Source organism: Streptomyces sp. NPDC005494 (assembly GCF_042872025.1).
GTDB lineage: Bacteria > Actinomycetota > Actinomycetes > Streptomycetales > Streptomycetaceae > Streptomyces.
Genome location: NZ_JBIAJR010000005.1, coordinates 1 through 56,578, shown reverse-complemented (window position 1 = coordinate 56,578; position 56,578 = coordinate 1). Strand labels below are relative to the sequence as shown.

54 protein-coding genes (1 of these 54 cut by a window edge) are annotated in these 56,578 nt (G+C 70.5%); 33 read left to right on the top strand and 21 right to left on the bottom strand.

The genetic code is table 11. From position 1 onward, the window contains the following. The 3 genes in view from ACFYQ6_RS16505 to ACFYQ6_RS16495 are tightly spaced (at most 41 nt apart) and all read right to left on the bottom strand, a layout consistent with a single transcriptional unit that may run on beyond the window. On the bottom strand, positions 1 to 504 hold the beginning of the coding sequence (locus ACFYQ6_RS16505; RefSeq protein ID WP_361578542.1) for a hypothetical protein. The gene continues 843 nt to the left of window position 1, outside the view; only the first 504 of its 1,347 coding nucleotides appear in the window; it begins with the start codon at positions 502 to 504; the stop codon falls past the left edge of the window. A gap of 10 nt (positions 505 to 514) precedes the next feature. After that, positions 515 to 769 carry a MoaD/ThiS family protein gene (locus ACFYQ6_RS16500; RefSeq protein ID WP_145804646.1) on the bottom strand — a complete coding sequence of 85 codons (255 nt, stop codon included), beginning with the start codon at positions 767 to 769 and terminating at the stop codon, positions 515 to 517. 41 nt (positions 770 to 810) lie between these two features. Beyond that, positions 811 to 1,737 carry an alpha/beta hydrolase gene (locus ACFYQ6_RS16495; RefSeq protein WP_361578546.1) on the bottom strand — a complete coding sequence of 309 codons (927 nt, stop codon included), beginning with the start codon at positions 1,735 to 1,737 and terminating at the stop codon, positions 811 to 813. Positions 1,738 to 2,035: 298 nt separating this feature from the next. On the opposite strand from ACFYQ6_RS16495, the gene ACFYQ6_RS16490 reads away from it, so the two are divergent. From ACFYQ6_RS16490 to ACFYQ6_RS16465, 6 genes are all read left to right on the top strand, one after another. Continuing rightward, positions 2,036 to 2,833, top strand: a complete 798-nt coding sequence (locus ACFYQ6_RS16490) for a winged-helix domain-containing protein (RefSeq protein ID WP_388763484.1) — start codon at positions 2,036 to 2,038, stop codon at positions 2,831 to 2,833. Between the two features lie 30 nt (positions 2,834 to 2,863). After that, positions 2,864 to 3,907 (top strand): LacI family DNA-binding transcriptional regulator, encoded by a 1,044-nt coding sequence (locus tag ACFYQ6_RS16485; RefSeq protein ID WP_361578552.1) that lies wholly within the window; start codon positions 2,864 to 2,866, stop codon positions 3,905 to 3,907. 94 nt (positions 3,908 to 4,001) lie between these two features. Further along, entirely contained in the window at positions 4,002 to 5,243 is a 1,242-nt protein-coding gene (locus ACFYQ6_RS16480; protein WP_388763482.1) for a S1C family serine protease, read from the top strand. Between the two features lie 13 nt (positions 5,244 to 5,256). Then, on the top strand, positions 5,257 to 5,439 hold the full coding sequence (locus ACFYQ6_RS16475; protein ID WP_361578558.1) for a hypothetical protein: 183 nt from the start codon (positions 5,257 to 5,259) through the stop codon (positions 5,437 to 5,439). Positions 5,440 to 5,488: 49 nt separating this feature from the next. Further along, positions 5,489 to 6,220, top strand: a complete 732-nt coding sequence (locus ACFYQ6_RS16470) for a response regulator transcription factor (protein ID WP_361578561.1) — start codon at positions 5,489 to 5,491, stop codon at positions 6,218 to 6,220. Beyond that, positions 6,217 to 7,638, top strand: coding sequence for a HAMP domain-containing sensor histidine kinase (locus tag ACFYQ6_RS16465; RefSeq protein ID WP_361578564.1), 1,422 nt, complete (start codon positions 6,217 to 6,219; stop codon positions 7,636 to 7,638). Before ACFYQ6_RS16470 ends, ACFYQ6_RS16465 begins: the two co-directional genes overlap by 4 nt. Before the next feature lie 11 nt (positions 7,639 to 7,649). Here ACFYQ6_RS16465 and ACFYQ6_RS16460 read toward each other — a convergent pair whose 3' ends face one another. The 5 genes from ACFYQ6_RS16460 to ACFYQ6_RS16440 form a co-directional block, all read right to left on the bottom strand. Next, a complete protein-coding gene (locus ACFYQ6_RS16460; RefSeq protein ID WP_388763479.1) occupies positions 7,650 to 7,979 on the bottom strand; it encodes a hypothetical protein in 330 nt (109 codons plus the stop codon). Positions 7,980 to 7,981: 2 nt separating this feature from the next. Next, positions 7,982 to 8,191 carry a hypothetical protein gene (locus ACFYQ6_RS16455; RefSeq protein WP_388763477.1) on the bottom strand — a complete coding sequence of 70 codons (210 nt, stop codon included), beginning with the start codon at positions 8,189 to 8,191 and terminating at the stop codon, positions 7,982 to 7,984. Between the two features lie 31 nt (positions 8,192 to 8,222). After that, positions 8,223 to 8,669: a helix-turn-helix domain-containing protein gene (locus tag ACFYQ6_RS16450; protein ID WP_361578570.1), complete on the bottom strand. Its 447-nt coding sequence runs from the start codon at positions 8,667 to 8,669 to the stop codon at positions 8,223 to 8,225. A gap of 159 nt (positions 8,670 to 8,828) precedes the next feature. Then, positions 8,829 to 9,722, bottom strand: a complete 894-nt coding sequence (locus tag ACFYQ6_RS16445) for a phosphatidylinositol-specific phospholipase C (protein WP_361578573.1) — start codon at positions 9,720 to 9,722, stop codon at positions 8,829 to 8,831. Positions 9,723 to 9,932: 210 nt separating this feature from the next. Beyond that, the gene (locus ACFYQ6_RS16440) at positions 9,933 to 11,735 is read right to left on the bottom strand and encodes a bifunctional metallophosphatase/5'-nucleotidase (protein ID WP_361578576.1); all 1,803 of its coding nucleotides are present in this window, start codon (positions 11,733 to 11,735) and stop codon (positions 9,933 to 9,935) included. 218 nt (positions 11,736 to 11,953) lie between these two features. Here ACFYQ6_RS16440 and mshD point away from each other — a divergent pair, with 218 nt between their 5' ends. The 11 genes from mshD (at position 11,954) to pstB (ending at position 23,830) form a co-directional block, all read left to right on the top strand. Further along, entirely contained in the window at positions 11,954 to 12,877 is a 924-nt protein-coding gene (gene mshD / locus ACFYQ6_RS16435; RefSeq protein ID WP_361578579.1) for a mycothiol synthase, read from the top strand. A 91-nt stretch (positions 12,878 to 12,968) separates the two neighbouring features. Then, positions 12,969 to 13,379, top strand: a complete 411-nt coding sequence (locus ACFYQ6_RS16430) for a GntR family transcriptional regulator (protein WP_388763474.1) — start codon at positions 12,969 to 12,971, stop codon at positions 13,377 to 13,379. After that, positions 13,376 to 14,269 (top strand): ABC transporter ATP-binding protein, encoded by an 894-nt coding sequence (locus tag ACFYQ6_RS16425; protein WP_361578585.1) that lies wholly within the window; start codon positions 13,376 to 13,378, stop codon positions 14,267 to 14,269. The genes ACFYQ6_RS16430 and ACFYQ6_RS16425 overlap by 4 nt, the downstream gene beginning before the upstream one ends. Continuing rightward, positions 14,266 to 15,252, top strand: a complete 987-nt coding sequence (locus tag ACFYQ6_RS16420) for a hypothetical protein (protein ID WP_388763472.1) — start codon at positions 14,266 to 14,268, stop codon at positions 15,250 to 15,252. The genes ACFYQ6_RS16425 and ACFYQ6_RS16420 overlap by 4 nt, the downstream gene beginning before the upstream one ends. A 278-nt stretch (positions 15,253 to 15,530) precedes the next feature. Further along, entirely contained in the window at positions 15,531 to 17,777 is a 2,247-nt protein-coding gene (locus ACFYQ6_RS16415) for an RNA degradosome polyphosphate kinase (RefSeq protein WP_361578591.1), read from the top strand. Then, a complete protein-coding gene (locus ACFYQ6_RS16410; RefSeq protein ID WP_361578594.1) occupies positions 17,764 to 18,756 on the top strand; it encodes a CHAD domain-containing protein in 993 nt (330 codons plus the stop codon). Before ACFYQ6_RS16415 ends, ACFYQ6_RS16410 begins: the two co-directional genes overlap by 14 nt. Further along, positions 18,753 to 19,163 (top strand): NUDIX hydrolase, encoded by a 411-nt coding sequence (locus tag ACFYQ6_RS16405; protein ID WP_361578597.1) that lies wholly within the window; start codon positions 18,753 to 18,755, stop codon positions 19,161 to 19,163. Before ACFYQ6_RS16410 ends, ACFYQ6_RS16405 begins: the two co-directional genes overlap by 4 nt. Positions 19,164 to 19,666: 503 nt before the next feature. Then, positions 19,667 to 20,800: a phosphate ABC transporter substrate-binding protein PstS gene (gene pstS / locus ACFYQ6_RS16400; protein WP_361578600.1), complete on the top strand. Its 1,134-nt coding sequence runs from the start codon at positions 19,667 to 19,669 to the stop codon at positions 20,798 to 20,800. A gap of 141 nt (positions 20,801 to 20,941) precedes the next feature. Then, a complete protein-coding gene (gene pstC / locus ACFYQ6_RS16395) occupies positions 20,942 to 21,934 on the top strand; it encodes a phosphate ABC transporter permease subunit PstC (protein WP_388763469.1) in 993 nt (330 codons plus the stop codon). Beyond that, a complete protein-coding gene (gene pstA / locus ACFYQ6_RS16390) occupies positions 21,931 to 23,013 on the top strand; it encodes a phosphate ABC transporter permease PstA (protein WP_361578605.1) in 1,083 nt (360 codons plus the stop codon). Before pstC ends, pstA begins: the two co-directional genes overlap by 4 nt. A gap of 40 nt (positions 23,014 to 23,053) precedes the next feature. Further along, complete coding sequence (gene pstB, locus ACFYQ6_RS16385) at positions 23,054 to 23,830, top strand: phosphate ABC transporter ATP-binding protein PstB (RefSeq protein ID WP_145804685.1); 777 nt, start codon at positions 23,054 to 23,056, stop codon at positions 23,828 to 23,830. Positions 23,831 to 24,079: 249 nt separating this feature from the next. On the opposite strand, the gene ACFYQ6_RS16380 is transcribed toward pstB, so the two are convergent. Both ACFYQ6_RS16380 and ACFYQ6_RS16375 read right to left on the bottom strand, forming a co-directional pair. Next, positions 24,080 to 25,078 (bottom strand): inorganic phosphate transporter, encoded by a 999-nt coding sequence (locus ACFYQ6_RS16380; protein ID WP_356736674.1) that lies wholly within the window; start codon positions 25,076 to 25,078, stop codon positions 24,080 to 24,082. A gap of 5 nt (positions 25,079 to 25,083) precedes the next feature. Further along, positions 25,084 to 25,704 (bottom strand): DUF47 domain-containing protein, encoded by a 621-nt coding sequence (locus tag ACFYQ6_RS16375; RefSeq protein WP_073743490.1) that lies wholly within the window; start codon positions 25,702 to 25,704, stop codon positions 25,084 to 25,086. Positions 25,705 to 25,925: 221 nt separating this feature from the next. Between ACFYQ6_RS16375 and ACFYQ6_RS16370 the strand changes: the two genes are divergently transcribed. Next, positions 25,926 to 26,273: a metal-sensitive transcriptional regulator gene (locus tag ACFYQ6_RS16370; protein ID WP_356736671.1), complete on the top strand. Its 348-nt coding sequence runs from the start codon at positions 25,926 to 25,928 to the stop codon at positions 26,271 to 26,273. A 90-nt stretch (positions 26,274 to 26,363) separates the two neighbouring features. Here ACFYQ6_RS16370 and ACFYQ6_RS16365 read toward each other — a convergent pair whose 3' ends face one another. From ACFYQ6_RS16365 to ACFYQ6_RS16335, 7 genes are all read right to left on the bottom strand, one after another. Further along, the gene (locus ACFYQ6_RS16365) at positions 26,364 to 26,711 is read right to left on the bottom strand and encodes a hypothetical protein (protein WP_388763828.1); all 348 of its coding nucleotides are present in this window, start codon (positions 26,709 to 26,711) and stop codon (positions 26,364 to 26,366) included. A 108-nt stretch (positions 26,712 to 26,819) separates the two neighbouring features. Next, a complete protein-coding gene (locus tag ACFYQ6_RS16360) occupies positions 26,820 to 27,695 on the bottom strand; it encodes a hypothetical protein (RefSeq protein ID WP_388763465.1) in 876 nt (291 codons plus the stop codon). A 359-nt stretch (positions 27,696 to 28,054) separates the two neighbouring features. Beyond that, on the bottom strand, positions 28,055 to 31,042 hold the full coding sequence (locus ACFYQ6_RS16355) for a tetratricopeptide repeat protein (protein ID WP_388763463.1): 2,988 nt from the start codon (positions 31,040 to 31,042) through the stop codon (positions 28,055 to 28,057). Positions 31,043 to 31,496: 454 nt separating this feature from the next. Continuing rightward, complete coding sequence (locus ACFYQ6_RS16350; RefSeq protein WP_361578616.1) at positions 31,497 to 32,228, bottom strand: phosphatase PAP2 family protein; 732 nt, start codon at positions 32,226 to 32,228, stop codon at positions 31,497 to 31,499. 301 nt (positions 32,229 to 32,529) lie between these two features. Beyond that, positions 32,530 to 33,519, bottom strand: a complete 990-nt coding sequence (locus ACFYQ6_RS16345) for a bifunctional lytic transglycosylase/C40 family peptidase (protein WP_361578722.1) — start codon at positions 33,517 to 33,519, stop codon at positions 32,530 to 32,532. A gap of 672 nt (positions 33,520 to 34,191) precedes the next feature. Further along, positions 34,192 to 35,964: an alpha/beta hydrolase gene (locus tag ACFYQ6_RS16340; RefSeq protein ID WP_388763461.1), complete on the bottom strand. Its 1,773-nt coding sequence runs from the start codon at positions 35,962 to 35,964 to the stop codon at positions 34,192 to 34,194. After that, positions 35,961 to 36,344, bottom strand: coding sequence for a hypothetical protein (locus ACFYQ6_RS16335; protein WP_361578624.1), 384 nt, complete (start codon positions 36,342 to 36,344; stop codon positions 35,961 to 35,963). Before ACFYQ6_RS16335 ends, ACFYQ6_RS16340 begins: the two co-directional genes overlap by 4 nt. A gap of 207 nt (positions 36,345 to 36,551) precedes the next feature. On the opposite strand from ACFYQ6_RS16335, the gene ACFYQ6_RS16330 reads away from it, so the two are divergent. Together ACFYQ6_RS16330 and ACFYQ6_RS16325 are read left to right on the top strand one after the other, a co-directional pair. Beyond that, positions 36,552 to 37,178 carry a histidine phosphatase family protein gene (locus ACFYQ6_RS16330; protein WP_388763459.1) on the top strand — a complete coding sequence of 209 codons (627 nt, stop codon included), beginning with the start codon at positions 36,552 to 36,554 and terminating at the stop codon, positions 37,176 to 37,178. 81 nt (positions 37,179 to 37,259) lie between these two features. Then, positions 37,260 to 38,849 carry an adenosine deaminase gene (locus ACFYQ6_RS16325; protein WP_361578725.1) on the top strand — a complete coding sequence of 530 codons (1,590 nt, stop codon included), beginning with the start codon at positions 37,260 to 37,262 and terminating at the stop codon, positions 38,847 to 38,849. Positions 38,850 to 38,915: 66 nt separating this feature from the next. Here the strand turns inward: ACFYQ6_RS16325 and ACFYQ6_RS16320 are convergent, their stop codons facing one another. Continuing rightward, positions 38,916 to 39,368 (bottom strand): ATP-binding protein, encoded by a 453-nt coding sequence (locus ACFYQ6_RS16320; RefSeq protein WP_388763457.1) that lies wholly within the window; start codon positions 39,366 to 39,368, stop codon positions 38,916 to 38,918. Between the two features lie 203 nt (positions 39,369 to 39,571). On the opposite strand from ACFYQ6_RS16320, the gene ACFYQ6_RS16315 reads away from it, so the two are divergent. From ACFYQ6_RS16315 to ACFYQ6_RS16260, 12 genes are all read left to right on the top strand, one after another. After that, positions 39,572 to 40,417, top strand: a complete 846-nt coding sequence (locus ACFYQ6_RS16315) for a helix-turn-helix domain-containing protein (RefSeq protein WP_388763806.1) — start codon at positions 39,572 to 39,574, stop codon at positions 40,415 to 40,417. A gap of 10 nt (positions 40,418 to 40,427) precedes the next feature. Further along, complete coding sequence (locus tag ACFYQ6_RS16310; RefSeq protein ID WP_388763455.1) at positions 40,428 to 40,616, top strand: DUF397 domain-containing protein; 189 nt, start codon at positions 40,428 to 40,430, stop codon at positions 40,614 to 40,616. After that, positions 40,609 to 40,869 (top strand): DUF397 domain-containing protein, encoded by a 261-nt coding sequence (locus tag ACFYQ6_RS16305; RefSeq protein WP_361578639.1) that lies wholly within the window; start codon positions 40,609 to 40,611, stop codon positions 40,867 to 40,869. The genes ACFYQ6_RS16310 and ACFYQ6_RS16305 overlap by 8 nt, the downstream gene beginning before the upstream one ends. 74 nt (positions 40,870 to 40,943) lie before the next feature. Continuing rightward, positions 40,944 to 43,511: a polysaccharide lyase family 8 super-sandwich domain-containing protein gene (locus tag ACFYQ6_RS16300; protein ID WP_388763453.1), complete on the top strand. Its 2,568-nt coding sequence runs from the start codon at positions 40,944 to 40,946 to the stop codon at positions 43,509 to 43,511. Between the two features lie 138 nt (positions 43,512 to 43,649). Next, the gene (locus ACFYQ6_RS16295) at positions 43,650 to 44,543 is read left to right on the top strand and encodes an oxidoreductase (RefSeq protein ID WP_388763451.1); all 894 of its coding nucleotides are present in this window, start codon (positions 43,650 to 43,652) and stop codon (positions 44,541 to 44,543) included. Further along, a complete protein-coding gene (locus ACFYQ6_RS16290; RefSeq protein ID WP_388763449.1) occupies positions 44,540 to 45,166 on the top strand; it encodes a DUF402 domain-containing protein in 627 nt (208 codons plus the stop codon). Before ACFYQ6_RS16295 ends, ACFYQ6_RS16290 begins: the two co-directional genes overlap by 4 nt. 371 nt (positions 45,167 to 45,537) lie before the next feature. After that, positions 45,538 to 45,846, top strand: coding sequence for a hypothetical protein (locus ACFYQ6_RS16285; protein WP_014047394.1), 309 nt, complete (start codon positions 45,538 to 45,540; stop codon positions 45,844 to 45,846). A 190-nt stretch (positions 45,847 to 46,036) separates the two neighbouring features. Further along, positions 46,037 to 46,909, top strand: coding sequence for a hypothetical protein (locus ACFYQ6_RS16280; RefSeq protein ID WP_388763448.1), 873 nt, complete (start codon positions 46,037 to 46,039; stop codon positions 46,907 to 46,909). Continuing rightward, positions 46,899 to 48,233 (top strand): hypothetical protein, encoded by a 1,335-nt coding sequence (locus ACFYQ6_RS16275; protein WP_388763446.1) that lies wholly within the window; start codon positions 46,899 to 46,901, stop codon positions 48,231 to 48,233. The genes ACFYQ6_RS16280 and ACFYQ6_RS16275 overlap by 11 nt, the downstream gene beginning before the upstream one ends. Continuing rightward, complete coding sequence (locus ACFYQ6_RS16270; RefSeq protein ID WP_361578654.1) at positions 48,230 to 49,780, top strand: SCO6880 family protein; 1,551 nt, start codon at positions 48,230 to 48,232, stop codon at positions 49,778 to 49,780. The genes ACFYQ6_RS16275 and ACFYQ6_RS16270 overlap by 4 nt, the downstream gene beginning before the upstream one ends. An 18-nt stretch (positions 49,781 to 49,798) precedes the next feature. Further along, the gene (locus tag ACFYQ6_RS16265; RefSeq protein ID WP_361578657.1) at positions 49,799 to 51,217 is read left to right on the top strand and encodes an ATP-binding protein; all 1,419 of its coding nucleotides are present in this window, start codon (positions 49,799 to 49,801) and stop codon (positions 51,215 to 51,217) included. Position 51,218: 1 nt separating this feature from the next. Next, positions 51,219 to 52,850, top strand: a complete 1,632-nt coding sequence (locus ACFYQ6_RS16260) for a type VI secretion protein (protein ID WP_388763444.1) — start codon at positions 51,219 to 51,221, stop codon at positions 52,848 to 52,850. Between the two features lie 130 nt (positions 52,851 to 52,980). On the opposite strand, the gene ACFYQ6_RS16255 is transcribed toward ACFYQ6_RS16260, so the two are convergent. From ACFYQ6_RS16255 to ACFYQ6_RS16245, 3 genes are all read right to left on the bottom strand, one after another. Beyond that, positions 52,981 to 53,520, bottom strand: a complete 540-nt coding sequence (locus ACFYQ6_RS16255) for a GNAT family N-acetyltransferase (RefSeq protein WP_361578663.1) — start codon at positions 53,518 to 53,520, stop codon at positions 52,981 to 52,983. Positions 53,521 to 53,606: 86 nt separating this feature from the next. Beyond that, positions 53,607 to 54,155: a GNAT family N-acetyltransferase gene (locus tag ACFYQ6_RS16250; protein WP_361578666.1), complete on the bottom strand. Its 549-nt coding sequence runs from the start codon at positions 54,153 to 54,155 to the stop codon at positions 53,607 to 53,609. A gap of 54 nt (positions 54,156 to 54,209) precedes the next feature. Beyond that, positions 54,210 to 55,310 (bottom strand): FAD-dependent monooxygenase, encoded by a 1,101-nt coding sequence (locus tag ACFYQ6_RS16245; protein WP_361578669.1) that lies wholly within the window; start codon positions 55,308 to 55,310, stop codon positions 54,210 to 54,212. Between the two features lie 158 nt (positions 55,311 to 55,468). On the opposite strand from ACFYQ6_RS16245, the gene ACFYQ6_RS16240 reads away from it, so the two are divergent. Then, positions 55,469 to 56,461 carry a GntR family transcriptional regulator gene (locus ACFYQ6_RS16240; RefSeq protein WP_388763441.1) on the top strand — a complete coding sequence of 331 codons (993 nt, stop codon included), beginning with the start codon at positions 55,469 to 55,471 and terminating at the stop codon, positions 56,459 to 56,461. Positions 56,462 to 56,578: the final 117 nt, after the last annotated feature.

The window sequence follows — 56,578 nt, the reverse complement described above, 5'->3', positions numbered from 1 at the left end:
AGCGGCGGGAGCGACCGGGGCGGCCTGGGCTGCCGGCGCCTCGGGCGGCAGCGGATAGGCGGCCTGCGCGGGGGCGGGTGCCTGTGCGGCGTGCTGGGGCCGGATCGTCGGCTGGTACTGGGTGTCCCAGGTCTGGCCCTGCCAGGTCTGGGCCACTCCCTGGTCGCCCTGTCCACCCTGTGGGACACCGTGCTCCGGATACACGACCGGCTGCTGCTGCGGCTGCTGCCCGTACTGCTGCCCGCCGTGCGGCTGCTGCCCGTACTGCTGGTACTGCCCGTATGCCGGGTCGGCCGCCTGCTGGTGCTGTCCGTACGCCGGGTCGTTCACCTGCCGCCCGTCCTGCTGCCCGTACTGCTGCGGCTGGCCGTACGCCAGGTCGGCCGCCGGCTGCCCGTACTGCTGTCCGTATGCCGGCTCGTTCGCCTGCTGGCCGTACGCCGGGTCGTACGGCTGCTGCCCGTGGCCCGGGTCGTACGGATACTGCTGATCGCTGTTGCTCATGGTCTTCGGTTCACCCTCCTGCGAACGGCGGGAGCACCTCGACCGTGCCGCCCTCGGCAAGCCGTACGGTCTCATGACCGCGGGTCCCCACGGGATTCCCGTCGATCAGGAACGAGCACCGCAGCAGCACCCGCGTGAGTTCTCCCGGGTGACGCTCGCGTGCCCCGTCGAGCGCCTCGGCGAGCGTCTCCGCCGCGTACGGCTCCTCCGCGGTCCCCGCGGCGGCCTTGGCCGCGGCCCAGTAGCGGATGGTTCCCGCTGCCATGGCGGCACCCCTTTCCTCGTACGTCGGCTGTCCATCATGAATCACGCCGACTCCGTCCAGTCGGCGATGCGGGTCAGGAGTTTCTCGTCCGCCGCGTTCTCGGCGTGCCCCATGCCGTGCTCCAGCCAGAAATCGGCGTGCCCCCGCGAGGCCGCTTCCAGCATGCGGGGGTGGTCGACCGGGAAGTACGGGTCACGGTCGCCGTGCACGATCAGCAGCGGCGCGGTGATCAACGGGACCGCCTCGACCGGTGAGAGCGGGACGGGGTCCCAGTCCTCGCGGTGGATCCGGGTGCGGAAGCCAACGCGGCCGACGAGCCGGCCCGTGGGACGGGTGACCACCCAGTGCAGGCGGCGCATCGGAGCCGTGCCCCGGTAGTACCAGCGCGCCGGAGCACTCACAGCGACGACCGCGTCCGTATGCGCCCCTGTGCGCTCCCAGTGCGCCTCGATGCGCTCTCTGCGCCGTCCCACCCGATCAGCCCCCGGCGTCTTCTCTTTCTCCGCGCCGGGTTCGCCGGCTTCGGGCGCCGTATACAGAGCGGCGTGCCGGAGCACGACGGAGCCGCCCATGGAGAACCCGACCGTAACGATCCGCCGGTGTCCGAGCGACCGCGCCCAGGAGACCGCGGCCGCCAGATCCAGTACCTCCCGGTCGCCCACCGTGGACCGCCCGCCGGACCTCCCGTGCCCCCGGAAGGAGAAGGTGATCACAGCCGCACGCTGGGCGAACACCTCAGCGGCCCGCAGCACGGCCGGCCGGTCGGCCGACCCGGTGAACCCGTGTGCGAGGACCACGGCCGTTCCTCCGGAAGCGGGACCTCCGTCGGCCGCGGCACCTGCCGTACACGGCGTGTACACCGCCTCGATACGGACCCCGTCACCGGTCAGCAACGTGGTGCGCCGGGGGGTGGGCGTGATCGAGGGAACAGAAGAACTCGTGAAACGACCCTCGGACACAGAACTCATGTGGGCTATTCTGCTGCGAAGAGGATCCGGGCAGAGAAGCCCCCGGGTCCTTTTGTGCTTTCCGAGCGTTGTTACGGCAGCGTTTCCACAAGCTCAGCGGTCCCCGGGCGCGGGACCGCACGGTAAAAACCGTATGACGGCCCTCGCAGGTGAAGGCCCGTACGGCAGTACGAAGCAGTGCCGCATACTCCCCCGGGTCCGACCCGGGAGTGCCCCTCTCGCAGGGAACGAGGAGGACCGACGTAATGGGCGAGCTAACCGTGCACGATCGACCGACGACCCAGGCAGGTGGGCGGCGATGAGTTCACTGCTGCTTCTGACGAATGCCCTCCAACCGTCGACGGAGGTGCTCCCCGCCCTCGGCCTTCTGCTGCACAGCGTGCGGGTCGCCCCCGCCGAAGGACCCGCGCTCGTCGACACCCCGGGTGCCGACGTGATCCTCATCGACGGCCGCCGCGACCTCCCGCAGGTGCGCTCGCTGTGCCAGCTGCTGCGGTCCACCGGGCCCGGCTGTCCGCTGATCCTCGTCGTGACGGAGGGCGGCCTCGCAGCCGTCACCGCCGACTGGGGCATCGACGACGTCCTGCTGGACACCGCGGGTCCCGCCGAGGTCGAGGCCCGGCTGCGGCTGGCCACCGGCCGCCAGCAGATCACCGCCGACGACTCCCCGATGGAGATCCGCAACGGCGACCTGTCGGTCGACGAGGCGACGTACAGCGCCAAGCTCAAGGGCCGGGTCCTCGACCTGACCTTCAAGGAATTCGAACTGCTCAAGTACCTCGCGCAGCACCCGGGCCGGGTCTTCACCCGTGCGCAGCTGCTCCAGGAGGTCTGGGGCTACGACTACTTCGGCGGCACCAGGACGGTCGACGTCCACGTACGGCGGCTGCGCGCCAAACTCGGCCCCGAGCACGAGTCGCTGATCGGCACCGTCCGTAACGTCGGCTACCGCTTCGTCACCCCCGAGAAGGCCGAGCGGAACTCCGACGACGCCAAGGCCAAGGCGGCAGCGAAGGCGGCGGCGGAGGACGTCTCCCGTCCGGAGCAGTCGGCGGAGGCCGAGATCACCGAAGAAGCCCCGGTCCGGCCTGCCTAGCGGCGGGTCGATCCGCGTAGACTGCCGCGCGTGGCCAAGGTGACGCGGGACGATGTGGCGAGACTGGCGGGGACCTCGACAGCGGTCGTCAGCTACGTCATCAACAACGGACCCAGGCCGGTTGCCCCGGCCACGCGCGAGCGGGTGCTCGCCGCGATCAAGGAGCTGGGGTACCGGCCCGACCGGGTCGCCCAGGCGATGGCGTCGCGGCGCACCGACCTCATAGGCATGATCGTGCCGGACGCCCGGCAGCCCTTCTTCGCGGAGATGGCCCACGCCGTCGAACAAGCCGCCGCCGAGCGCGGGAAAATGGTGCTCGTCGGCAACTCGGACTACCGCGACGAGCGCGAGGTCCACTACCTCCGGGCCTTCCTCGGCATGCGCGTCTCCGGGCTGATCCTGGTCAGCCAGGGACCCAGCGAGCGGGCGGCGGCCGAGATCGAGGCCTGGGACGCCCGCGTCGTCCTGCTGCACGAACGCCCCGAGGCGATCGACGACGTCGCGGTCGTCACCGACGACATCGGCGGCGCCCAGCTCGCCACCCGGCACCTCCTGGAGCACGGGAACGCCTATGTGGCGTGCCTCGGCGGCATGGAGTCGACCCCGGTCGTCGGTGACCCCGTCGCCGACCACATCGAGGGCTGGCGCAGGGCGATGCAGGAGGCCGGACGGCCGACCGAGGGCCGGCTCTTCCACGCCCCCTACAACCGTTACGACGCCTACAAGGTCGCCCTGGACCTGCTCTCCGGTCCTGACAGGCCCCCGGCCATCTTCTGCTCGACGGACGACCAGGCCATCGGGGTGCTGCGGGCCGCGCGCGAGCTCCGCATCGACGTGCCCGGGGAGCTCGCGGTCGCCGGCTTCGACGACGTCAAGGAGGCGGGACTCACCGATCCGCCGCTGACGACGGTGTTCTCCGACCGGCCCGCGATGGCCCGGGCGGCAGTGGACCTCGTGCTCGACGACTCCCTGCGCGTCTCGGGCTCGCGGCGCGAGCGGCTGAAGCAGTTCCCGTCCGCGCTGGTGGTACGCCGGTCGTGCGGCTGCGGCGAACCCACGGTCACCCCGGCGTAGCGGAGCGCCCCCTTATATCGGGCATACACGGTTCTGCCGGGCTTCTCAGGGGGCACTCAGGCTGCTCTCATGTTCGCTGTCCACTCTCGTAGACATGACCGACAGCCACCGCCCGAGCGGCGAGTACCCGATGTCCCCCTCGAACGACAACGGTTCGTACGACAACGGTTCGTACGACAGCTCTTCGCACGGCAGCGCCCCGCAGGGCGCCGCCCCGCACGGCGGCGCCGCGTACGGCACCGCGCCGCACGGCGTTACGTCGGACAGCACCGCCGCCCCGCACGGCAGCGCCGCGTACGGCAGTGGCGAGGCGGCGTGGCCGCCGCCCCCGGCCTACGAGCCCGGCCCGCAGGCCGCCGGGTCCCCCTCCCCCGCCTACGCCTGGCCGGCCCCCGGGCCCGCCCTCGTCGGGGAAGGCCCGGGCGACGCGCAGCCCCGGCGGCGGGTCAAGCGGCCGTTCGCACTGCTGGCCGCTGTGGCCATCGCCGCGGCGGCGGTCGGCGGCGGCACCGCCACCCTCATCGGAGAGCTGGCGGGCGGCAGCAGCTCCAGCAGCTCCGGTTCCAGCGGCGTCGTCAGCGGCACCACCGTCTCGCAGAGCAGCGCGGGCACCGTCTCGGGCGTGGCGGCGGCCGTGTCGCCGGCCATCGTCGAGATCACCGCGACGTCCTCGGCGGGCGAAGCCACCGGCTCGGGCGTCGTCATCACGTCGGACGGCGAGATCGTCACCAACAACCACGTCATCTCCGGCGCTTCCCAGATCAAGGTGGCCCTCAGCACCGGCAAGTCGTACACCGCCGATGTCGTCGGCACCGACCCCGACAAGGACCTGGCGCTCATCAAGCTCCAGAACGCGAGCGGGCTGAAGACGGCCTCGCTCGGCGACTCCTCCTCGGTCAAGGTCGGCGACCAGGTCGTGGCGATCGGCTCGCCCGAGGGCCTCACCGGCACGGTCACCAGCGGCATCGTCTCGGCGCTCGACCGCGATGTCACGGTCGCGAAGGACGAGGAGCAGGGCCAGCAGCAGCAACAGCAACAGGGCGGTCAGCAGTGGCCGTTCGAGTTCGGCGGCCAGCAGTTCAACGGCGACACCGGCTCCTCCACCACGACGTACAAGGCCATCCAGACCGACGCCTCGCTCAACCCCGGAAACTCCGGCGGCGCCCTCATCAACATGAACGGCGAGATCATCGGTATCAACTCCGCCATGTACTCCCCCAGTTCGTCCAGCACCTCGGGCAGCACCGCTGCGGGCAGCGTGGGCCTCGGCTTCGCCATCCCGGTCGACACCCTCAAGGCCGACCTGGACACCCTTCGCTCCGGCGACGGTTCCTGACCAGGAGATCCTCATGAACCCCGTAACGGACCACACGGCCGCCGGCCCGTCCGGCCTGGCCCTGCCGCTCGCCCTGGCCGCCGAACTGGCGGCCCGGGCACCCGCCCCGGCGGCCACCCGCCCGCCCGAGATCCGCGGCGGCACGAGCCGCGGACGCCGTGCCGCGCGACGCCGTGCGGCGGCCGTGCGAGGCTGAGGACACCGCACCGCCGCACCGGCGACAAGAGGAAGAGGACGAAGAAGCGATGACCCCCGCCGAAGACGATCCGCAGCGTGTCCTGATCGTCGACGACGAGCCCGCCGTGCGCGAGGCGCTGCAGCGCAGCCTCGCCTTCGAGGGGTACGGAACAGAGGTGGCCGTGGACGGTTACGACGCCCTGGCCAAGGCCGAGGCGTACGCCCCCGACCTGATCGTCCTGGACATCCAGATGCCCCGCATGGACGGCCTCACCGCGGCCCGGCGCATCCGGGCCACGGGATCGACCACCCCCATCCTGATGCTCACCGCCCGGGACACCGTCGGCGACCGGGTCACCGGTCTCGACGCCGGCGCGGACGACTACCTCGTCAAGCCCTTCGAGCTGGACGAGCTCTTCGCCCGCATCCGGGCCCTGCTGCGCCGCAGCTCGTACGCGACCGCGGCGGGGGCCGACGTGCCCGACGACGACGTGCTGTCCTTCGCCGACCTCCGCATGGACCTGAACACCCGCGAGGTCACCCGCGGCACCCGCCGCGTCGAGCTGACCCGCACCGAGTTCACCCTGCTGGAGATGTTCCTGGCCCACCCCCGTCAGGTACTGACCCGCGAGCAGATCCTCAAGGCCGTCTGGGGCTTCGACTTCGAACCCAGCTCCAACTCCCTGGACGTGTACGTGATGTACCTGCGCCGCAAGACGGAGGCCGGCGGCGAGCCGCGCCTCGTCCACACGGTGCGCGGCGTCGGCTACGCCCTGCGCGCCGGGGGCGGTGACGGGTGACCGGCCTGCCCCGCAGACTGCGCGCCCTGCCGCTGCGCTCGCGGCTCGCCCTGCTGGTCGCGGCGGCGGTCGCCATCGCGGTGGCCGCGGTAGCCGCGGCGTGCTGGTTCGTGACGCAGCAGCAGCTGGAGCAGCAGTTGGACAGGACGCTGCGCGGTTCCAAGGTCGACCAGCTCTACCTGTCGCAGCTGTACACGTACTGCCAGGGCGGGACCTCCCAGGAACCCCGGCCCTTCACCGGCGTGACGGTGCAGCTCATCGACTCCCAGGGCACGGTCTGCATCGCCTCCGAGGCCGCGACTTCGAGGCTTCCGGTGACCCCCGAAGACCTGGAGGTGGCCAAGCGGCAGCGTGCCTACGCCCTGCACACGGAGACGGCCGAGAACGGCGCGGACATGCGGGTCTACACCACGCCACTGGAAGTCAGGGGCCCCGGGACGCAGGCCGGGAGCCTCGCGGTCTCCACCGCCCGCCCCATGAGCGAGGTCACCGACCCGCTGTCCACGCTCGCCTGGGTCCTGGCCCTCGTCGCCGGGGTCGGCGTCGTCGGCGCGGGTGCGGCCGGCCTGTGGATCGCCCGTACCGGTCTGCGCCCCGTGGACGACCTCGCGCACGCCGTCGCGCACGTGGCCGAGACCGAGGACCTGACCATCCGGATCCCAGCGGAGGGCGACGACGAGATCGCCCGCCTCTCGCGCTCCTTCAACTCCATGACCAGCTCGCTGGCCACCTCGCGCGACCGCCAGTCCCAGCTCATCGCCGACGCCGGCCACGAGCTGCGCACCCCGCTCACCTCGCTCCGTACGAACATCGAGCTGCTGGCCCGCAGCGACGACACGGGCCGTGCCATCCCTCCCGAGGACCGCAAGGCCCTGATGTCCTCGGTCAAGGCCCAGATGACCGAGCTGGCAGCACTCATCGGCGACCTCCAGGAGCTCTCCCGCCCCGACGCCGCCCAGCCCGGCCCCCTCCAGGTCGTCGCACTGCACGACATCACCCGCACCGCCCTCCAGCGCGCCAGGCTGCGCGGCCCGGAGCTGACCATCACCGCCGAACTGGCCCCCTGGTACGTCCGCGCTGAGCCCGCGGCGCTGGAACGGGCGGTCGTCAACGTGCTGGACAACGCGGTGAAGTTCAGCCCGGAGCGCGGGACGATCGACGTGGCCCTGCACCGGGGTGAGCTGACCGTGCGGGACCACGGCCCGGGAATCCCGGCCGAGGAGCTCCCGCACGTCTTCGACCGCTTCTGGCGCTCCCCCTCGGCCCGCCAGCTGCCCGGCTCGGGCCTCGGCCTGTCCATCGTGGCCCGCACGGTCCAGCAGGCGGGCGGCGAGATCGCCCTGAACCCGGCGGACGGCGGCGGCACGGTCGCCTCGATCCGGCTCCCGGGGGCACCGCAGCCGCCGCCGGGGCGGTGAGCTGGTGTCCGTCAGAGGCGCCGGCGGAATTCCGCGGCGAACTGCGGAGCACCGTCGGCGTCCAGCCTGTCGAGCAATCCGTGCAGATCACGCGGCGCGCGCCGGTAGCGGGCGACCTGCACGCGGAGTACATAGTTCACCTCGACCGGGGCGAGGTCGAGCAGGTCCAGCAGAAAGTCGTCCGGACGCAGCACTTCGATGTCGTACGGATCGGCGGCTTCCGGCGGGAAATCCTTGACGTTCAGGGTGACGACGGCTTGCGCCTGCCCACGCACAGCCGCCGCCAGCACATGGCGGTCCTTCGGGTCATTCGCCATGATCTGCTCGAGCGCCGCGTACACGGTTACGAGGCTGTCCGGAAACGTGCCTGCCATTGCATCGACCAGCGCCTGGCCTTGGTCTCCTCGATCCGCTCAGCAACGTTTCGCAGCAACTCGTCGAGAATGTCCCCCGACCAGAGCGGCTCGTACAGCTCCGCCTCGGCGAGGCGGAGCAACGTATCCCTGAGGTAGTTGGGGAAGAGAACGCAGGTGTCCAGGACGACGCGCTGCACATCGCTCCAGTTGAGTCGGTCGGGTCACGGGTCAATGATCGTAGAGACCGGCGTCCTCGGTCAGTTCGACCAGTCGGTCCAGCCCTTGCCGACGCTGCACACGGCGCTTCTCCTTGTACGCCAGTACATCCTCCAGCAGCACGCGGCGATGTCTGCCCGGACGGGAGAAAGGCACGCCCCCCTCGTCCAGGATCTTGACGAACGTCGGCCTGCTGACCCCCAGCAGGTCCGCGGCCTCCTGGGTGGTGAGTGTGGTGTTCACCGGGGCGACGGTCACCGCCTTGCCCTCCGACAAAGCCCTGACCACCACCATGAGGGCCTCGTAGACCTCTGAGGGCAGGGTGCGTGTGCTGCCGTCCGGGCCTCGCAGCAGGGCAGGTTCGGCAGCCTGGGGTGTCCGGTCGAGGAAGGCGCAGAGCTCAGCGATCTCCGCCCGGTGCTCGGGCAGGAGAGTGCGGTCTTCGGTAGTGCCGTTCATGGCTCGGTCTCCTTCGGGGGTCTCCACAGCATGACACAATTCGAAAGAAACGCAAGCGAGCACACCGGAGCTACCCCGCGGGCAGCCTGCGCGGCGGCACGGTCGCCTCGATCCGGCTGCCGGGGGCACCGCAGCCGCCGCCGGAGCGGTGAGCGGGGTTCAGGCCGCCGGATTGTGCCGGATCAGCGACTCGACCAGGCCCGAGCGGGTCGCCGGGTAGTCCAGCGGGACGATCCCCAGACCGGTCCAACCCGATGCCTCCGGCCCGTCGAGGAACGCGTGGACCTGCGGGTTGAGCCGGTCGGAGTTCCAGCGCGGCGGCATCAGGGCCGCGGTGCTCACGTAGTTCACGAACAGCTTTCCGGGCTGCTGCGCGGCCTTGCGGAACTGCGCCTCGATCTTCGGGTACTTCCCGAAGGGCTCCGCCATGTAGTCGTCCTGGATGTCGAAGACCGCCGGATCGGCGTACCGGACGCCGGGCAGGCCGCCGTTGTCGGCAAGCAGCACGACCTTGCCACGCGCGCCCCCGAGGTCCGGCAGCGTGGAGTCCAGGCGCAGGAGCGGACGCCAGCCCTTGCCGTCGAGGTAGATGTCGAAGATCCGCCGGAACGCGGCGTCGCTCTCCTGCGAGTACTCCTGCTTGACCCGCATCAGCACGGTCTCCGAGGGGTGCGCGGCGAGGAAGTCCCGGCAGGCGACCAGCACGTCGCCGAACATCAGGTTCTGGTACGAGGCCCCGTGGTGGATGGCGAACGCGTCGCCGGTGATCCGGCACCGGACGTCGAGGAAGCGGATGCCGCTGTCGAGCTGCTGGGCCACCGTCGTGTTCTGGCATTCCGTCCAGGGGCCGCCGTAGCGCGCACCGGCGTTGTGCGTTCCCGGGATCGTGAGGCGTCGCAGCGGCGTGGAGTCCGCGAGGGCGGCCATCCAGTCCTGCGTGCCGAGGGCCGCCGAGGGCGCCGCGGCGGCCGGTGTCCCGCCGAGCAGGATTCCGGCGGTGGCGGCGAGCGAACCGGTGAGGAAGCTCCGGCGGGTGGCGGTGTACGGGCTCATGGGGGTGTGCCTCCGGCTGCCGTGGGGGGAGGGGCATCGGAATTATGACGGGGACTCGTCAAGTGCGGAACAGGGCCGGGCCGCCCGGAGAGCCCGCCCGGGCCGGATATCGCCTGCCGCCGCCCGGCACGCTCCGGCGGGGGCCGGAGACGGGAGCGGGGCGACGGGCCCTCCCGGCCCGCCGCCCCGCTTCCGCACACGTACGGCTGACTACTTCACGAGCGTGATCCGGTCCGTGGCCGGCGGGGCCAGCGGTGCCGAAGCCGTGGAGTGGGCCGCCAGGTAGGCGTTGAACAGGTCCAGGTCGGACGGACCGACCAGCTTGTTCGTGCCCTGGCCGAGGGCGGCGAAGCCGTCGCCGCCGCCCGCGAGGAACTCGTTCATCGCGACCCGGTAGCTCTTCGCCGGGTCGATCGCCTCACCGTTCAGCAGGATCGAGGACGCGACCACCCGCTCGGCGCCCGACTTCGTCATGTCCAGCGTGTAGGTGAGGCCCTTCGAGACCTGGAGGATCTTCGGTGACGCCTCGTTGGAACCGCTGACCTGCTGCTGGAGGGCTGCCACCAGCTGCGCGCCGGTGAGGTCGACGACGTTCATCATGTTGGTGAACGGCTGGACCGTGAACGCCTCGCCGTACGTCACCACCCCGTCGCCCTCGCTGCCGGACGCCGTGTACACCAGGTCGGAGCGGATACCGCCCGGGTTCATGAACGCGACGACCGCGCCGCCCTTGTCCGCGGGCGCCAGGCCCTCCAGCTGGGCGTCGGCGATCAGGTTGCCGAGCGGCTTCTCGAGTTCCGTGGAGCCCCGGCCGTCGATGTCGGCGGAGATGTAGCCCTGCGGGCGGCCCGCGATCGGAGCGGCGAGCCTGTTCCAGCGGGTGATCAGGGTCGTCATGTCGTCGGCCGGGTCCTGGGTCCGGCGGACGATGTGGTTCGCCGACTGCACCGACGTACGGACGATGTCCTTGGTGCGGCGGTCGTAGGTGAGGGTCGTGTCCGTGTAGACCTTGCCGAACGACGACGCCGAGGTGACCATGCGCGGCTTACCTGCCGGGTCCGGGACCGTGCACACGTACGCCTGGTGGGTGTGACCGGTGACCAGGGCGTCGACCTTGGGCGTGATGCCCTTGGCGATGTCCACGATCGGGCCGGAGATGCCGTCACCGGCGCCCGGGCTGTCGCAGTCGTAGTTGTACGAGGACGAGGCCGGGGCCCCGCCCTCGTGGATCAGGGCCACGATGGACTTGACGCCCTGACGGTCCAGCTCCTTGGCGTACTTGTTGACCGTCTCGATCTCGTCGTGGAACTTCAGGCCCTTGACGCCGTTGGCCGTGACGATGTTCGGCGTGCCCTCCAGGGTCACACCGATGAAGCCGATCTTGACACCGTTCTTCTTCCACACGGTGTACGGCTTGAGGACCGGCTTGCCGGTCTTCTCGTTCGTCACGTTGGCCGCGAGGTACGGGAAGTCCGCGCCCTCGAACTCCCTGCCCTCCTCGTAGCAGCCCTCGACCGGATGGCAGCCACCGTTCTGCAGACGGGCGAGCTCCGCGGCCCCCTCGTCGAACTCGTGGTTGCCCACGGCCGTCACGTCGAGGTCGAGCCCGTTGAGCGCCTCGATGGTGGGCTCGTCGTGGAAGAGCCCCGACAGCAGCGGGCTCGCGCCCACCATGTCGCCACCGGCCGCAGTGACGGAGTACGCGTGTCCCTGGCGCGCCGTGCGCAGCGAGGTCGCGAGGTACTCGACGCCGCCGGCCGGGACGGGCTTCACCGTGCCGTCGGCCCGCGTCTCCTTCACCTCGCCTGCCGAACCGGCCGGCGGCTCCAGGTTGCCGTGCAGGTCGTTGAAGGAGAGCAGCTGCACGTCGACGGTGCGGGGCTGGTGGTGGCCGTGGCCCTTGTCCTGGGCGCCTGCCGGCATCGCGGCGACGAGCGCGCCGACGGTGACAAGTCCGGCCGTGGCGGCGAGCACCCGCCGGGGCACACGGTTCTTCTGCGGAGTCGCTGACATCGGTCCCCTTGAAAGTGTCTGAATCCTGCTGCGGCAGCCTAGAGTCAACGCGCGTAGCGCGACAGGTGTTTGTGGTTACGAACTGGTTGCCGACCGACCAGAAAGGGGTCGATCACCCGTCGGGCGTACATATCCGAGCAGAAACGTCACCGCGCCCGTACGTCACCCGCGCCGTCGCCGGCCACGGCCGGCCGGCCCGGCGCCGTACGCTCGTACCCATGACGACTGACGCACCCCTCCCCTCCCCCGGGCGCGAGATCGAGACCCTCGACGCGCTCACCCCTGAGCAGGCCGACGCCGTTCTCGCGCTCCTCGGCGAGGCGGCCGAGACCGACGGCCGTCAGGCCGTGTCCGAGCAGGGGCAGCTGCAGTTGCGGGGCGGGCACCGCGAGGGCGTCCGGCACTTCCTGCTCCTCGTCGACGGGGTGCTTGCCGGATACGCGCAGCTGGAGGACACCGACCCCGTCGAGGCCCCGGCGGCCGAGCTGGTCGTGCACCCCTCCCACCGCGGCCGGGGGCACGGCCGCGCACTGGGAGCCGCCCTGCTCGCCGCGACCGGGAAGCGGCTTCGGGTCTGGGCGCACGGCGGCAAGTCGGCGGCCCGGCATCTGGCCCAGGTGCTCGGACTCTCGCTCTTCCGCGAACTGCGCCAGCTCCGGCGCCCGTTGACCGGCCTCGACATCGCCGAGCCCGTCCTCCCGGAGGGGGTCACGGTCCGCACCTTCGTGCCCGGCCGGGACGACACCGCCTGGCTCGCGGTGAACAGCGCCGCCTTCGCCCACCACCCCGAGCAGGGCTCCCTCACCCAGCGGGACCTCGACGACCGCAAGGCCGAGCCCTGGTTCGACCCGAAGGGCTTCTTCCTGGCCGAGCGCGACGGCGCGATCATCGGCTTCCACTGGACGAAGGTGCACGCCGCGGAGGAGCTCGGCGAGGTGTACGTCGTCGGCATCAGTCCCGACGCGCAGGGCACCGGCCTCGGCAAGGCGCTCACCGCGATCGGGCTGCGCCACCTGGCCTCCCAGGGCCTGCCGACGGCGATGCTCTACGTGGACGCCGACAATCCGGCCGCGCTCTCGGTGTACGAGCGGATGGGCTTCACGACGCACGAGGTCGACCTCATGTACCGCACGGAGACCTGAGCACCCCAACGCCTGCCGGGGCGGCGTCACTTGACGCCGCCCCTCTCTTAGGCCACCCTTTCACTACTCAATTAGTGAAAGGGTGGTGACCTTGGCAGAGTCCGCAGCGGTCGAGTTCCGCATCGACCGGCGCAGCGGCGTCGCCACCTACCTCCAGATCGTGCAGCAGACCAAGCAGGCGCTGCGCCTCGGTGTGCTGGAGCCGGGCGACCGGCTGCCCACGGCACGTGAGGTCGTCGAGGCCACGGCCATCAATCCGAACACGGTGCTCAAGGCCTACCGCGAGCTGGAACGCGAAGGCCTCGTCGAGGCCCGCCGCGGCCTCGGCACCTTCGTCCGCCGCACCCTCGGGAGCGCCGCGGCCACCACCGATCCGCCCCTGCGCGCCGAACTCACCGAGTGGACCCGCAGGGCACGCGCCGCCGGACTGGACAAGGACGACGTGAGCGCGCTCTTCAACGACGTACTGGACAGCACATTCAAGGGGGACCAGGACTCATGACAGGCGCCGCGATCGAGGCGAACGGCCTCGGTATGACCTACGGGCGCAAGAGCGGGTGGGCGCTGCGCGACTGCTCGTTCCGGCTGCCCGCCGGGCGGATATGCGCCCTCGTCGGGCCCAACGGCGCCGGCAAGTCCACGCTGCTCGCCCTCGCCGCCGGCCTGCTCCGGCCCTCCGAGGGCTCGGTGCGGGTGCTCGGCGGCACCCCTGGCGAGGCGCGGCCCCGTATCGCGTACGTCTCCCAGGACAAGCCGCTGTACCCGCAGCTCACGGTGGCCGACACCCTGTGGGCGGGGGCCGAGCTCAACCCCGGCACCTGGGACCGCGAGGCCGCCGCCCGGATCGCCGGACCGCTCCCGCAGGACGCCAAGGTCAAGGCGCTCTCCGGCGGCCAGCGCACCCGCCTCGCCCTCGCGCTCGCGCTGGGCAAGCGGCCCGAACTGATGCTGCTGGACGAGCCGATGGCCGACCTCGACCCGCTCGCGCGGCACGAGCTGATGGGGCTGCTGATGGCCGAGGCCGCCGAGCAGTCCACCACCATCGTGATGTCCTCGCACATCCTCACCGAGCTGGAGGGCTCCTGCGACTACCTCCTGTTCGTCGACGGCGGCCGGGTCCGCCTCGGCGGCGAGAGCGACGACATCGTCGCCGCGCACGCCGTGCTCACCGGCCAGGCCCGTGACCTCGCCCCGCACACCGTCGTCGAGTCACGCACGACGGGGCGCCAGATGACCGCCCTGGTGCGGAAGGAGGGGCCGGTGGACCCCGCCGCCTGGGACGTCACGGAACCTTCGCTGGAGGAGCTGCTGCTGGCCCACCTCCGCTCGCCCGAAGCCCCCGCGCTGCTCACCCCGAGCGCACACGCGGGACAGGAGGTGGCCGCGATATGAGCACCCTGACCCCTGCCCGACCCTCGCTGCGCGGCCCCGCCCTCGTCGTCGTACGGCAGCACCGGTGGACACTGTGGATCGCGGGCGGGCTCGCCCTGGCCGCTGTGATCGCCCTGGTCGCGACCGCCCTGTGGTCGGCCCACGTCGTCGACACCTTCGAGTCGGGCCCCTGCTCGGCCGAGGGAGACCCTGGCCGCAGCTGCTACCAACCCGTCCGCGACTACTTGGACAGCATGGGCGCCCTCAGCGGGGTGTTCAACCTCGCCGGCCTGGTGCTGAGGGTTCTGCCGGTGATCGTCAGCGCGTTCGTCGCGGGACCGATGATCGCCAGGGAACTCGAGAGCGGCACCTTCAAGTTCTCCTGGACGCAGTCCGTGTCGCCCGCCCGATGGCTCGCCGCCAAGCTCGCCGTACCCGCCGCGCTGCTGCTGGCCGGTGTGTCCGTGCTGACGGCCGTACTCACCTGGGCACGGTCCTACGCGGACACGCCCTACCCCGTCCAGTGGCATGACGCACCTGTCTTCAGCACTTCGGGAGTCCTCCCCCTCGCCCATACCTTCTTCGGGATGTGCGTCGGAGCGCTCGCCGGCCTGCTGATACGCCGCACCCTCCCCGCACTGGCCGTCTCCGCTCTCGTCACCGGCACGGCCCTCACGGTCCTCACCTACCGGCGCCAGGAACTGTGGCCCCCGAGAACGCTCACCGGAGAGACCCTGAACGCCAAAGAGGGCATGTGGTGGGTGGAGACGGGCGACCTCACCAGCGGCGGCGAACGGCTGACGGGAACGGTGTGCTCGCAGTCCGCGTCCGAGGCGGACCGGCTCCAGTGCATGACCGACCACGACATCACCAGCCACTACCTCGACTACCACCCCGCCTCACATTTCTGGCCCCTCCAGCTCGTCGAGACCGGCATCCTGCTCGCCCTGGCTGCCGCGGCCGTAGCCGTCGCCTTTCGCGTCCTGCGCCGCCGCACCGGCTGAGAGCCACCCTGTCCGGGCTCCGGGGGGAGTCCGGGCAGGGGCTTCACCTACGGTGAGGACGGCGGCTACAGGGACGGCACCGCAGTCACACCGCTTCCTGTACGTCATGTCACCGTTACCGGCCATTCAGACAGCCTTGCGACCCTCACGGGATGCAGCCAGCTGTGCCCACCCCCCGCAACGCGAGAGGCCCCGGTCCGGGGAACACGCCCGGATCTTCCGCGATCTTTGACGGCTCCGACGCGCCTGAGAAGCCGAACGCGCGGAAGAATAGGTCCATGAGCCAGCAGCCCAGCTCCGAGGTCCCGGTCCAGCCCGCCCAGCCGTCGGTGGGCTCCCTCGCCGCACACCGGCCCCATGCCGTGGCCGGCACGGCGCCCGCAGGCCTGTCCACAGCCGCCGATCTCGATCCCGATCTGGACAACGACGCGGACACGTACGAGCCCGAGAGCGACGGTGACGAGCTCCCGCACGGCCGTTTCCTGGACCGGGAGCGCAGTTGGCTCGCGTTCAACGAACGGGTTCTGGAACTCGCCGAGGACCCCGCCACACCGCTACTCGAACGGGCTAATTTCCTGGCGATCTTCGCCTCGAACCTGGACGAGTTCTTCATGGTCCGGGTCGCCGGTCTCAAGCGCCGCATCGCGACCGGTGTCGCCACCCGCTCCGCGTCCGGCCTCCAGCCCCGCGAGGTCCTCGACCTGATCTGGACCCGCTCCCGCGAGCTCATGGCCCGGCACGCCGCCTGCTACCAGCAGGACATCGCGCCCGCCCTGTCCGACGAGGGCATCCAGCTGGTCCGCTGGCCCGAACTGACCGAGAAGGAACAGGCCCGCCTGTTCACCTTCTTCCGGCAGCGGGTCTTCCCCGTGCTGACGCCCCTCGCCGTCGACCCCGCGCACCCGTTCCCGTACATCTCCGGGCTGTCGCTCAACCTTGCCGTCGTGGTGCGCAACCCCGTCAGCGGCCACCGCCACTTCGCCCGCGTCAAGGTGCCGCCGCTGCTCACCCGCTTCCTGGAGGCGTCCCCGCAGCGGTACGTCCCGATAGAGGACATCATCGCGGCGCACCTCGAAGAGCTCTTCCCCGGCATGGAGGTCCTCGCCCACCACATGTTCCGGGTCACCCGGAACGAGGACCTGGAGGTCGAGGAGGACGACGCCGAGAACCTCCTCCAGGCCCTGGAGAAGGAGCTCATGCGGCGCCGCTTCGGCCCGCCGGTCCGCCTGGAGGTCGAGGAGTCCATCGACCCGTACGTCCTGGACCTGCTCGTGCGCGAGCTGAAGATCTCCGAGACCGAGCTCTACCCGCTCCCCGGCCCGCTGGACCTCACCGGGCTGTTCGGCATCGCCTCGCTGGACCGGCCCGAGCTGAAGTACCCCAAGTTCATCGCCGGCACCCACCGGGACCTCGCCGAGGTCGAGTCCGCCTCCGCGCCCGACATCTTCGCCGCCCTGCGCGAACGCGACGTGCTGCTGCACCACCCGTACGACTCCTTCTCCACCTCCGTCCAGGCCTTCCTGGAGCAGGCGGCGGGCGATCCCGACGTCCTCGCCATCAAGCAGACCCTGTACCGGACCTCGGGTGACTCCCCCATAGTCGACGCCCTGATCGACGCCGCCGAGTCCGGCAAGCAGGTCCTCGTACTCGTCGAGATCAAGGCACGCTTCGACGAGCAGGCCAACATCAAGTGGGCCCGCAAGCTGGAGGAAGCCGGCTGCCACGTCGTCTACGGCCTCGTCGGGCTCAAGACCCACTGCAAGCTGTCGCTCGTCGTCCGCGAGGAGGGCGACACCCTGCGCCGCTACTCCCACGTCGGCACCGGCAACTACCACCCCAAGACGGCCCGGCTGTACGAGGACCTCGGCCTGCTCACCGCCGACCCGCAGGTCGGCGCCGACCTCTCCGACCTCTTCAACCGGCTCTCCGGATACTCCCGCCGCGAGACCTACCGCCGGCTGCTGGTCGCCCCGAAGTCCCTGCGCGACGGACTGATCGCCCGCATCAACAAGGAGATCACCCACCAGCGCGCCGGCCGCCCCGCCTACGTACGCATCAAGGTCAACTCGATGGTCGACGAAGCGGTCATCGACGCCTGCTACCGGGCGGGCCAGGCAGGGGTGCCGGTCGACATCTGGGTGCGCGGCATCTGCGCGATCCGCCCCGGCGTCACCGGTCTCTCCGAGAACGTCCGGGTCCGCTCGATACTGGGCCGGTTCCTCGAACACTCCCGGGTCTTCGCCTTCGGCAACGGCGGCGAGCCCGAAGTCTGGTTCGGCAGCGCCGACATGATGCACCGTAACCTCGACCGCCGGATCGAAGCACTGGTCCGCGTCACCGACCCCGCGCATCGCGCCGCCCTCAGCAGGCTCCTGGAAACAGGCATGTCCGACGCCACCTCCTCCTGGCACCTGGGCCCGGACGGAAACTGGACCCGGCACTCCACGGACGCGGACGGCCAGCCGCTGCGGCACGTACAAGAGATGCTCATCGAAGCCCGGAGGCGCCGGCGTGCGACGCCCTGACCACCAGACGACGGCGCTCCCCGCGGAAGCGGTCCTCGCGCCCTACCTGCGCGAACAGGCCGCCTCCTTCCTCCGGGGCCTGCGCCTGCACGGTGAGCACATCGCCCCGGCCGACGCCGGGGCGCACGGTGCCGACGAGGCGGCCCGCACGCTGCGCCAGGCGGCCCGCCGGATCAGCGGCACCCTGCACACCTTCCGCGCGGCGCTCGAACCCGCCTGGGCCGACCAGCTCCGCGCGGAGCTGGCCTGGCTCTCCGGCACCCTGGCCCGCGAACACGCGTACGCCACCCGGCTCGGCCGGCTGCTCGAGGCGCTGCACCAGCTCTCCGGTGCCTCGCTCCCCGCCGCCCGTCCCCCTGCCGGGGAGGTCCAGGACGGAAGCGACAAGGAGCGGGCGGCGCTCGGAGTCGGCACGGCCCGGGCCGGAGCCCTGCTGGAGCGCCGGCTGACCCTCGCCCGGACCCGCGCCCACTCGGCCGCGCTCCAGGCGATGGGTTCCTCCCGCTTCCACGCCGTCGCCGACGGGGTGGCCCTGCTCGCCTCCGAGGTCCCGCTGTCGGCCTCGGCCGCGGAGCCCGCCGCCGAGGTGCTGCACGGCCCCGCCGAGCTCGCCGAGCAGCGGATGCTGGACGCTGTGGCCGCGCTGCCGCCCGACGAGGCGGTGGAGCCGTACAACGAGGCCCACGACGCCCTCTGGCACCAGGCCCGCCTTCTGCTGCGGCTGCACCGCTACGCCCACGAGGTCGTACGGGGCGGCCCCGACCCCGCCCTCGCCGGACCCGGCCACGCGCTGGACCTGCACCGGGACGCGGCGGAGGCGGCGGCAGCGGCGGCGGCAGCGGCCCGCACCCCCCGCATCGCCCCGGCGACGGCGTACGCCCTGGGCGTGCTCCACGCCGACCAGCGGCACGAGGTGGAGGCGGCACGCAGCGTGTTCCGGGAGACCTGGCCGTACGCGGCGGCCGTGACCGCACCGTGAGCGGCCCCGTCCGCGCGGCGGGCTGCGTGCTGTGGCGCCGCGCGGCTGAGGGCGGCGGCCTGGAGATCTGCCTCGTCCACCGGCCGCGCTACGACGACTGGTCCTTTCCGAAGGGCAAGCTGAAGCGTGGCGAGACGGCCATGGAGGCCGCCCTGCGCGAGGTGCTGGAGGAGACGGGGCACCACTGCGCGCCGGGGGCCGCCCTGCCGACGGCCCTGTACATGGCGAACGGACGCCCCAAGGAGGTCAGCTACTGGGCCGCGGAGGCGACGGGCGGAACCTTCGTACCCAGTGACGAGGTCGACCGGCTGGCGTGGCTCTCCCCCGAGACCGCCCGCCACCGGCTGACGCGCCCGGGCGACCGTGTGCAGCTGGACGCCTTCCTGCGGGTCACCGCCGACGACTGACGGCTGACGACGGGGCCGGGCCGCCGCCCTGCCCGGCGGCCCACCCTGCCCAGCGGGCCGCCCTGCCCAGCGGGCCGCCCTGCCCAGCGGGCCGCCCTGCCCTACCCGGCCGCCCTGCCCGCCGGGCCGCCCTACCCCGCCGGACCGCCCTGCCCCACCGGGCCGCCCTGCCCCGCCGGTCCGCCCTGGCCACCGGGCCGTGCCGCCCGTGCCGCTGAGACGGCGCGCCTGGGGCACCCGTGCCACCTGTGCCGCGCGCGCCGCCCGGGGCATCCGTGCCTCCCGGGCACGAGATCTTCCCGCTGCTCACCCGCGCCGCGCCGCGGAACCAGCCCGCCCAGCACGGTTCACCTGCCGTTCACTCTGCTCCGTAGGCCGCTTCACCTGTTCTGCCTAATTTCGGACGTACACGGTGCACGGCGCCAAGCCACCGCACCTTTCCTCATCGCACGCCGCCACGGACCAAAACCACCGCGGCGGCTCCTGGAAGGAACACCCCGAAAGTGAAGCTTCAGCGCAAGAACCGGCTTCGTGCCACCGCGCTCGGTGCCCTCGCCGTCTCCGGCGCCCTGGTCCTCACGGCGTGCGGTTCGGACAACAACACCGGCACCGAGACCGAGGGCGGCAAGACGAGCGCCGCGGCGTCGGACGTCAAGTGTGACGGCGCCGAGGGCCAGCTTCGCGCCTCCGGGTCCAGCGCCCAGAAGAACGCGATGGACCTCTGGGTCAAGAACTACATGGCCGCCTGCTCCGGCGTGGAGATCAACTACAACTCCTCCTCCTCCGGCGAGGGCATCGTCGCCTTCAACCAGGGCACCGTGGGCTTCGCCGGCTCCGACTCGGCCCTGAAGCCCGAAGAGGTCGCGGACTCCAAGAAGATCTGCAAGACCGGCCAGGGCATCAACCTCCCGATGGTCGGCGGTCCGATCGCGATCGGCTTCCACGTCGAGGGTGTCGACAGCCTGACCCTGGACGCCTCCACGCTCGCCAAGATCTTCGACTCGAAGATCAAGAAGTGGAACGACCCGGCGATCGCCAAGCTCAACGAGGGCGCCGAGCTCCCGGACAAGGCCATCCAGGCCTTCCACCGCTCCGAGGACTCCGGCACCACGCAGAACCTCGGCAAGTACCTGGGCGCCGCGGCCCCGAGCGACTGGAAGTACGAGGCCGAGAAGAAGTGGCCCGCCCCCGGTGGCCAGGCCGCGTCCGGCTCCTCCGGTGTCGCCTCCCAGGTCAAGGCCGTCGACGGCTCGATCGGTTACTTCGAGCTCTCCTACGCCGCCTCCCAGGACATCACCACGGTGGACATCAACACCGGTGGCGCCGCCCCGGTGAAGGCCACCTCGGAGAACGCCTCCAAGGCCATCGCCGCCGCCAAGGTCAAGGGCACCGGCAAGGACCTGGCGCTCGAGCTCGACTACACCACCAAGGCCGAGGGCGCCTACCCGATCGTCCTGGTGACGTACGAGGTCGTCTGCGACGCCGGCAACAAGGCCGAGACCCTCGGCACGGTCAAGTCCTTCCTCACCTACACCGCCTCCGACGAGGGCCAGAAGGTCCTGACGGACGCCGGTTACGCCCCGATCCCGGCCGAGATCAACGCCAAGGTCCGCGAGACCATCAGCAGCCTCTCGTAACCGCCGGCCGCACGACTGATCGCACGACGCACAGGGCGGGGGCGGTCCGGAACACCCCTCCGGACCGCCCCGGCCACCAGCCCCATCCGGTGCACCGCCGCCAGGGGAGCCCACAGCTCCCCCACACAGACCGGAAAGATCATGGCTTCCACCACACCCATTGACATCCCACCGGCCCCGCCGGCCCGACGACAGCGCCCCGGCGCCGGCGGGCGCGCGGGCGACAAGATCTTCCTGGGCCTCTCGCGGGGTTCGGGCATTCTGCTGCTCGCGCTCATGGCGTCGATCGCCGTGTTCCTCAGCTACCGGGCCGCACTGGCCATCTCGAAGGACGAGGGCAACTTCCTCACCACCTTCGACTGGAACCCGGCCGGTGACCCGCCGGTGTTCGGTATCGCGGTCCTGCTCTTCGGCACCGTCGTCAGCTCGATCATCGCGATGGTCATCGCGGTTCCGATCGCTGTCGGCATCGCCCTCTTCATCTCGCACTACGCGCCGCGCAAGCTGGCCGCGCCGCTGGCCTACGTCATCGACCTGCTCGCCGCGGTACCCAGCATCGTCTACGGCATCTGGGGCGCCCTCGTCCTCGTGCCGTACCTCGAGGGCCTGAACCTCTGGCTCGACCAGTTCTTCGGCTGGACCTACATCTTCGAGAAGACCGAGGTCGGTGTCGCGCGCTCGCTCTTCACCGTCGGCATCCTGCTCGCGATCATGATCCTCCCGATCGTGACCAGCGTCAGCCGCGAGGTCTTCCTCCAGGTCCCGAAGATGAACGAGGAAGCCGCGCTCGCACTCGGCGCCACCCGCTGGGAGGTCATCCGCCTCTCGGTGCTGCCGTTCGGCCGCTCCGGCATCATCTCCGCCTCGATGCTCGGCCTGGGCCGCGCGCTCGGCGAGACGATGGCAGTCGCCACGGTGCTGTCGCCGAGCTTCCTCATCTCGCTGCACGTGCTCAACCCGGGCGGAGGCACCTTCGCCCAGAACATCGCCGCGAAGTTCGGCGAGGCGGACGCCTTCGGACGTGACGCCCTGATCGCCTCGGGCCTCGTCCTCTTCGTCCTCACCCTGCTGGTCAACGGCGCGGCCCGGCTCATCATCGCCCGCCGCAAGGAGTACTCGGGGGCCAACGCATGAGCCACGCACCCACCACCGTGCAGGACCGGCCCACGCCCGTCCCCACCGGCGTGAAGTCCAGCCTCAGCAGCCGGTCGCTCCCGCGCTGGGCACCGATCGGCTTCGCCGCGGTCGCGATCGCGCTCGGCGTCGGCACGAGCCTGGCAGCGGGCTGGCACAGCCGCATCCAGTGGGGCCTGATCTCGGCCCTCCTGTTCGTGATCATCTCGTACGTCGCGACCACCGTCGTCGAGAACCAGCGCCAGGCCAAGGACCGCCTCGCCACCAGCATCGTCTGGGTGTGCTTCCTGGTCGCCGTCGTCCCCCTCGCCTCGCTGCTCTGGACGACGGTCAGCCGCGGCTCCGAGCGGCTGGACGGCTACTTCCTCACCCACTCGATGGCCGGCGTCCTCGGCTCCGAGGCCAGCGGCGGCGTCTACCACGCGCTGATCGGCACCCTGGAGCAGGTCGGGATCGCCACGGTGATCTCCGCCCCGCTCGGCCTGCTGACCGCGGTCTACCTCGTCGAGTACGGCAAGGGCGCGCTCGCCCGCGCCGTCACCTTCTTCGTCGACGTGATGACGGGCATCCCGTCCATCGTGGCCGGTCTCTTCATCCTGTCGATCATGCTGATCGCGTCGATCGAGCCCTCCGGCCTGATGGGCGCGCTGGCCCTGACCATCCTGATGATCCCGGTCGTGGTCCGCTCCACCGAGGAGATGCTCAAGCTCGTGCCCAACGAGCTCCGCGAGGCCTCCCTCGCCCTGGGCATCCCCAAGTGGCGCACCATCCTGAAAGTGGTCCTGCCGACCGCGATCGGCGGCATCACGACGGGCGTCATGCTCGCCATCGCCCGTATCGCCGGTGAGACCGCACCGATCATCCTGCTGGTCTTCGGCAGCCAGCTGATCAACACGAACCCCTTCGAAGGCGCCCAGTCGTCGCTGCCCTTCTACATCTACGAGCAGTACAAGATCGGTGAGGCAGCCTCCTACGACCGTGCCTGGGCCGCCGCCCTGGTCCTGATCGCCTTCGTCATGATCCTCAATCTCGTGGCCCGCGGCATCGCCCGCTGGAAGGCCCCGAAGTCCGGTCGCTGACGCGGCCATCAGCGACCTCCCGAAAGAAGCAGTGATTCACATGGCCAAGCGCATCGACGTCGGCGGGCTCACCGCCTACTACGGCTCCCACAAGGCCATCGAGGACATCTCGATGACCGTCGAACCCCGCTCGGTGACCGCCTTCATCGGCCCGTCCGGCTGCGGGAAGTCCACCTTCCTGCGCACCCTGAACCGCATGCACGAGGTCACCCCTGGTGGCCGCGTCGAGGGCAAGGTGCTGCTGGACGACGAGAACCTCTACGGCACCGGGGTCGACCCCGTGACCGTGCGCCGCACGGTCGGCATGGTCTTCCAGCGCCCGAACCCCTTCCCCACGATGTCGATCTTCGACAACGTCGCGGCGGGGCTGCGCCTGAACGGTTCGTACCGTAAGAACCAGCTGTCGGACATCGTCGAGAAGTCCCTCCGCGGCGCCAACCTCTGGAACGAGGTCAAGGACCGCCTCAACAAGCCCGGCTCCGGTCTCTCCGGCGGCCAGCAGCAGCGCCTGTGCATCGCCCGCGCCATCGCGGTCGAGCCCGAGGTCCTGCTGATGGACGAGCCGTGCTCGGCGCTCGACCCGATCTCGACCCTCGCCATCGAGGACCTGATCGGCGAGCTCAAGGAGCGCTTCACGATCGTCATCGTGACGCACAACATGCAGCAGGCGGCCCGCGTCTCGGACCGTACGGCGTTCTTCAACCTCGCGGCGGTCGGCAAGCCCGGCCGGCTGATCGAGATCGACGAGACGGAGCGGATCTTCTCCAACCCGTCCGTGCAGGCGACCGAGGACTACATCTCGGGCCGCTTCGGATAACCACAGACGGCCTTGGGGTGCTGCATGGCGGTGCCACCGCAAGGCAAAGGGCCCGCCCCCGCTCTCCGGTGGAGAGCAGGGGCGGACCCATTCCCGGACCGCGTCGCCGGACCCGGCCGCACGATCCCAGGGGATCCGGACCCGGATGCCGGACCCGGTACGCGGGAGCCGGACCCGGTACGCGGGAGCCGGACACGGGTCGCGGGAGCCGGACACGGGTCGCGGGACCAGGGACGCCCGGACCGGCGGTCAGCCGAAGAGCAGCACGACGATCCCATAGCTCGCCGCGGCCACCAGGGCCGCCGCGGGCATCGTGATGAACCACCCCAGGATGATGTTCTTGGCGACCCCCCACCGCACGGCGTTCACCCGCTTCGTCGCGCCGACACCCATGATCGCCGAGGTGATCACGTGAGTCGTGGAGATCGGGGCGTGGAAGAGGAACGCCGAACCGAACATGATCGAGGCGCCGGTCGTCTCGGCCGCGAACCCCTGCGGCGGGTCCAGCTCGATGATCTTGCGGCCGAGGGTCCGCATGATGCGCCACCCGCCCGCGTACGTCCCGAGGGACAGCATGGTCGCGCAGGCGATCTTCACCCAGACCGGGATCTCGTCGTTCGGACCCTCGACATCGGCGATGACCAGGGCCATCACCACGATGCCCATCGTCTTCTGGGCGTCCTGCAGACCGTGACCCAGCGCCATACCCGCCGCCGAGACCGTCTGCGCGATACGGAAGCCGCGCTTGGCCTTGTGAGGGTTGGTCTTCCGGAATATCCACATGATCCCGACCATCACCAGATAGCCGACGACCAGGCCGATGACCGGCGACAGGAACATCGGGATGACGATCTTCGAGAGCACGCCGTCCCAGTGCACCATCGTCCCGCCGGCCAGAGCCGCGCCGACCATGCCGCCGAACAGGGCGTGCGAGGACGAGGACGGCAGGCCGTAGTACCAGGTGACCAGGTTCCAGATGATCGCGCCGACCAGCGCCGCGAAGAGGATTCCCATCCCCTTCTGGCCCTCGGGCGTGGCGATCAGGCCTTCACTGACGGTCTTGGCGACCCCCTGGCCCAGGAAGGCGCCCGCGAGGTTCATCACCGCGGCCATCGCCAGAGCCGCACGCGGGGTCAGCGCCCGGGTGGAGACCGAGGTGGCGATGGCGTTCGCCGAGTCGTGGAAGCCGTTCGTATACGTGAAGCCGAGCGCGACCCCGATGGTCACGACCAGCGCAAAGGTGTCCACGAGGTTCAGGACTCCTTGACCGCGATGGTCTCCACGGTGTTGGCGACGTGCTCGAACGCGTCAGCCGCCTCTTCCAGCACGTCCACGATCTGCTTGAGCTTCAGCACGTCCATGGCGTCGTACTTGCCGTTGAAGAGGTGCGCCAGCAGCTTGCGGTGGATCTGGTCGGCCTGGTTCTCCAGACGGTTGACCTCGATCCAGTACTCGGTGAGGTTGTCCATGGTCCGCAGACTCGGCATGGCCTCGGCGGTCAGTTCCGCCGCCCTGGCCAGGACCTCGATCTGCTGCTCGACACCCTTCGGGAGCTCGTCGATCTGGTACAGCACGACCAGGTCGACGGCCTCCTCCATGAAGTCCATGATGTCGTCGAGCGACGACGCGAGGTTGTAGATGTCCTCGCGGTCGAACGGCGTGATGAAGGAGGAGTTCAGCTGGTGGAAGATCGCGTGGGTGGCATCGTCCCCCGCGTGCTCCGCTGCCCGCATACGCTCCGCGATCTCGACTCGGGAGGCAGAATCCGCCCCGAGCAGTTCCATCAGGAGTTTCGAGCCCGTGACGATGTTGTCCGCGGACGCGGAAAACATGTCGTAGAAGCTCGTCTCCCTGGGGGTCAGACGAAAGCGCACGTGGGGTCCTCGGGGTGCTTTGGATTCGGTCAGGCTGATGCTAGGCGCATCATCCGGCCACGGCTAACCGGCATTCTTCAGTGTCGCGCATCAGGCACAGTGATCAGCACGGACCCCCGGTCACGTTTCGGCTGGATTCGTTACGATATACCCGGCAGGGGTATACAGACGGCACAGAACGGCACGCTCACCGCAGGCCAAGAGGACAACGGGAGGACTCCATGACCACCACCGAGGCCACCGAGCCGGCCGGAACGGACGCGGTCGTCACCGACCACGACCGCGGCATCCACGGCTACCACCACCAGAAGGACGAGCACCTCAAGCGCCTGCGCCGCATCGAGGGCCAGATCCGCGGCCTGCAGCGGATGGTGGACGAGGACGTCTACTGCATCGACATACTCACCCAGGTCTCGGCTTCCACCAAGGCTCTGCAGTCGTTCGCGCTGCAGCTGCTGGAGGAGCATCTGCGCCACTGCGTCGCGGACGCCGCGGTCAAGGGCGGCGACGAGATCGACGCGAAGGTCGAGGAGGCCACGAAGGCGATCGCCCGCCTCCTGCGCACCTGAGGAGGGGGAGAGAGACGAAGCTCACCGGTTCGCCTCCGGCTCCTGCTCCGGCTCCCGGTCACGGGTGCGGCCGGGATCGCCGGAAGCGGGTCATCCCCGGTGCCGGGCCTGGCGCGGAATCGTCGGCGCCGGCTCGCCCGCATCTGTCCTGACGCCGAGCGCGTCGGCTCCGACCTCGAACAGGCCGTCCCTGGCATCGAGCGCGTCGGCTCCGACCTCGAACAGGCCGTCCCTGGCATCGAGCGCGTCGGCTCCGACCTCGCACAGGCCGTCCGTGGCATCGAGCGCGTCGGCTCTGACGTTGAGCACCTCGTCGATACGGTCCGGACTGAGCCGGTCCTCGATCGCGTCCGCTGCCGCGATCATGAGCTCGCCGCACAGCTCGATCTCGGCGAGGGCCACACAGTCCTGAGCGTTCGGAGCGCTGAGCGTCACCACCTGCGTCACCTCTCTCTGCTGTCGCCGACTCCTGGCGCACCGGCTCCCTAGCGTAGGGAGCGCGGTACGCGCCGCGCATGGCACGGACGGACCATTTCGGCCTCCCCCCTACGGCGCTTCCGGGCCACCGCGCCCCTGCTGCACCCGCCCCGTGTAGAGGTCCGCCTCGGGCGGCAGCGCCACGGAGACCGGCACTCCGAAGCCGTAGAGCAGCAGCGTCGACACCACCGCCACCCCGGGCCCCTCGGTCGCGAAGGTGAAGCGGTGGCGGACCTTGCGCAGCAGACCCTCGTCGTCCAGATACGCGTCGAAGGGCACGGCATCCGTGCCGAACCCTTTCGCCGCAGCGGTGAGCGTCGCCCGCGAGGACGGTGACGCCGCCCGCGCCGCCCGGCCGATGTCCGCCGTCCCCCGGTAGTGCCGGACCGGCACCCCGGCCAGCTCCGTCCTCCCCACGTACGACACCTCGCCCGCGCCGCGCAGCAACTCGGCGGCGGCCGTCGGGTCGGTCACGCCCCCGGTGACCAGATTGCCGTCCTCCAGGGCCGTCGTGTCGATCCGCACCCACTTGTCGTCGGGCACCCCGGCGCCGCGGTTCTTCATGTACAGCGCCCCGGGCGTCAGCAGCTCCGTGATCGGCCGGTGCCCGTCGGCCCCGGCCGCGTCCTTGGGCAGGACGACCTTGATCCGGCCGAGCTGCCTGCGGAAGTCGTACGTCCCCTCGCCCCGGATCGTGACCCGGGTCCCACCGGCGGCCGTCTCCATCGACGTCCGCGCCTCGGCGCTGCCCGCCCCGGCCAGCGCCTGGGCGGCTCCCCGCACCACGGACGCCGGGGAGCCGGCCGGGCCCTCACGGGCCACCGCCCGCTCACCGGCACCGCCGCCCGCGCCGGAGCATCCCGTACCCGCCGTCATCGCGCCGGCGACGGCCAGGGCGCACACAGCCAGTGCCCCGCGTCCGCACCTGTGCTGTCGCGCCACCATCGCCTGCCAACCCCTACGACGTACACCTGACCGAGTTCCCGCCCGTCCCGCCTAACGACGGCCGACGCACCTCGTCACGCCACAGGGGGCCGAGGGGAAGCCGATCGGCCCACACCCGACCGCCCGCGCACGGGCCCAGTACCGTGTAGGCGTGTATCAGGACCCCATGGACCTCCCCGTCCACAGCCCGTCTCCGGCACACAGCACCACGACCGTCGAGCGGGGCTCGTTCTGTATCGCGCGCTGCGCCTGCGGGTGGTCCGGCCCCGCCCGGCGCTCTCGCGACCGCGCCCGTACCGACGCCGAGGAACACAGCGCGGCCCCGGACCGCTGAGCCACGGCGGAGGCCGGCGGCCGGTTCACGCCCCCTGCGCGTCCACGGCCCTCAGCGCCTCCTCCAGCTCCCGCACCAGAGGTTCGGCACCCGGATCCGCGGAGCGCAGGACGTCACGGAGGATCGCGAGGTCGTCCAGGGGGCTCCTGACCCCGTACCGCTCGGACGTCTCCTCCGTGGTTCCACCCTCCGCCTCGGCCGAAAGCAGCCCGATCGCGCGCCGGAAGTGCGCTCCCGCCTCCCGCTCCTCCCCGGCCAGGCGCAGGGAGAAGGAATACAGCGCCGCGAACCACCCCGCCTCCGGATCGATCCGGACAGCCCGGACGCAATCGGCGACCGCCTCCTCGTGACGGCCCAGGCACAGATACAGCTGCGCACGGCCGGCGAACAGCCACGCGGCCTGGTCGTCGTCGCCCAGCGTCAGGCCGTAGTCGGCCAGCGCGTCCTCGTACCTGCCCAGACCCCGGTTCATCTCCGCGCGTACGGCGACGAGATCCAGCGAAGGAGGGGAGATCTCGACCACCCGGGTGTAGTCCGCCACCGACTCCTCGTCCCTGCCCAGCAGGCGGTACAACAGGCCGCGGCAGGTGAGGGCCCAGTCGTACGCGGGGTCGATCTCGACGGCCCGGGAGTAGTCGGCCAGCGCCTCCTCGTTCCTGCCCAGGGTCCGGTACAGCTCGCCACGGCTGGTGAGGGCCCATTCGTACCGCGGGTTGATCTCGATCGCCCGGGAGTAGTCGGCCAGCGCCTCCTCGTACCGGCCCAGCTCCACGTACGTGTCCGCCCGGCTCGCCACCGCCCACGCGTAGTCCGGATCGATCTCGACGGCACGGGCGAAGTCGGCGAGAGCGTCCTCGTGACGCCCCATGAGGTGGTGGACCCGCGCGCGGCTGGCGATCGCCCACTCGTACTGCGGATCGATGCCGATCGCCGCGGTGTAGTCGGCGAGCGCCTCGGTGAAGCGGCCCGAGGTCTGGTGGACGTACGCCCGGCTGCCGAAGGCCCACGCGTACTGCGGATCGAGGCCGACGGCACGGGTGTAGTCGGCCACGGCCTCGTCGGGGCGGCCCAGGGCCTCGTGGACCTGGGCCCGGCTGCCGAAGGCCCACGCGTACTGCGGATCGAGCTCGATGGCGCGGGCGAAGTCCGCGAAGGCCTCGTCGTAGCGGCCGAGGCCGCGGTAGGCGTCCCCGCGGCTGCCGAAGGCCCACTCGTCGCGGGGGTCGATCTCCACGGCACGGGTGCACGCCGTGACCGCGTCCTCGAGACGGCCCATGACCCGGTACGTCTCCCCCCGGCCCGCGTACGGGCGTGAGACGTCCGGATCGATACGGATGGCCACCGCGTAGTCCGCGAGGGCGCGTTCGTGCTCGCCCGCGACCCGGTACTCCCTCGCCCTGACCGTGTGGGCCAAGGCCCTGCCGGAAGCGCTCAGTTCGGGGGCGGTCAGCAGAACGGTCAGCACCACGACGTCCGCTCCCTCCTGGTCGGCCGCGGCCTCCAGGCGGTGGCTCCAGGAACCGAGCGCCGGCGCCGCGGAGTCCTGCCCGGCCTGACCGAGGATCTGGGCCCAGCGGCGCAGCGTCGCGATGTCGTGGTCGACGGCGTGCACCGCCTCGTACAGGGCCTCGGGCAACGCCGTACGGGGATCGGCGCACAGCCGGTGGTACGTCTCGTTGAGCCGGTGCTCCCGCCAGGTCGCGTCCTCCCAGCGGCTGTCCACATCCGGCCCGATCCCGGCCTCGACGCCCTCGCGCCACTGCCGGAACAGCTCGGCGAGGCCGAGGTGCGCCCGCTGCCAGCGGGTGGGCGACTGCGTCCGCTGCAGGCGGAGCATCGCCGCCCGGACCACGTCGTGGTAGCGGCACCGCCCCGCCTGCGTGGAGACGAACGCCAGCGCACGCAGCCAGGGATAACCCTCGGCCACCGCCTCCGGCACCGCGGCACGGTAGACGTCCTCGTTGAGCTGCAACGGAAGCGCGCACGCCAGCGCCGCCTCGCGCCGCCCGGCATCGGGCTCCCACTTCAGGAACCTCTCGACGGCCGTCTCCGACGGATCCCCGATGCCGCCTGCCGCGCTCGCGTCGCTACGGGCCAGCATGTCGACCAGGAGCGGCAGGCGCCCCGAGAGCCGCAGGACCAGCTCGACGCTGGGCTCGTCGGTGACACCGTGGGTGGCGAGCAGCGTGCGGGCCTCCTCCTCGGTGAACACCTCCAGGCTCACCTCGGTGACCTGGCCCAGCCGATCGCCCCAGGTCCGGGCGTCCAGACGCAGCTGCCCCGAGAGCACCACCTGCACGTTGACCGGCAGACTCCCGTGCTCCTCGCCGAAGGTGATGTCGTGCAGCCACACGTCGAGCACGGGCCCGGTCCGCTCGTAGACGTCGAAGAACAGCACGACCCGCTCGCACCGCTCCGCGACATCGGCGAGGTCGTCCAGGAAGAACGGAGCCAGCGCGGCCACCGGATTCATCACCAGCTGCACGTCGTCATGGCTGCGCAGCCGCATGTTCAGGGCCGACCGCATCCGGTCCGCGCCCAACGCGACCTGCTGCGGATCGACCGCCCCGACGAACGCCCCGACCCCGGGCAGCATGCCCAGCCCGGCCAGGCCCACCTGCGCGGCCACCGTGCTCGACGGCGAAGCCACCGGCGCCGGCGCCGACTGCTCGCCCCCGGGGCCGGGCTGCGGGGCGGGCGCGGCGCTCTCGGCCTGATGCCGGCGCTGCCGGTAGACCGCGAGCTGCTTGTCGAACTTCTTCAGCGGGTGGCCCTGCTGCGCGAGCCTTGCGCTGACCGCCTCCATGGCTTCGATCGGGTCGTGCACGTCGTCGTCCACGAACGCCGTGACCACGGACGGCTGTTCGCGGGCCGTGGTCTCCCACTGGCGCACGAGGGTCGACTTGCCCACGCCGCCGTTGCCCCGCACGTGGAAGAGGAACGGGAAGTCGGGTTCCTCCGGATCGCGGGCGAACGTCTCCCGGAAGACCGCCAGCTCTCCGCGCCGCCCCACGAACCCCGTACGCTCCCGCCGCCGGTTGACTTCCTGCCGTGTCGGCCGCCGCCCAGCCACATGTGCCTCCCCCGGATGCCTGGCCACGATGCGCCCATGATGCCCCGTCAGCGGGGCTGCGAGTACGGCCCGATCGAAGTCGGCCACGCACGAGGGGGAGCCCTGTACGGGAGCCCTCTCGTGGATGTCCCGTACGGGAGACCCGGCCGGCATGCGCGAGGGGGCGCCCCGTACGGGACACCCCCTCGTGGGTGCCCCGTACGGGACACCCGGCCGGCATGCGTGAGGGGGCACCCCGTACGGGACACCGACCGGCACGCGTGAGGGGGTGCGCCCCGTACAGGACACCCGGCCGGCATGCGTGAGGCGGTGCCCCGTACAAGACACCGACCGGCATGCGTGAGGGGGTGCCCCGTACGGGACACCCCCTCGCGCGCGTCTCTCGGGCCGCCGCCTAGGCGGCCAGATCCTTCTCGCCCGGCGCACCGCCACGGCCGGCACCCGGCCGCGGCTCGGGGATGCCTCGCGTCTCGTCACGTCCGTCGGCGACGGCAACCGCCCTGCGCGAGCGTACGAGCCGGCCGACGGTACCGGCGCGGGCCACGGCCCCCACCAGCGGCGTCAGCATCATCATCGCGAGCGGGGCGAGCAGCAGCGCCACGGCCGTGCCGAGCGCGAAGCCGCCGATCACGTCGGTCGGGTAGTGCACGCCCATGTAGACGCGGCAGAAGCCCTCCAGGAGGGCCAGGGCGATGGCCGCCAGACCGAACTTCCTGTTGGCCACGAAGAGCCCGACGGCGATGGCCATCGCCATCGTCGCGTGGTCGCTCACGAAGGAGAAGTCCGTCTTCCCGGCGACCAGGACCTCCAGTCCCTTGTGGTCGAAGAACGGGCGCGGCCTCTCCACGAAGCCCCGGATGGGAATGTTGATGAGCAGCGCGATCCCGGCGGCCAGCGGCGCCCACACGAGCCCGGCGACGGCGGTCACCGAATCCTCGGGCGTCCCACGCCTGCGCACACTCCACCAGCACCACAGGGCCGCCAGGACGAGGCCGAGCATGATCCCGAACTCCCCGACGAACTCCATGACCCGGTCGAACCAGGTCGGAGCGGCCTTCGCCAGCCCATTGATGTCGTAGAGCAGGCTGACGTCGGGGTTCGACCCATCGAGTGCGAGTCCAGCCATCTGCCGCGGCCCCTTGCCTTGTCTTCTGCTGCGACGCACAACGGCGTACGTCGCCTTGGTCTGACCCCCGTGGTCGGTGCGGATCCAGTACCGCGCGACGCCATCATGCCGTCACGCCCGACTGGTCTGGGCAGTCACGCTCGGTCACCTGCGCAGGCTGTCCCAGTCCAGGGAACGGCCTTCGCGCTGCGTACGTTCCGGTCTCCACCGAATGATCACCATGACGTTATCGAAGAGTGACTCATCGTCGCAGCTCAGGGCCCAGGCTTCACGGAGAGTTCCGGCCATCGCCGACTGGCTGTCAGCTCTCCGGAAGCGCGGTCGGGAGCGCCGCGGCACCGTCCTTGGTGACGCGGGTCGCACCGAAGTAGTCAGGGGTATCGATCTTGTCGAAGCGGATCACCGCACCGGTGTAGGGCGCGTTGATCATGTACCCGCCGCCGACGTAGAGCCCCACGTGCCGGATGGCCCGCGAATTGTTCAGGTCGTCCGAGAAGAACACCAGGTCACCGGGGAGCAGCTCGTCCCGCGAGGGGTGCGGACCGGCGTTGTACTGGTCGTTGGCCACACGGGGCAGCTCGATGTCCACCGTCCGGTACGCGGCCTGCGTCAGCCCGGAACAGTCGAACCGGCCGCCCTGAGCGGCAGTCCCGTTCCCACCCCAGAGGTACGGCGTACCGAGCTTCTTCTGGGCGAAGTAGATGGCTCCGGCAGCCTGCTGGGAGGGCTGTACCCGGCCGACCGGCTTGGCGAAGCTCTTCTCCAGGGACCGGATGATTTTGACGTAATTCTGCGTCTCGCTGATCGCGGGCACCCCGCCTGCCCGGATCACCCGGTAGGCACCGGCGTTGTACGCGGCGAGCATGTTGTCGGTCGGGTCGCCGGGCACCTTCTTGACGTATCCGGCGAGCTCGCAGTCGTACGAGGCCGCCGAGGGGATGGCGTCGGCCGGATCCCACACGTCCCGGTCACCGTCCTTGTCCCCGTCGATGCCGTGCGAGGCCCAGGTCCCGGGGATGAACTGCGCGATGCCCTGCGCGGCCGCGTGACTCTGGGCGCGGGGGTTCCAGCCGCTCTCCTGGTACAACTGGGCCGCCAGGAGAGCCGGGTTGATGGCCGGGCAGAGGTTGCCCCACTTCTCGACCAGCGGCTGATACCGCGCGGGCACAGCCCCCTTGGCCAGCCCTACGGCCCCACTCGCCCCGGCGATCCCGGCGGCGGCGGAGTACGTACCGACGACGAGCAGGGCGATGAAGCACAGGCCCAGCCCGATCCCACCGCCGACGAACACCCAGTATTTCCGCACACCCCAACCATCCCCCATTCGGGCGCGGTTCACGATGCGATTCGCTGGTGTGTACGGGTGGATGGAGGCATGAGGGGGCGTCAGGGGCGGCCACGGGGGGTCAGGGGGCGCCGACGGACCAGAAGGGCGAGCGGATGTTGGGGCGGGGGATGGGGTAGACGCCCTCGTACGTTGGACCGTTTGGCTGTGTGGTTGGCTCAGCGACCTCGGACTTGTCCACGCACGGGCTGTCAGCCTCGAAAAAGGCCTGCCCTCCGCCGCCGAAGCTCAGACTTACACCGAAACCATCCCTGGTCTCAGCATAGATTGCCGGGAATTCGGAATCCGCGTTGACCGCCTTAATTCGGTAGTCACTCTGCCGCCAAAATCGTTCCACCAGACCAAGAACGTTTCCGCGTCGCTCAGCTGCAATGATAGTCATCACTGCACGCATACGGGAAACGTCACAAGCTCCTGTACTGGTAGGCCCGTGCGCCCAGTTCATAGCAGGTCGAACCTCCTCGAGCACAGAATCGAGAATCTGGTCTGCACGGTTTGCCGCAGCTTGCATGTCCACGCGGGCTCCTCGCTCATACTTGTTCGACGTACTGTCACCCATACAGCCAAGGAGCGTCCCACAGGCCATGAAGACAGCCGCTACGCGCCAACCTCTGAGCCTCATCGCGGATTCTCCGTCCTAACCTTATTTGCATGTCCCGCAACAACCATTGCAATGTTGTCTGCCGATGCGTTGTCGCGTTCCGGCCCCGCATCGAAGTACTGCGAGTGCGCATCGAAGCCGCCTTCCAGCAACGAGGGCCCTTCGTGCGCGTAGAAGCGCCGTGCACCGAACGCCTCACTCGCAGGGTCTTTCCCGAACCACACGTCGTCGTCATCGCGATCGAGTAGCTTCCCAGCCACAAAACCAACTGGGCCAGCAACGGCAGTCAAGTTTCCCTGCAATTTAGATGGAGCCTTTGTCACCAAATCATTTTCGGCTGCGCCCACAAAGACATGGTTTCTACCTACCCCTAGCTCCTCCGCGCGATCGACTCCCACCCCCGGACTGCCGACCAGAATAATGTCGTTAACCCCTGGGATTCCGTCGCCCTGTTGCGTTGCGGCCCCAACAGTACGGGAGCCGTAGGAATGCCCAATGGCTGTCATGTGGGGGTCGCCATGAGAATTTGTCGCCGCGAGCCCATTCATGAATGAGCTGAAGGCCCTACCGCCAGTTTCCGCCCGCTCGTTGCCCATCACGTCAGCACTGTCGAGCCCATCTGGAAATTGTGGTGCATCATACCCAAGCCAGACCATCGCAGCACTGGAATGGTCATACTTATGTGCACCTTTGGCCGTGTCCCACGCCCGCTTCAGATCGCCTTCCGCGAACTCCCTGTCAAGGGCCGTCCCGAGCCCCGGCACATACGCCGCCACGTTCTTCGCAGTGTCAGGGTTGCCGTACGACACGATGGCCCGCCCGTTCCCCTCATCCCCGATGCCGAGCAGGTACATCGGCGGCTGCGTCCCCGCCCCCAACTGCCGGTCGATCTCCCGCAACCCCGCCAGCTGCGTGATGGACTTGTCGTCGTCGCGCCCCTCCAGCTTGCCGATCAGCAGCTGCAGGTTGTCCCGGTTGGCCGCGTCCCGGGCCAGTGCCGGGATTCCGTCCAGGTTGCCGATCTGGTCCGGGTACACCGCCAGGTACTCCTCGCGCTGTTCCTGGGTCAGCCCCGCCCACCAGTCACGCCGCTCCGCAGGCGTCGCGTCGTGCGGGATGGCGTTCTTGAGGTACGTACGGGCCGCGTCCCGGACCGCCGCCGCGTCGCCCGCGGTGTCCTTCCACGTGGCATCGGGGACCTTGAGGCCCTCCTCCGCCTTCAGCTGCCGCAGGATCCCCGCGTACCGCCAGTCGATCTCGCCCGCCGTGCGCACCGCCCCCGTGATCCGGTCCGCGATGTCCTGCGCCTTGGCGGTGTTGGGGTTCGGCGCGGTCAGGCCGGAGGGCGGCACCAGTTCCGGGGCGGCCTGGGACGATGCCGTGCCGCCCTTCAGTGGCGAACCGTCGACCAGTCCTTCGCCCGCCGCCGGGTAGGTGACCGAGCCGTCCGGATGCACGGTGAACCTCAGCGTGGCCGCGTCCTCCAGGGCCTCGGTCAGCACCCGTTGCTGGGCCTTCATCTCGTGGGCCAGGGAGTTCAGCGTCGTGCGGAGGAGCCCGCACTCGGTGTACACGTACTGGAAGTTCCGCCCCAGCTGCCGCAGCCGGGCGACCGCCGCCTGTGCCGCCTCGCCCTCCTGCGAGCCGCGGAGGCCCGTCAGCAGGTGCTGCTCGATGCGGTCCCGCGCGGCGTCGGCCCGGTTGCTCGACCGGCCCCAGCCGTCCGCCGCGCCCTCCAGCTCGGCACACTTCAGGTCACGTAACTGCGCCCAGTCAAGCGTGGTCCTCACCGCGCGGCACCACCTGGAGCGGGCGCCGCCACCGGGGCGAACGACGAACGCACGGCCTCGTTCGTGGCTCCCTGGGCCCGCGCCACAGCCCGCAGCTTGCCCGCGAGGCTGCCGCACTCACCCTGCGCGGCTTGGATGCGCCGCTCCCAGGACTCCCGTACGGCCGCCAGCTCCGCGAGCGCCGTCAGCCGGCCCGCGCCCGCCAGCAGGCCCTCGTGCGCCGCTGCCAACTCGCCCCGCACCGGTCCCAGATGGGCCACCAGCTCATCCGCGCCCCCTGCCGCCCGCAGCCAGGGGCCGTCGCTGTGTTTCAGCCCTTGCCCTCGGTCACCGCCGCCCGACGGCCCCGCCAGATCACTCAGCCTGCGCACCACGGTCATCCCCGCTCACCCCGTTCGTCGATCACGGAGCGGCACTGTGCCAAACCAGGCGTACGCGACACGCCGGGCCCAGCGGCTCCCGGCTGCAAGATCCCCGCCCCCGCAAGGACCGGTACGCCACGACTTCACCCGAACGCGCGACGCGGAACCGGCCGCAGGACCACACCGTCCACACGGGCATCCGTACGACCTGCAGAAAGAAGTCCCATGACCGCGTCAGCCACCCGCTACCTCTACGTCGCACGGCACGCCGAGGCCTCGCCCGACGAGACCGAACTGACGGAACGAGGACGCCTCCAGGCGGCCCTGCTGGGCGAGCGGCTCCACCACACGCCCATCTCGGCCGTCCACCACGGCCCGCTCCCCCGCGCCACGGAGACCGCCCGGCTGATCCACGAGCGGCTGCGCCCGGGCACACCTCTGCGGGCCGAGGAGCCCGCCGGTGACTACGTCCCGTACGTCCCCGGGCCGCAGGAGCTCCCGGAGGACTCCGCGGACCGGCTGAACGCCTTCGTCGAGCAGGCCCTCGACGGAGACCGCACCCGCGGCCCGGAGCTGGCACGCACGGCCCTCGCACGGTTCACCGGGCCCGTGCAGGGCGACGAGCCCCGTCACGAACTGGTCGTCACCCACGCGTTCCTGGCCGCCTGGCTGGTACGGGACGCCCTCGACGCACCCGCATGGCGCTGGCTCGGCCTCAACCACGCGAACGCCGCGCTCACCGTCATCCGGTACACCCCCGGCAGACCCGCGGCCCTGGTCATGGTCAACGACATGAGCCACCTGCCCCCGGAGCTCCGCTGGACCGGATTCCCGCCGGAACTCCGCGTCTGAGCCGGTCACTGTCCCTCGGACGGATGGTTTACGGGGCGCCACCCACGCGGCCCGGCGTGACACGGTCCGCTTCTCGTGATCATGCAGGACGTGATCGTGAAATCCGTACACCGCTCATCGCGCACCCGCCGGTTGCTGACGGCCGCAGGCCTCGCCGCGGCTGCCCTCGCCGCCTCACTGCCCGCCGCATCGGCGGGAACCCCATCGGCGGGGGCCGCGTCCGCCGCGCCGCCCGCCCCCCGGCCCGCGACCGCCGCCGAGGCCCGTACCGCCGCCTGGCTGGAGGCCCATCCGGGCGCGACGGCCCGCTTCTTCCGGGATCTGCCCAAGGGAGGTGACCTGCACAACCACCTCTCCGGTGCGGTACGGACCGAGTACCTCATCCAGCTCGCAGCCGAAGACGGGCTGTGCATCGACGCCACGATGACCGCCGTCGCTCCGCCCTGCGCCGATGGCGCCCGGCCGGCCGCCGACGCCCGCACCGAGGCGGACTTCCGGCAGCAGATCATCCGGGCGTGGTCGATGCAGGACTTCCCGGAGGGCGAGTCGGGGCACGACCACTTCTTCGCCACGTTCGGGAAGTTCGGGGCGGCGACCTCGCACACCGGGAAGATGCTGGCCGATGTGGCGGGATCCGCGGCGGCGCAGAACCAGTCCTACCTGGAAACCATGGTCACCCCCGCGTCCGCGGGGGCCAGGAAGCTGGCGGACGAGGTCGGCTGGGACACGGACCTGGCCGCCCTCCACCGCAAGCTGCTCGCGGGCGGCAGGCTGGACCAGCTGGTCGCCGAGGCCGGCCGGTCGGCGGACACGGCGGGCACGGAGTTCCGCGAGACCGCACGCTGCGCGAGTACACAGCCTGCGCCCGCCTGCCGGATCACCTACCGCTGGATCTCCCAGGTCTCCCGTAACAGCGCCCCGGAGCGCGTCTTCACGCAGATCGCCCTCGGCCTGAGGCTCGCCGAACGGGACCCGCGCTTCGTGGCCGTCAACCTGGTCCAGCCCGAGGACGGCGAGATCTCCCTGCGGGACTACCGCCTGCACATGCGCATGCTGAACTACCTGCACGGCGTCTATCCGCGCGCCCACATCACCCTGCACGCCGGCGAACTCGTCCCCGGCCTGGTCAAGCCCGAGGACCTCACCTTCCACATCGACGACGCCGTACGCACCGGCCAGGCCGAACGCATCGGCCACGGCGTCGACCTGGTGCACGAGGACGACTGGCGGCGCCTGGCCCGCGACATGGCCCGCCGCCAGATCGCCGTGGAGGTACCGCTCACCAGCAACGCGCAGATCCTCCAGGTCGAGGGCGACGAACACCCGTTCCCGGTCTACCGGAAGTACGGCGTCCCGGTCGTGCTGTCCACCGACGACCCGGGTGTCTCACGCGGTGACATCGGCCAGGAGTACAGCCGCGCTGCCCGCACCTACGGACTCGGCTACCCCGAGCTGAAGGACCTGGCCCGGGCGTCCCTGGAGTACGCCTTCCTGCCGGGCCGCAGCCTGTGGCGTCCCGACCCCGTACGCAAGGGCTTCCGGCCCGTCCAGGAATGCCAGGCACCGCAGTCGGCCCGCTGCGCCCGGCTGCTGGAGAACAGCACCAAGGCCCGCCTGGAATGGCGCCAGGAACAGTCCTTCCGCGCCTTCGAGGCCCGCTACTCGGACTGACCCGATCCCAGCAGGGGCGCGGCGCGGTCAGCCACGCCCCTGCTCGCCCCTTTCCGTCACGTCGGTTCACCTCTGGTGCAACTCCGGTCTCCCCGTGCACTCCACCCACAGCACCTTCCCGCCCTGGCCGGGCAGCCCGCCCCTGATCGGGTAGGCGCCCCAGGCGTCGGCGCACTCTTGTACGAGCCGCAGGCCGCGTCCACGTTCGGCCAGAGCGCAAGGTTCGCCGGGTACCCCGCCGCAGAACGGCTCCGGGATCTCCGGATTGCTGTCCCACACCCCGACGCGCACCCGGCTTCGCCCGGCCCCGCGCAGCCTGAGCGAGTACGGCCCCGAAGAGTGCCGGTACGCGTTGGTCACCAGCACACTCGCCAGCAGCTCGGCGGTGTCGATGACCTCCCGCATCCCGTGCACCAGCAGCACGGTCCGCAGCGTGGCCCGGGCGATCCCGGGCCCCCGGGGATCCTGCGGAAGTTGGAGGGTGTACGCCCAGGGCGGCGTTACGGTGGCCAGAGTCATGGAAGTCTCCGTTCACGGAGGAGCGTTGGGGGTGTGCGTTTCGCACGGCCCGGTGACGAGGCCGCTCCGTCGAGCGGGGTACTTCCGGGCGGGTGGCCTGAGCCCAAGATAGCCAGCTCTGGCTAATGTATTAACCGAAAGCCGGGTAATGAGTGAACTCCCACCCGTGTGGGTGACGAACGTTCAGGGAGGTGGACCGAACGGTGAGGTCCAGTCCGACAGGTCACCAACTCCGCCTCGGCGCTGAGCTGCGCAAGCTCCGGGAAGGTGCGGGGCTGACCGCGACTCAGGCCGGACAACTCCTGGGCGTGGCGCAGAATCAGATCAGCAACATGGAAGCCGGCCGTGTAGGCGTGAGCCCGGAGCGAGTCCGCACACTGGCCGCGCACTACGCGTACGCGGACCAGGAGGTCATCACCGCGCTCTGCGACATGACCTCCGACCGTACGCGCGGGTGGTGGGAGGAGTACCGAGGGATTCTGCCCGCGCCACTACTGGATCTCGCCGAGATCGAGCATCACGCGCGAAGGATGCGCACGGCGGTCACCGTCCATATCCCCGGGCTGTTCCAGACCCCCGAGCACGCGCGCGAGATCTTCCGCCAGGATGTTCCGGAAATGCCGCCACCCGACATCGAGCACCGCGTCTCGTTCCGTGTCAAACGGCAGAAGGTGCTTTTCCGGGACCCGCCGACCACCCAGCAGGCCGTCATCCATGAGGCGGCTCTGCGGATGCAGTTCGGCGGCCCGAAGGTAGCCAGGCAGCAACTGGAACATCTTCTGAAGATGAGCGAGCACGAACACGTCGTACTTCAGGTGATCCCGTTCTCAGCCGGGGCCTTCGCCGGTTCGGGACAGTCGATCTACTACTTCCACGGCCCGGTCCCTCAGCTCGACAGCGTAAATCTGGACCAGTCGCACGGCCCCGCGTTCCTGGACGCGGAAGCACAACTGGAGAGATACCGCGTCCTGGTCGACCGGCTCGAGGCCATCGCACTCACACCTGAACAATCACGCGACCTCATACACACCATCACCCGCGATCTGTGAGGGATCCAAGTTGTCCGCACTCAATTGGCAGAAGTCGTCCTACTGCGCTCAAGGCAACTCGTGTGTGCACGTCGCCGCCGACCAAGGCGCGATCGCCCTCACCGAGAGCAGCGACCCCAGCGGCGCGATACTCCGGACCGATCCGTCCGCCTGGGCCGCCCTCCTCCGTGCCGTCAAGGAGACCCACGGCCGTGGCTGAGCGCCCCGCCGACCTCGTCTGGACCCGCGCCGCCCCCGAGGACGCGGACGGTCCCGGGCCCTGGATCGAGATCGCGTTCGGTCCGGGGGAACTCGTGCACCTGCGCGAGACCAGCGATCCCGACACCGTGGTGACCACGACGGCGGAGAAGTGGGAGGCGTTCGCCAGGGGCGTCGTCGCCGGGGAGTTCGACCATTTCGCCGAGGTCCCCACCCGTACCGCCGAGCCTGGACCGCGCGCTCCGCGCCGTTGACTTCGCCGAGGCCCCCTTGCTTGGCTGGGGTGCAGGAGGACAAACGCCTACGGCCCGGATCCAGGAGCGTGCTGATGGACCTCTCGCGTCGTGCCGCACTGTCCGTCATACCCGCCGCCACCCTCTGGGCCCTGGCCCGGACGCCACGAGCCGAGGCGGCGACCGCGCGCGATCCGGCCGCCACGCCACCGGACGGGGACGCGACCGCCCTCCTCCGTAACACCGTCGCGGTCTTCGCCGGCACCGCCGAATCCAACGCCCGCCCCGAGGTCGCCCCCAAACTCGCCTCCCTCCGGGCGACGGCCCACGCCCGGCTCACCGCGATGGACGGCGCCGGGCCGGACGAGCTCTTCGCAGGCGTACCGCTCGGGTCCAGCGACCCCAACCTGAGCACCTCGTACCAGTACCTCTACGAGATCGCTCTCGCCACCTGCCTCCCCGGCCCCGGCCCCTCGGTGCCCGCCGAGGAGGTGACGGCCGTCCGGCGGCGCGTCATCGACGGCCTGGCCCGGCTCCACGACCGCTGGTTCGGCGACCAGTCCACGGGTTACTACGGCAACTGGTTCCACTGGGAGATCGGGATACCGGCCTACGCCACCAAGACCCTGGTGCTGCTCCGGGACGAACTCGCGGCGTACCGGCCGGACCTCACCGCGACCTATGTCGCCTCCATGGACGCGTACCTCCGCAACGGCAAGGACGGCGACGTCGATCTCGACTCGCGGTTCCACACCGGCGCCAACCTCGCCGACATCACGACCAACCGCATCCTCCAAGGTGCCCTGCTCGGCGACGAGGCCCGCATCACCAAGGCCATCGCCGACCAGCTGACCGTCTTCTCGACCGTCGACCCCTACCGGCCGCGCCACGGGGTCACCGACGGCTTCTACGAGGACGGCTCCTTCCTCCAGCACGCCTCCGTCGCGTACACCGGCTCCTACGGCAAGGGGCTGCTCACGCGCATCGTCCAGACGGTCAAGATCCTCGACGGCACCGGCTACGTGCCCGACGACAGCCTCGTCGAGGTCGTGCTGGGCTGGGTCACCGACGGCTTCGCCCCGCTGATCTTCGAGGGCTGGATGATGGAGATCGTCAAGGGACGCGCGGTCTCACGGACCGGCACCGGCTACGCGGACGTCACCGCCGTGGTGGAAGCCGTCGTCGACCTGTCCGCGCACACGGCCGCGGCCGACACCGAGGCGCTCACGGGCTACGCGAAGTACGTCCGGCAGACCTCCGGAGCCGGACTCGATCCGGCCTCCTTCGTCTCCCCGGTCAGCATCGCCCGCTACGCCGACCTCCTGAACTCCCCCGTACCCGCGAGGGATCTCGGCCCCGCCTCCTCGCACACCGCGTTCAACGCGATGGACCGGACCGTCCACCGCCGGCCCGGCTACGCGTTCGCCCTGGCCCGTAGCTCCGCACGCATCAGCGCCTACGAATACATGAGCGGCGAGAATCTGATGCCGTGGTTCCAAGGGAGCGGCGCCCACTACCTCTACCTCTCCGGGGCCGATCAGCGACAGGCGTTCGGCATCGACTACTTCACGGCCGTCCCGCCCCACCGCCTCGCGGGGGTCACCGCCCCGGTCGAGACACGGCGCAGCGTCCCCGAGCTCTACGGCACCCTCTGGTACGACAACCCGGAGCGCGGCTTCACCTCGTCCTCCGAGTCCCAGAACGCCTACGTCTACTTCCCCCGGGCCACCCACGTGTTCTCGGGGGGCGCCCGGCTCGGCGCGTACGGGCTGGCCGGCCTCGTGCAGTCCGACGACGCCGCGTACGCCGCCCAGCAGGCCGGAACGCTCCCTGACGACTTCGTCGCCTACCGGGCCGCGAGCGCCACCAGGTCGTGGTTCATGTTCGACGACGAGATCCTCGTACTCTCGGCGGGCGTGAGCGGTCTGGCGGGCCGCGCCGCGACCACCACGGTCGACAGCCGCATCGCCGCCCCCTCCTCAGCGGTCACCCTCACCGGCGGCCTCCGCGACGGGACGCCGTGGCAGCGGACCGGGACCGCCCCGCCCGCCTGGCTGCGATACGCCGACGAGGGGCAGCGGACCGCGGTCGGATACGTCTTCCTCTCCGGGCCGCCTCCGGTCGTCGCGCTCGACACCGTCACCCGCAGCCGGCGACTCGTACGTCTCGCCAACGCGGACACGCCGGTGACCAAGCAGGTCTTCACACTGTCCTACGAACATGCCGCCGACGCGCCACCCGCGTCCATGGCCCACGCCCTGGTACCCAACGCCTCCGCCGAACAACTGGCGTCCTACGCCCACGGCCCGCTCTCCGTGCTGTCCAACACGGCCCGCCTCCAGGCAGCGGCCCACACGCACCTGGGCATCACCGCCGCCAACGCCTTCACTCCCGGGAAGCACAGGGTGGGGCGGCTCGCCTTCGACGGCCCCGCCTCGGTCGTCCTGCGCCGGGGCGCGGGCGGCACGTACTCCCTCGCCGTGTCCGACCCCACGACCGTGCGGGACACCGTGTCCGTCACCCTCCACGGACGACGCCTCCGCCTCGTCTCGACCGACTCCGGGGTCCGCGTCCGCCGCGTCCCCGGCGGCACCCGCGTCGATGTCACCACCCACCACTCCTACGGCCGCAGCTTCACGGTGACTCTGACGGAGAGGTTCTGAAGTTCACGGGACAGAAAGGGCCCGCTCCGCCGCCAGGGGCGGTGAAAGAATCCGACGATGCCTTCATCCTCACCTTCGTCCGCGTCATCCGCGTCAAGTGAGGCGTCATCGGGAACGGCGTCCGGAACGTCATCCGAAATGACGTCCGGAACGATCGACGCCTCTGCCTCCGGCACCTGGAAGCTCGGCGACCTGACGGTCAACCGCCTCGGCTTCGGGTCCATGCGCCTCCCCCAGAACGGTGCGGCCTTCGCCGACGGCGCACCCAGCGACCGTGATCGCGCCCTGCGGGTCCTGCGCCGCGCCGTCGAACTCGGCGTGAACCACATCGACACCGCGGCCTTCTACTTCTCGCGGCTGCGGTCCGCCAACGAGCTCATCAACAGCGCGCTCGCCCCGTACCCCGACGACCTGGTCATCACCACCAAGGTCGGCCCCGGCCGCGACCCTTCGGGCAACTGGGTCTGGGCCACTCCGGACCAGCTCCGCGGCCAGGTCGAGGAGAACCTGCGGCAGCTCGGCCGCGACCATCTGGACGTCGTGAACCTGCGCCTCGCACAGAGCCAGGCATCCACGTCCGTCGCCGAACTCTTCGGTGCTCTCGCCGACCTCCGCAAGGCGGGCCTCATCCGCCACCTGGGCATCTCCAACACCACACCGGACCAGCTCGCCGAGGCCCGGAGCGTCGCGCCCGTGGTCTGCGTGCAGAACGCCTACGGCATCGCCGCCCCGGCCGAGGATCACGCCTTCCTGCGCAGCTGCGGTGAACAGGGCATCGCCTTCGTGCCGTTCTTCGCCATCGTCGGCGCCGGCCGCGAGGAAGGCGTCACCGGCGCCGAACCCGATGCTGTCCTCACCGTCGCCCGTCGCCACGGCGCGACGCCCGCGCAGATCCGGCTGGCCTGGACGCTTCACCAAGGGCCGCACGTGCTGGCCATCCCCGGTACCGGCAACCCGGACCACCTCGTCGAGAACGTGGCGGCGGGCGCTCTGCGGCTCACCACCGACGACCTGGCCCTGCTCACGTCATGACCGGGCGAGCAGGGCAGATCCTGCGCTGGAACCTCTTCATCGGCGGCCACCTGAGCAGCTGCGTACCCGTACGCCTCGTCGAACGCACGGACGCCGGCCAGCTGGTGTGGCTGGAGACCGGCACCCCGATGTGGCGCACGGAACTGCCCCGCGGGGCCCACCTCCGCAACATCCCGCCCGAGGACCGCCCGGCCGGGGGATATCCGGCGGTGGCCGACCGGTGGCCCATGGGCAGCGCGCTCATCCACCAGCCGTTCGGCGCCGGGCACGCGGTGTTCTGGTTCTTCGGTCGGAACCAGAAATTCCGCGGCTGGTACGTGAACCTCGAGCACCGGACCCACCACGGCGAGGACATCGACGTCACCGACCACGAGCTGGACATCACCGTCGCTCCGAACCGCAGATGGCAATGGAAGGACGAGCGGTCGTTCGCCGAGAAGACGGGCCACCCGGCCTACTGGTCGGCGCACGAGGCAGCGGCGATACGCGCCGAGGGCGAACGAGTGGCACGGCTCGCCGAATCGAAAGCATTCCCCTTCGACGGCTCCTGGCGCGAATTCAAGCCACCCGCACGCTGGGCCACCCCAGCACGCCCTGCCACCCCCGCCCGGACTGTGCTCTGAGCCGCACCGCAACGAGGCTTTCCCCGAACAGCACCTGATGACGCGTCGGGCGGAAGCCACCGGCGCGCTCACGGCTCTCGAACAGCGCGTACGAATGCCACACCGCCCGTGAACGCATCAACCGCATCGGGAACCCATGGCCACCGTCGTTGCTAGCGGTCACCCAGCGTGATACACAGAGTAACCATGCATATGCGGGCAGATCTCCACACGAGCCGCAGGTCAGGGCGGCTTCTCCGGTCAAACGTGCGAGATCCGGGTAAAGAGACCCGGGAAGGCGTCGTGCGATGCCGGTTTCATCAGCGAAGATAGAGACCGACTCGTGTCGCACGGCGCGGGCGGCGAACTACCCAACAGGGGCGGTGACTTACATGATCCTGGCAGCGGAAAAGGGCGACATCACCACCATCATCGGCGGAATCGCCCCGAACTGGGGGCCGTTCGGGACCCTGGGCAATGAGGCACGCATCATGATCGAGGTGGTGATGGCGGTCGCCATCCTGCTCTGCCTCGGCATCGCGATCTGGGGTGCGGCGAAACAGCGCATCGGCGCGACGGCGCTGCGCGACACCTTCAGCGCCGAGCAGGGCAAGGGCCTGATCGTGGCGGGCCTGACCGGCGTCTTCATCATCGGGTCACTGGGCACGCTGTTCACCATCGTGTACGGCATGGCTGTCTGACCCACCACCGGCCCTCCGCCCGGCAACGGACACCGGGCCCGCCCCGTCCACCCACACCATCCATCCGTCGTGCCCACCGGCAGAGGTTGCGTTCCCTGATGTCGAGTCACCACACCGCATCCACGCGGAAACCAGCACCACTACGGTCGTACCACGCGGAACAGCAGACGGCCGAGGGGGCGTACGCGGCATGAGTCAGGGCGATGAGCGCGGCTACGGCGGCAACGACCCCGGGGGCCGTACGGACGATGCGTACAGCACCCTCGGCGGGACGCGCCAGACGCGCACGCGGCTGCCCGGAGGCGGCGACGACGGCGACGGCTACGGCCGCCGGCCCGCGCGGAACTCCCGCTCGCTGATCATGGCTGTGGGCGTGGTGGTGCTGCTGATCGCAGCCATCGCGTTCGCGAACCAGGGCGGCGGGGGCGACGGCTCGGGCGGCGACAACGAGAAGAAGCCCGAAGCCGCCGGAGCAGGCCCCACCGCAGCCACGGGCACGAAACCGGTCCAGGGCAAGAACGGCACGATCGCGGCCGGCTTCGCACACGACGAACAGGGTGCGCAGAGCGCGGCGGCGAACTACGCGGTGGCGCTGGGGTCGGCGGACATGTTCGACAAGACGAAACGCGACGGGATTCTCGATGCAGTCATTGCACCGGCATCCATCGCCAAGTTCCGGGCCACGCTCGATGAGGCCTACTCGACGGACTTCTTCAGCAACCTCGGCCTCCAGGACGATGGCACGGCGCCCCCTGGCTTCGCCTTCATTTCCCGCACGACACCTATCGGAACCAAGGTGACCAAAGCCTCAGCTGATCAAGCAACCGTGGAGGTCTGGTGCTCGGGCCTGATCGGCTTGGCGGGTGAGGGCTCGACCAAACCGGTCACGGACGGCTGGTTCACCATCACTATGGAGCTGCAGTGGGTCGACGGTGACTGGAAAGCTGTAACGCACTCGCAGAAGGACGGCCCTGCGCCCGTAGGTGGGGACAACAGGGCATCCAGCGCTGACGAGATCGCCGGCGCGGTCAATGGGTTCGGAGGCTTCACTTATGCCCGGTAAACCCTGGCGTCGTCCACGGTCCGTCCTTGCGCTCCTGGTCACGCTGCAAGCCTCTGTCGTCGCGCTTGCCGCGTCTGCTACGGCGGCACCGACCCCCACACCCAGCCCCAGCTCCAGCAACAACCCCTGCGACCTGATCTACGGCGCTGCCCGGGACTACTGCGAAGACGGCGAAGCCGGTGGGAACGCCCGCACCACCCCCTCCGTGACCGACGACGCCCTGGACCCCCTCACCTCCCTCGCCCGCGGCTGCGCCGACGCCGCCGCCTACCTCGTCGGCAAGCTCAGCGAGGCCGTGGAGAGCACGGCGACCGTCGACTTCACCAACTCGACCTTCCGCACGCAGTACGCCGTCGTCTTCGCCGCGTCCACCATCCTCACCCTGGTCCTGTGGCTCTTCGCCGTGGCCAAGCGCGCCATCAGGGGCGTGCCGTTCACCACCGCGATCTCCGAGGCCATCGGTTTCCTCTGGCTCACGGTCCTGGCCTCGGCCTTCACCCCGCTCATCCTCTACGTGGTGGTCTCGGCCACCGACGGGGTCACCGAGGTCATCGCCGCGGCGACCGGCGGGCAGACCGACGTCTTCTTCGGGTCGTTCGCCGAGGCGCTCAAGAAGGGCACCGACATCGGCGGCGGGCCGATCATGCTGATCGTCGTCTCGCTCGTGTCGATCCTCGCCGCCGGCATCCTCTGGCTGGAGCTCGTGATCCGGGCCGCCCTGCTGTACGTGGGCGCCCTGCTCGGGGTCGTCGTGTACTCCGGGCTCGTCGACAAGAACATGTGGGGCCACGTCCGCCGCTGGGCGGGCATCATGATCGCCGTGATCATGGTGAAGCCGGTCATCGTGATCGTGCTCGGGCTCGCCGGGGCGCTCTCCGCGGACGACGGGCCCAACGCCTTCTCGGCCGTCGTGTCCGGCCTCGCCATCATCCTGCTGGCGATCTTCGCCTCCGCCATGATCTACCGCTTCGTGCCCGGCTTCGGCGACGAGATCCAGGGTGCCCGCACCAACCGCAAGCAGGCCACCGACGGCTCCCAGGCCGCCGCCATGATCAGCTCGCCCGCCGCTCTGGTCTCCCAGGGCATCAAGACCCACAGCGGTCGTGGCGGCGAGGGTGGTGGCGGAGGCGGTGGTGCCCGGCCCGCCAACCCGGTCAGCGGTGGCGTCGCCGCTCACAGCTCCCGCACCTCCGGCGGGGGGAGCGCGCCCTCGCCCCGCAGCGCGTCCGGCCCCACCTCCGGCACCCCCCACGGCAGCCGCTCCTCGCGAGCGGGCGGTTCAGGCAGCACAGGTAACACGAGCACAGGAGGTGGAGGGCGTTGACGACCCAGTCCCACACGATCGCGCCCCGCCGTACGTATCTCATCGGCCGCGCCCGGCCGAACGCGATCGTCGGCAAGAACCGCGAGACGGGCGAGATCGCGCTGATCATCGCCGGGGCGTTCCTCGGCATGATGAGCGGCCTCCTCGTCCCGGTCCTCTCCCTGCGCATCGTGACGCTCATGGGCTTCCCCATGCTGGCCCTGGCGGTCGTGTACGTCCCCTACAAGGGCCGCACCTTCTACAAGTGGTTCGAGATCAACCGCAGCTTCAAGCGCACCCTGCGCCAAGGCACCGCCTACCGCTCCACCGCCATGGAGGCAGGGGTGCGCGGTGACGGGCGTGAGGTGGAGATCGGCCCCCCGCCCGGCATCGGCAGGATCAGCTGGCTGGCCGCGCCGTTCGGGCCCGACGAGATCGCGGTCCTGCTGCACGCCGACCGCCGCACGGTCACCGCCGCCATCGAGATCGAGGGCCCCGGCGTCGGCCTGCGCGACAGCGAGGACCAGGAAGCCCTGGTCGACCGCTTCGGCACCCTCCTCAAGCACGTGGCCAACGGCGACGGCTTCGTGACCCGTCTGCAGATGCTGGCCCGCACCCTCCCGGCCGACCCCGACGCACACGCCAAGGACGTCGCCCAGCGAGGCGACCGGTCCGCCCCCGGCTGGCTCCAGGATTCGTACGACCAGCTCCAGTCGATGGTCTCCACCTCCAGCGAGCAGCACCGCGCCTATCTCGTCGCGTGCATGCACTACAGCCGCGAGCTGGCCGCCGAGGCCAACGCCATGGCCCGGGCCATGCGCCCCCAGGGCGGCCGGAAGATCGACCGCGACGCGGGCCTCGCCGTCGTCATGGCACGCGAGCTCACCGACATCTGCGCCCGTCTCGCGGAGGCGGACATCCGGGTCCGCCAGCCGCTCGGCCAGAGCCGTCTGGCCTCGCTCGTCCACTCGATGTACGACCCGGACCACCCCATCGACCACATCCAGGCGATGACGAAGCGCAACGCCTGGCCGGCCGAACTGGACGCGGTCGAACCGACGTTCCTCCAGGCCAAGACCCGTGAGTCGACGACCCGCGCCCCCTGGTGCCACTCCACGGCCTGGGTGAAGGAGTGGCCGATGACCCCCGTCGGCGTCAACTTCCTCGCCCCGCTCCTCGTCCACACGCCCGACGTCATCCGTACGGTCGCGGTCTGCATGGACCTCGAACCCACCGAGGTGGCCATCGAGCGGATGCTGACGGAGAAGACCAACGACGACGCCGAGGCGAGCCGCCAGGCCAAGATGAACCGCACGGTCGACCCGCGCGACATCGCCGCCCACGGCCGGCTCGACCAGCGGGGTGAAGATCTCGCGAGCGGCGCGGCCGGGGTGAACCTGGTGGGGTACATCACCGTGTCGTCCCGGTCCCCCGAAGCCCTCGCCCGCGACAAGCGGACGATCCGGGCCTCGGCCGGCAAGTCGTATCTGAAGCTCGAGTGGTGCGACCGCGAGCACCACCGCGCCTTCGTGAACACCTTGCCGTTCGCCACCGGCATCCGACGCTAACGAGAGGGCAGTCACGCCATGCGAGATCCGCTGTCCGCGTTGTCGGATGCCTTCACCGCCTTCCTCTTCGGGAAGGTGGAGACGACCAGGCTGCCGGTGCGTACGTCGACGGGCCAGGCCCAGGCCGTCTACCTGCCGACCGCCGCCCCCGGTCTCGGCGACTCCGGCGTGATCATCGGGCGTGAGGTGTATTCGGGCAAGGGCTACATCTACGACCCCTTCCAGCTGTACGGCCAGCAGCTCCCCGCCCCGCACTGGCTGGTCCTCGGCGAGTCCGGCAACGGCAAGTCGGCGCTGGAGAAGACGTACGTGCTCCGCCAGCTCCGCTTCCGCGACCGTCAGGTCGTCGTCCTCGACGCCCAGGGCGAGGACGGCGTCGGCGAGTGGAACCTCATCGCCCAGGAGCTGGGCATCACGCCCATCCGGCTCGACCCGACCGCCGCGCTCAACGACGGGATCCGGCTCAACCCCCTCGACCCCTCGATCACGACGACGGGCCAGCTGGCCCTGCTCCGCACGATCATCGAGGTCGCCATGGGCCATGGCCTCGACGAGCGGTCCGGCTTCGCCCTCAAGGTCGCGCACGCGTACGTCAACGAGATCATCACCGAGCGCCAGCCTGTCCTGATGGACATCGTGGAACAACTGCGGCACCCGAAGCCCGAGTCCGCGGAGGCGATGAACGTCGACATAGACGACGTTCGCGCCTGGGGCCTGGACGTCGCGCTCGTCCTGGACCGGCTCGTCGACGGTGACCTGCGCGGCATGTTCGACGGACCGACCACCATCGGCATCGACCTCGACGCCCCGCTGATCGTCTTCGACCTCTCGCACATCGACCGCAACTCCATCGCGATGCCGATCCTCATGGCGATCGTCGGCGTATGGCTGGAGCACACCTGGATCAGGCCCGACCGGAAGAAGCGCATCTTCCTGGTCGAGGAGGCCTGGCACATCATCAACTCCCCGTTCGTGGCCCAGCTCTTCCAGCGACTGCTGAAGTTCGGGCGCCGCCTCGGCCTGTCCTTCGTGGCCGTCGTCCACCACCTCAGCGACGTCGTCGACGGAGCGGCGGCGAAGGAAGCGGCAGCCATCCTCAAGATGGCCTCGACCCGCACGATCTACGCCCAGAAGGCCGACGAGGCCAGAGCGACGGGGAAGGTCATCGGCCTGCCCCGGTGGGCGGTCGAGATCATCCCGACGCTGACCCCGGGCATCGCCGTGTGGGACGTCAACGGCAACGTCCAGGTCGTCAAACACCTGATCACCGAGGCCGAACGCCCCCTGGTCTTCACGGACCGCGCGATGACCGAGGGCTCGGCGGTGGACCTGCTCCCCGAGGACGTACGAGCCGCGGAGCTGGAGGCGGAGCAGCGGGCGGCACGGATCGAGCACCAGCAACGGCTGAACGAGTCGTCCGAGTCGACGGTGGCATGAGATGGCACGCCAGGCACCACCCGGCACGGGGCGCATTGAGGGCGGTATCCCGGACGGCCTGCTGATCGGCCTCCTGGCCTTCCTGTTCGGGCTGACGGTCCTCGCCTGGACGGCCACCGGCCTGGCAGGGCTGTTCGCCCACGGGGCCTGGCCCGACGGCGTGAGCTTCGCGCGGACGCCCCTGGCCCTCCGCGCCCTGGCCGTCGAACCGACGGACCTGCCGGGCGCCTGGCCGGACACCCCACCGGGTGAGCTCTCCGGATACGGCCTGTTCTGGGGCCTGTTCATCGGCGAGACGATGGTGATGCTGGTCCTGGCGGTCTTCGTGGCGGGCGTGGTGACCCGCTGGCGACTGGTCCGCAAGCGCAAGGCCGTGTCCTCGCACCGGTACGAACCGCACGAGCAGCCCGGCCGGGAGCACGGCCGGGGACCGGGCAGGGATCGCGCCTACGAGTACGACCGTGGGCCCCGCCGGGAACACGCGGACGATGACGACCGGGGGGCCGACTACGAACGCGTGACCGGTCAGGGCCGGCGCCACGACGAGGACCGGAGCCTCGCCCCGGAGCGGCAGCCCGTACCCGCCCGGCCTGCGGCCGCCCGGGAGCCCGCCGTCGTCGAGGTGCCGCCCGCAGTCCCCGCGGAAGGGGTCTCCGTCGCCGCGTACATGTCTGACCCCGCCGCCCCGGCCGTGGTGCCCACGCCCCGCACCCCGCACGTCCTGTACGGCGCTTCCGCCACTCGCCGCCCCGCGGTCGTCCAGGCGATCCGGGAAGCCGCCGGTCCCGCGCTCGTCGTCACCTCGGACCCCAGCGTCTGGGCCGAGACGAAGGACGGCCGCAGCAAGCTGGGGCCGGTCCTCGTCTACGACCCGGGACACCTCTGCGACACCCCGGACCGCCTCCACTGGTCGCCGACCGCCGGTTGCGAGGACCCCGCCACGGCGGCTGCGCGGTCCGCCGCGCTCCTCACCCCCGTACGCCCCGTGGCCAGGGCTGACGCGGCGGTGGCCGACACCGCGCAGACTCTCCTGCAGTGCTGGCTGCACGCCGCCGCCGTGGACGGCCGTCCCTTCCGGCAGGTCCACCGCTGGGCCTCAGGATCCGGCGCCCACGAACCGGTGCGCCTGCTGCGTACGCACCCCAAGGCAGCCTCCGGACTAGCCGGCCTGCTGGAGTCCGCGCTCACGGCCTATCCCGAACGCCGGGAAATCGCGCAGGAACTGACGGTACGGGCCTTCGCGGCGCTCTCCTCGGTCCACATCCGGGAGGCCTGCACACCCAACCGAGCCGATGCGCTCGTGCTGGAATCATTTGCCCGTGAAGGGGGAACGCTCTATGTGGTCGGCGAACCCATCGAGGATCCCCGCCACCACCCCGGTGCGATGCCCCTGCTCACCGCACTCGCCTCGCACGTGGTCGAGCACGGCCGCCGCATGGCCGCACGGTCAACCGACGGTCGGCTCGACCCACCAATGACGCTCGTCCTGGACGACGTCGCCGCCGTCGCGCCGCTTCCCCAGCTTCCGGAGCTGCTGTCAGCCGGCCAGGACCAGGGGATGCCCGCCCTGGCCCTGCTCCGCTCCGAGGAACAGGCCCGCGCCCGGTGGCAGGAGCGTCTGCCGGCCCCCTGACGCCATGAACCCGGCCCCTGGTGCTTCCGACCGCACGGCTTCACAGGACACCCCCGCTCCCCCGCGACCGGGCCGGGCCGATCGCCGGCACACCCCTCCGCAGCCTGATCGAACGGCCCTGCGCTGAACGTCAGCTGCTCGTACCGCGAGCGATGCGGTACAGCACGTTCGGACGCAGGGGCCCCTCGGGCACGGTGGGGTCGTCGAAGTCGTCGGCCGGATCCCGGGTCATGCCGATCCGGCGCATCACCGCCTGGGAACGGACGTTGGACGCCGTCGTCACAGCAAGGACCTCGCGAAGCTCAAGAGTGTCGAAGCCGTAGGCCAGAACCCTCAGCGCGGCCTCGGTGGCGTAGCCCTGACCCCAGGCCGGGCGGGCGAGCCGCCAGCCGATCTCGACCCCGGTGAACGGCATGTGGTCATCGACCTGGTCCAGGCCCGCGAAGCCGATGAACTCGCCCGTGGCCTGCACCTCTACCGCCCACCACCCGTAGCCTCGCTGCTCGAACTCAGCCTGGAACCGTGCCACGGAGGCATCGCTCTGTTCGCGGACGAGCAGATCGCCCAAATGCTCCCGCACCTCGGGATCGGCGTTCATCGCCGCCCACGGTTCGAGGTCGGAGTCCCGCCATCGACGCAGGATGAGGCGATCGGTACGAAGTTCAGCCATGCGGCCCAGCCAATGTGAGACCCGGCCTCAGGGCAATCTCTTTTCCCGCAGGTGCCGTCCCGGGAGAACCGCATGCGGTCACAGCACTAGCGGCGGATCTCGAACTCGAGCTCCAGAGCCTCCGGATCATCACCCATGGGCATCGCCTGCCCGGACGGGACGAAGCCGATCCTCCGGTAGGACGCCGCGGCACGCGCGTTGTCCTCGTGGACGTGGAGCCGAACCCGTTCCACCGGCGGGTCCGACAGGGACCAGGACCAGTCGATCGCCTCCCGGAAGAGCGCGTCGACCACCCCGTGCCCACGGTGCCCGGGGCGGACGTAGACCCCCACCACATGGGTCTGGTCCACCTCCGCCGCCTCCCCGAAGCCCGGCTCGCCCCCCGGCCGCTCCACGAGCACCGACACGGTCCCCGCCCACTGCCCTTCGGGCCCCTCGGCGATGAACTGGCGGCTGTGCTCCCCCTCGGCAGCACGCGCCGTCCGCTGCTGCCAGAAGTCGTCCGGCCTGGTCCGCGCCTGCTCGTAGGTCTCCCGGAAGGCAAGGTGGGCCACCGGATCCCGCAGCGCCTCCAGCCGGAGCTCCCTGGCCCGCGCCCACTCCTCTGCCCGCACCGCACGCACCACGTAGTCCATACGCCGATCGTGCCCCCGCCGTCCCCGACTCGGCAAACCAAATAGGCCCGCGCCTCAGTCCTCCAGCGACACAGCGTTCTTGGCACGGTCGACGGAGGCCTCGGAGGCAGGCCCGCCAGGGTTCTCCGTGGCCAGCGCCTGATTCAGGGTGACGAAGGCGCGCAGCCGCTCCTCGTAGCGGGCGAACGCGGCCCGGTGGTCACCCGGCGCCCCCGCGAGGCAGTCGGCCAGCACATGAGCGCCCACGAGCGCCAGGCTGGTGCCCTGACCCGAAAGAGGCGAAGGGCAGTAGCCGGCATCACCGAGCAGGGTCACCCTGCCCTTCGACCAGCGGTCCATCCGGATCTGCGCCATGGCGTCGCAGTAGAAGTCCGGCGCGGCGGCGGCGGCTTCGGACAGCCGCTGCCCCTGCCAGCTCAGCGCCGCGAGCCGCTCCGTGACCTGGCGGCGGAGCGCATCCGTGTCACGGGCGAGCGGGGCGGACTCGAACCCGAACGCGACCCTGACCTCGGCGTTGTCGCGTACGGGCATGATGCCGAAGCCGGCATCACCGTCGCGGAGCCAGACCTGCCAGTCCTCCAGACCGAGGAAGTTCTCGGCGCTGAACACCGACAGATAGCTGCCGAGGTGGTGCGCGAAGCGATCCTCGGGACCGAAGACCAGCCCTCGTACCGTCGAGTGCAGTCCGTCGGCGCCCACGACGACATCGAAGGTGCGGGGCGCCTCGCGGGCGAACTCCACCCGCACGCCGCTCTCGTCCTCGTGCAGCACGGTCACGGTGTGCCCGAAGAGGTACTCCACATCACCGCGCGTGCGCTCGTGGACCAGCTGCACCAGGTCCTCACGCAGCAGTTCGATGTCCTCGCCGTCCAGTCGGCCGCTGCTGTAGGTGGCCTCGGTGGAGCGGTGGATCTCCTTCCCCTCGGGATCGAGCACCGACATGCCCCGCATGCGGGTACGTACCTTTCGCGCCGGCTCCAGCAGGTCCATCCGCTCGATCACATCGAGCGCGACTCCCCGCACGTCCACGGCCTGGCCCCCGGGCCTCAGCCCGGACCCCCGCTCGACGACGGTGACCGCGAACCCGTGGCGGTGCAGCCAGTAGGCCAGAGCGGGCCCGGCGATTCCTCCGCCGGAGATGAGAACAGTGCGCATCAGAAGCTCCTCTCGTACGCTGTACTCAACTGAACGTACGGCGTACGCACCCCGCGCACCAGGAGGCCGAACAGCCCTCTGCGCTAGGACAGTTACCGTGCACACATCATCGACGCGACTCCGGGCTGCACTAGTACAGCACAGAGAAAAGGCCCCACGTGACCGACCTCACACCACCTCCGAACGAGCCGCCCTACCTGCGCATCGCCTCCGAGATCCGGCGGCGCATCAGCGCGGGTGAACTCGCCCCCGGGGACCGCGTGCCCTCCACCCGGCAGATCGCCAGGGACTGGGGCGTCGCACTCGCCACCGCCACCAAGGCCCTGACCACCCTCCGCATGGAGGGAACCGTCGAGACGAAGCCGCGTACGGGCACGGTGGTGGCAGCTGCCCCTGCGACGGCACAGGCCCGCGGGCGCCGGCCCCAGAGCCCTTCCTCCGGCTCACCCACGCAGGTTCCCGCCGAGCAGGAACTCACCCTGGACCGGGTCGTGCGCACGGCCATCGACATCGCGGATTCCGAGGGTCTCTCGGCCCTCTCGATGCGGGGCATCGCCTCCCGGCTCGGCGTCGCCGCCATGTCTCCGTACCGGTACGTGACCAGCAAGGACGAACTCATCCTGCTCATGGCGGATGCGGCGTACGGCGAGCAGTTCTACCCGGCCACGGCGCCGACAGGCTGGCGTGCCCGAGCTGAACTCGGTGCCCGGACCCTGTGGACCCTCCACCGGCGCCACCCGTGGCTGGCCCAGCTGGAGTCGCTCACCCGCCCGTTGCTCGTTCCCAACCTGATGGTGCACGGTGAATGGTCGCTGAGCGCACTCGACGGCCACGGGCTCGACCCCACCACCTTGTTCGACATCCACGTGCTGCTCTACAGCCACGTCCAAGGTCTGGCAGTCCATCTGGAGCGGGAGGCACACGCGGCGGCGACCACCGGCCAGTCCGAGGACCAGTGGATGGACAGTCGCGCCACGGAGCTCCAGGGCCTGGCCGCTTCAGGCCGCTTTCCGACCTTCACGCGCGTGGTCGCTTCCTTCGGCGACGGCTACGACCTCCGTCTCGACCACCTCTTCGAGCTGGGCCTCAAGGCTCTCCTCGACGGACTGACCCCGATGATCGAGGCCGGCGGAGGTGAGCCCAACGGGTAGCAGCACCGTGGGCCGCATAAACCCCTGGAACGCAGAAAAGCCCCGTGCCACAAGGGCACGGGGCTTTCCCGGAATAATTGTTCGGCGGCGTCCTACTCTCCCACAGGGTCCCCCCTG

What these genes read in the sequence shown, in the direction of transcription:
- ACFYQ6_RS16445 (WP_361578573.1), bottom strand. Translation starts at nt 9,722, where the DNA reads ATGAGCCCGTACACCGCCACCCGCCGGAGCTTCCTCACCGGTTCGCTC.
- ACFYQ6_RS16325 (WP_361578725.1), top strand. Translation starts at nt 37,260, where the DNA reads ATGCAGGACGTGATCGTGAAATCCGTACACCGCTCATCGCGCACCCGC.
- ACFYQ6_RS16250 (WP_361578666.1), bottom strand. Translation starts at nt 54,155, where the DNA reads ATGGACTACGTGGTGCGTGCGGTGCGGGCAGAGGAGTGGGCGCGGGCC.
- ACFYQ6_RS16350 (WP_361578616.1), bottom strand. Translation starts at nt 32,228, where the DNA reads ATGGCTGGACTCGCACTCGATGGGTCGAACCCCGACGTCAGCCTGCTC.
- ACFYQ6_RS16255 (WP_361578663.1), bottom strand. Translation starts at nt 53,520, where the DNA reads ATGGCTGAACTTCGTACCGATCGCCTCATCCTGCGTCGATGGCGGGAC.
- pstC (WP_388763469.1), top strand. Translation starts at nt 20,942, where the DNA reads ATGGCTTCCACCACACCCATTGACATCCCACCGGCCCCGCCGGCCCGA.
- ACFYQ6_RS16290 (WP_388763449.1), top strand. Translation starts at nt 44,540, where the DNA reads ATGACCGGGCGAGCAGGGCAGATCCTGCGCTGGAACCTCTTCATCGGC.
- ACFYQ6_RS16360 (WP_388763465.1), bottom strand. Translation starts at nt 27,695, where the DNA reads ATGGTGGCGCGACAGCACAGGTGCGGACGCGGGGCACTGGCTGTGTGC.
- ACFYQ6_RS16260 (WP_388763444.1), top strand. Translation starts at nt 51,219, where the DNA reads ATGGCACGCCAGGCACCACCCGGCACGGGGCGCATTGAGGGCGGTATC.
- ACFYQ6_RS16300 (WP_388763453.1), top strand. Translation starts at nt 40,944, where the DNA reads ATGGACCTCTCGCGTCGTGCCGCACTGTCCGTCATACCCGCCGCCACC.
- ACFYQ6_RS16370 (WP_356736671.1), top strand. Translation starts at nt 25,926, where the DNA reads ATGACCACCACCGAGGCCACCGAGCCGGCCGGAACGGACGCGGTCGTC.
- ACFYQ6_RS16335 (WP_361578624.1), bottom strand. Translation starts at nt 36,344, where the DNA reads ATGACCGTGGTGCGCAGGCTGAGTGATCTGGCGGGGCCGTCGGGCGGC.
- ACFYQ6_RS16275 (WP_388763446.1), top strand. Translation starts at nt 46,899, where the DNA reads ATGCCCGGTAAACCCTGGCGTCGTCCACGGTCCGTCCTTGCGCTCCTG.
- ACFYQ6_RS16450 (WP_361578570.1), bottom strand. Translation starts at nt 8,669, where the DNA reads ATGAACGGCACTACCGAAGACCGCACTCTCCTGCCCGAGCACCGGGCG.
- ACFYQ6_RS16480 (WP_388763482.1), top strand. Translation starts at nt 4,002, where the DNA reads ATGACCGACAGCCACCGCCCGAGCGGCGAGTACCCGATGTCCCCCTCG.
- ACFYQ6_RS16415 (WP_361578591.1), top strand. Translation starts at nt 15,531, where the DNA reads ATGAGCCAGCAGCCCAGCTCCGAGGTCCCGGTCCAGCCCGCCCAGCCG.
- ACFYQ6_RS16330 (WP_388763459.1), top strand. Translation starts at nt 36,552, where the DNA reads ATGACCGCGTCAGCCACCCGCTACCTCTACGTCGCACGGCACGCCGAG.
- ACFYQ6_RS16420 (WP_388763472.1), top strand. Translation starts at nt 14,266, where the DNA reads ATGAGCACCCTGACCCCTGCCCGACCCTCGCTGCGCGGCCCCGCCCTC.
- ACFYQ6_RS16500 (WP_145804646.1), bottom strand. Translation starts at nt 769, where the DNA reads ATGGCAGCGGGAACCATCCGCTACTGGGCCGCGGCCAAGGCCGCCGCG.
- ACFYQ6_RS16440 (WP_361578576.1), bottom strand. Translation starts at nt 11,735, where the DNA reads ATGTCAGCGACTCCGCAGAAGAACCGTGTGCCCCGGCGGGTGCTCGCC.
- ACFYQ6_RS16245 (WP_361578669.1), bottom strand. Translation starts at nt 55,310, where the DNA reads ATGCGCACTGTTCTCATCTCCGGCGGAGGAATCGCCGGGCCCGCTCTG.
- ACFYQ6_RS16320 (WP_388763457.1), bottom strand. Translation starts at nt 39,368, where the DNA reads ATGACTCTGGCCACCGTAACGCCGCCCTGGGCGTACACCCTCCAACTT.
- ACFYQ6_RS16265 (WP_361578657.1), top strand. Translation starts at nt 49,799, where the DNA reads ATGCGAGATCCGCTGTCCGCGTTGTCGGATGCCTTCACCGCCTTCCTC.
- ACFYQ6_RS16295 (WP_388763451.1), top strand. Translation starts at nt 43,650, where the DNA reads ATGACGTCCGGAACGATCGACGCCTCTGCCTCCGGCACCTGGAAGCTC.
- ACFYQ6_RS16475 (WP_361578558.1), top strand. Translation starts at nt 5,257, where the DNA reads ATGAACCCCGTAACGGACCACACGGCCGCCGGCCCGTCCGGCCTGGCC.
- mshD (WP_361578579.1), top strand. Translation starts at nt 11,954, where the DNA reads ATGACGACTGACGCACCCCTCCCCTCCCCCGGGCGCGAGATCGAGACC.
- ACFYQ6_RS16490 (WP_388763484.1), top strand. Translation starts at nt 2,036, where the DNA reads ATGAGTTCACTGCTGCTTCTGACGAATGCCCTCCAACCGTCGACGGAG.
- ACFYQ6_RS16425 (WP_361578585.1), top strand. Translation starts at nt 13,376, where the DNA reads ATGACAGGCGCCGCGATCGAGGCGAACGGCCTCGGTATGACCTACGGG.
- pstA (WP_361578605.1), top strand. Translation starts at nt 21,931, where the DNA reads ATGAGCCACGCACCCACCACCGTGCAGGACCGGCCCACGCCCGTCCCC.
- ACFYQ6_RS16495 (WP_361578546.1), bottom strand. Translation starts at nt 1,737, where the DNA reads ATGAGTTCTGTGTCCGAGGGTCGTTTCACGAGTTCTTCTGTTCCCTCG.
- pstB (WP_145804685.1), top strand. Translation starts at nt 23,054, where the DNA reads ATGGCCAAGCGCATCGACGTCGGCGGGCTCACCGCCTACTACGGCTCC.
- ACFYQ6_RS16285 (WP_014047394.1), top strand. Translation starts at nt 45,538, where the DNA reads ATGATCCTGGCAGCGGAAAAGGGCGACATCACCACCATCATCGGCGGA.
- ACFYQ6_RS16470 (WP_361578561.1), top strand. Translation starts at nt 5,489, where the DNA reads ATGACCCCCGCCGAAGACGATCCGCAGCGTGTCCTGATCGTCGACGAC.
- ACFYQ6_RS16280 (WP_388763448.1), top strand. Translation starts at nt 46,037, where the DNA reads ATGAGTCAGGGCGATGAGCGCGGCTACGGCGGCAACGACCCCGGGGGC.